This is a genomic window from Virgisporangium aurantiacum (genome assembly GCF_016863635.1).
GTDB classification, from domain to species: Bacteria; Actinomycetota; Actinomycetes; order Mycobacteriales; family Micromonosporaceae; genus Virgisporangium; species Virgisporangium aurantiacum.
This window is the reverse complement of sequence record NZ_BOPG01000075.1, coordinates 54,859-105,081: the sequence shown is the minus strand read 5'-3', so window position 1 is coordinate 105,081 and position 50,223 is coordinate 54,859. Positions and strand designations below refer to the sequence as shown.

Genomic DNA, 50,223 nt, shown 5'->3' with positions numbered 1-50,223 from the left:
CCCTGGAATCCGCGTCCACGGTGCCTGAACCAACGGCCGGCATTCGGGCCGACGTTGTTCGTTGAACGAACGGCCGTGTTGTGGCACACACGGTGACGCTGGAGACTCACGAAGCGCTGCCGTACGGCCGAGCGACTCGGGCCACCGGCAGTACCCGATCTGATCGATCCCGATCCCGCGCGAGTCGACGAGGAACGAGATATGGACGTATCTGAGACAGCCGGCGCCGGCACGCCGGATCTGTTCAGCGAGGAGCACTCGGCCGAGGTGGTCGGCGCCAGTTTCGCAGGCACACCCGACGCGCGCCTGCGACAGCTGATGACCGCGCTGGTGAAACATTTGCACGCCTACGTCAAGGAGGTGGAGCTGACCGAGGAGGAGTGGGCCTCCGCGATCGACTTCCTCACCCATACCGGGAAAGTGTGCGACGGCGTCCGGCAGGAATTCATCCTGCTCTCCGACGTCCTGGGCGTCTCAATGCTGGTCGAGACGATCAACCATCGCGCGGGCGGCTCCTCGACCGAGTCCACCGTGCTCGGCCCGTTCCACGTGGTCGAGTCGCCGCCACGCGCGCTCGGCGACACCATCTCCCTGGACGGCAAGGGCACTCCTTGTCTGGTCTCCGGCCGGGTCACCGGGCCGGATGGCGAACCCGTCACGGGAGCGCACGTCGACGTCTGGCAGGCCAACGACGACGGCTTCTACGACGTACAACAGCCGGGCATCCAACCCGAACGTAATCTGCGTGGCCTGTTCACCGCCGATGAGCAGGGCCGGTTCTGGTTCCGATCGATCGTGCCGCGCTACTACCCGATCCCCACCGACGGCCCGGTCGGCGAACTGCTCGCCGCCACTGCTCGGCACGCGTACCGGCCGGCGCACCTGCACTTCATCGTCACCGCGCCCGGTTACTGTCCGGTGACCACACATGTGTTCGTCGCCGACAGCCCCTATCTGAACTCCGACGCTGTCTTCGGCGTCAAGGAGAGCCTCGTGCGCGATGTCTCACTGGTCGACGACCACAGACGGGCGGTCGAGGCCGGCTTGCCCAACCCCTTCCACACGCTGACGTTCGACCTCACCCTGCGCCGCGCTTGACGTTCCTGGCGCATCTCGGGCGCGGCCGGAGCGGCATCGGGTGATCGCGCTGCGCGCGGAGCGTCGCCCGCCGCGCGAGTTGACCCGGGTTGAGATGACAGCACTGGTCGAGTCGTGTGACCGGCTGCGCGATCGGTTCCTGCCGAGCTTGGTGAAGGACACCGGCTTGCGGATCGGCGAGGCGTTGGGCTTGCGACATGAGGATGTCGACGCCCGGCGGCGGCTGGTGGCGGTCCGGCCGCGGGAAAACGTGAATCGGGCGCGGGCCACGGCCTGGTCGCGGGAGGTCCCAGCCGACGCGGGCCTGTTCCGGGGGCCATAAAGGCCGTCAGGCGCAGGCGAGGTCTGCCAGTGCGGCGAAGTCCGGCCTGCGGGCCAGGATTCGGGCCACGGTCGCGTGGGCGTCTGCTGTGCGGCCGGTCTTGAGTTGGAGGTGCACGATGACCGCCCGGATCCAGTCGTGCGCCGGGTTCTCCGGCTCGGTGCGGGCCAGGCCGGCGAGGTGCCGCAGGGTCGCCGGTTCGAGCTGGGCGAAGTCGATCCGGACGTTGTCCAGGTCGCTCAATGCGAACAGTGACCCGGGCAGGGTGGTGAGCTGGTTGTCGCGCAGGTCGAGGCGGCGTAGCCGTGGAGTGCCGGCGAAGATGTCGTCGGGGAGCCCGGTGAGGTCATTGGCGGACAGGTCGAGGATGCGCAGGTTCGCCATGCCGGACAGGTCCGGCAACCGGTCCGCCTGGAGCAGGCCGCCGGAAAGTTCCAGCGTCTCGATGGCGTTGCCACCGCTGGCCATTGACGCGATGCGTGCGCCGAACAGCCGTAGGCGGCGCAGTGTGGGCATGCGCATCAGCGGCTCCGGAAGGTGGAACGGCGTTCTGCCGTCGCCGAAATAGGGCCGGCCGAGGCGGCGCAGATCCAGGTCGGCCAGGACGGGCAGGTGGTGCAGCCCGGCCGGCACCGCGCCGGGCAGCCGATGGGCGGTGACGCGTGTCAGTTCCGTGAGCGCGGCGATCTGCGGCGGTACTGTCGTGACCGTCGTGCCCGAAATGTCGAGGGCGCGCAGCGACGTGAGTCGACCTAGTGTGTCAGGCAGTTCGGGTAGGCGGGCGTATGACAGGTCGAGTTCCTCAAGCGTCCCCCGGTCGCCGAGCGCCGCGAACAGCGCGCGGACCGTGGTGCCGTCGGGCAGGCGACCGTCCGAGAGGTCGATGCCGGCAAGCGAGAGCCGCCGCAGGCTCGGCAGGCTGAGCACGGTGTCGGCGGGTAGCAGCGGTGTTTCGGCGAGATCTAGGTCCGTGATGTCGGTGCGGCCGGATTCGATGCGCTCGATTTTGCGGTCCTGCCGACGGCCCCGCGGGCGGACGAACCCGGTGGCGGCCCGGTGGGCCAGCCGCCACGACCGGAGGTCGGGATCTGCGGCGAGATCGGCGAAGTTCGGCGAGTCCGGCGCGTGGGCGAGGGCGCGGTGGGCGATGGTGTACGCGTCGTCGGGGCGGTCAAGCCACAGCAGAATGTCGACCTGGGTGCGACGGATTGGTTCGAGGTCGGCGTCGTTGGCGGCGTCCTGGACGCCGATACGGTCCAAGATGGACAGTGCCTCGTCGAGTTCGCCGTGTTGGGCCAGGTGCCGGGCGAGGGCGTCGCACGCGGCGAGAACGTGCCGGCGTACCTCGCCGTCGGGCAGGTAGATCCCCGGCGGTATCAGCTCAATCGCCCGCCGTCCGTAGTGGAGGATCCGGTCGGACAGGGCCGGTTTCTGACTGTCGCTGGCGTCGGCGTGGCTCCGGTCGAGTGCATCGACCAGAGCGCACAACGCGTTCCGCTGGTCGGTGCCGCCGAAGTTGACGCCGCCCGTTGCCGGCCCGACGGCCTCTGTCAGCAACCCGATGGCCCGCGGTCGATCGGTGGCGAGCTGGGCGGTGGCGAGGGCGACCAGTTCGCAGAACCGTTGCCACACCGGGTGTTCCTTGGCGGTCTCGACGCTGTACAGGTTGATCGCCGCATTGGGGAACGTGGCGAGCAGCCGGTCGACCGTGTTCCGGTCCAGCCGCGTGTGTTGCAGGTCGACCTCGGCCAGGTTGGTCAGGCTGTAGAACGACTCGGGCAGCGTCTCGAACACGTTGAAGGAAAGGTCAAGAGCGCGCAGGCCGGGCATCCCGGCGAAGGCGTCGTCGGGCAGTTCGACGAGTGCGGGGCGACCCGGTTCGGCACGCCACCGGTCGAGGCCAAGCTCGGTCAGGGTCGCGACGGACCACCGCCCGGCGATCACGTCCGCATCGGGGTATGTGCTGCCATACCCGCCGTCGCCCGACAGCCGCAGCACCGTCAGGGCCGGCAGCCGGGAAAGGTCCGGCAGCCGGGTTGTGTGGCCGAGCGCACCGCCGAGGTCGAGCAGTTCCAGGGTGGTGACGTCCAGCAGATCCTCGGGCACCTCGGCCAGTGCAGCCCCGGCCAGGTCCAGTAACCGTAGCCGGGACAGCCTGGTCACCGCGGGGAACGGGAACGGGGCACCGCCCCCGTCCGGGCGCCACCGTCGGAGGATCAGTTCCTCCAACGCGTCCAGGTGCGCGACGGTAGCCGGCAGCGGGCACCTCAGGCCCTCGGCGCGCAGGACCCACAGGTTCCTCAAATCGCCGAGCGAGTCGGGCAGAGACTGCAGCCGGTTGTCGGAGATGTCCAACAACCGCAACGACGTGAGCCGGCCGACGGTGTCGGGCAACTCGGTGAGGTCGCAGCCGGAAAGGTCCAGCTCCGTCACCGTCCCGTGGCCGGCGAGGTCGGCGAGGAACGCGCCGAGCGTGCCGCCGTCCGGTAGCTGGCCGGTGGACAGGTCGACGCCCGACAACGACACACGCCTGATCGCGGTGGGGTCATCCACCTCAGCGCCGGTGGCCTCCGCGAGGACAGGACGGCCGCCGAGGACCGCGTCCAGAATGCGTTCGTGCACTTCGCGGAGATAGTCGGTGCCGTAGTCCTCGTGGTGTTCGCTGAAGACATCGGTCGCCAGCAGCGTGAGACGGTCGGGATCGGGGTACCGCACGTTGACGTTCTCGAACCGGCCGATCGTTCTGTGCCCGCAAAGTGTGGTGCCGAAGTCGGGCGTTTTGCACAGCACCGGTACGGCGGTACTGCCGGCCACGGTCAGTGAGCCGCGGTCGTCCTCGTCCTGACACCAGGCCGCTTCGGTGAGCGTCAGGTCACCGGCGACGACCACGTCAACGTGTCCGTGCACGACGAGGCACCGCGCGCGAACATGGCGGGCCGCGACCCGAGTGTCGGCATCGAACGGGCTTTCGCCCAGGCTCACGGCTACGACGTGGCCGGCGGCGTACACGTCGCCGCGCACCACCAGTTCCGCCCGCTGGCCGAGCTCGACCGCGCCTACCCGAAGGTCACCGGTGACGAGGACAAAGCGGTACCGGTCCTCGCTGGCCCAGTGGAGCGTGCCACCGACCGTCAGGTCGCCGACGACCACGATGTTGTCGGCGAGGCCGCTCAGGTCGAAATCGCGTTGAAGGTGCAGACCGTTCTCGTAGAGCCGAACTGGCTGGTCGTAGCTCGGCTTGGCGTAGGCGGTCTGCCCGGCGACCACATCCGTGAACACGGCGAACCGCCGCTCGGCCGCGGCCCGGTCGATGATTCGGTAGCCCCGTGGCGACACCGGATCCCCAATGGCGTGCGCGGCAGGGTCGGCATTGCCGTCCACGGCCACAGAATCTATCACCGCTGACGGGCCGCCATCCTCGTCCCGTTGAATGTTTACGTTTGGGTGTGTCCTGAACGCGAGGGGGAGTCTGGTGTAGGACGACTGTTCGTTGCGGTGCTGCACGGATGATGAAGGTTGTGGCCCTTCGGAGCCGTCCTGTGGGGGATGGCTTCAAACCGCCTCATGCTGCGTTGGCTGAAGACCGTCGTGGTGAGCGATGAGGAAAAGGCGTCCGTGAGGCGTCAGGTAGGGATCAGGAAGGCGAGCGCGAGCGAATCGTTGCTGACGTGTCGAAACAAACTCAGATGACATCAGAACCGGGATGTCCAAACGATCCCGGGATAAGTCTGGCGGGAGCCCACCGACTGGCCAGGCGGTGTCCGGCATGGAGACGACGCGAGCCTGATCTGCGGCTTCCGTGTGGAACAGGAGAAGGCGTGCACGGACACGCTCCGGGCGGCGACGTTGCCGGCCGGGCGAGAGGGAGTGTTTCAAGCGGTGACCCCGCAAGGGATTGAGTACCGTCGCCGGGCACGCCGGCGGACCGGCTCGTAGTAGTGGTGAAGCCCTGGTAATGGGGGTGGAGCGAAGGGGCCGGGTCATTCGCGGCTGGTTTGTTCGATCAACCGGGGAGTGCTCCGGGAGGAGTCGTGTGGACGAGCTGAAAGCACCGGACAAGCCGTTCGAGATCTCGAAGCGGGCGGTCTGGGAGGCGTGGGAGAAGGTCAAGGCGAACAAGGGCGCACCGGGGGTGGACGGGAAGTCGATCGCGGAGTTCGAGAAGGATCTGAAGGGCAACCTGTACAAGATCTGGAATCGGATGTCATCGGGGTCGTACTTCCCGCCGCCGGTGCGTGCGGTGGAGATCCCCAAGGCGCACGGTGTGGGCACGAGAATTTTGGGCGTGCCGACCGTCGCGGATCGGGTCGCGCAGACGGTGGTGGCCATGGATCTGGAGAAGAGGGTCGAGCCGATCTTCCACCCGGATTCCTACGGCTACCGCCCGAACCGCTCTGCTCTCGACGCGGTGGCGGTGTGCCGCCAGCGGTGCTGGAAGACGGACTGGGTGATCGATCTCGACATCCGGAAGTTCTTCGACTCGGTACCGCACGACCTCATGGTCAAGGCGGTCGAGGCGAACACCGACCTGCCGTGGGTGGTGCTGTATGTGAAGCGGTGGCTCGTCGCGCCGCTGGCATTGCCCGACGGCTCGTTGCAGGTCCGGGACCGGGGGACCCCTCAGGGTTCCGCGGTCTCGCCCGTGATCGCGAACCTGTTCCTGCACTACGCGTTCGATAGTTGGCTGGACCGGGAGTTCCCGGCGGTCACATTCGAACGCTATGTGGACGACGCGGTGATCCACTGCGTCAGCGAGGCCCAAGCGCACACCGTGCTGGCGGCCGTCGGGGAACGGATGCGCGAGGTGGGGCTGGAACTGCACCCGGACAAGACCCGGATCGTCTACTGCAAGGACGGGAAGCGGCGGTCAGCGTATGCGCACACCGCGTTCACGTTCCTCGGGTTCACGTTCCGGGCACGCGGGGTGCGGATGAAGACGGGGAAGATGTTCCTGAGCTTCAACCCGGCGATCAGCAAAGACGCCTTGAAAAGGCTCAATGCGCAGGTGCGGTCCTGGCGACTGCACCACCGTACCGGCCTGACCGAGGCCGACCTCGCCCGCAGGATCAACCCGATCGTGCGGGGGTGGATGACCTACTACGGGGCGTTCTACCGCTCGGCCCTGTCACCCCTCCTGGGACGCATCAACACCTACCTGCTGCGTTGGTCCCGCAACAAGTATCGGAAGCTCAAGGGCCGGAAGAAGGCACAGGACGCGTGGAGCCGGGCGGTCAACCTTCGCCCGCGGTTCTTCGCCCACTGGGCCTGGGTGAACACCGTCCCTGCCGTCTGGTGACCAGAGTGACAAGAGCCGTATAAACCGAGAGGTTTACGTACGGATCTGTGGGAGCCCGGAGGTGAGACTCCTCCGGGCCACCCGACTGGGCCAGGCAGGCGGCACCGTGCCGCAGGTCGTCCGTGCGCCGTGAGGCGCTGAGGTTCGAGTGGAGGTGGGAGACCGTGCGCCACGAGGCGCTGTGAGCCGTGTGCGGGTGTGAGACCCGTACCGCCGTTTCGTCGCAGCGAGGCGGTAGGAGCTGGGGGTAGCCGGGCTTGGTGAGTCGACCGGATCGGGTGGAGAGCAGCCCCGACAACGCCGGGACGTGCCAGGACTACCGAATGGTGCGGGTCCGGCAAGCGAGACGGGAAGGTGGACGCGAGGAACCAGCGGTGTAAAGCCTCTCAAGACCTCCGCCAGCTCGAACCCGGTGGATCTGGGCTGGATCGCGGTGCGCACCGCCCAGGTGGGCGGGAACTCCTGGATCGGATTGATCTTGCCGGTCGGGAGGCCATGGTGAAGAACTGCGGCGTAGCCGTGGCGATGCCGCAGGGGCAAAGCTGGCCGCCTCACCCGACAAGCGGATCACAGTGAACGTGGGAACCATCTCGGTGTCCCGGCACGGCCTTGCTTCCAGCAGGTCGGGGCGGGGAAGGCGCGTCGTCCGCCGACGGCCCGGGATGGGGCGGAGGGCCGGTAGTAGTCCGAGGGCGGGAGAGCCGTCCACATGGCGAAGCGGCCCAGCGGCTTCACGCAGTTGAGGACCTGCAAGGGACGGAGACGCTGGTGAACACCGGGGAACTGTGGCCAGACCCTGATGGCGCCCGGCTGCGGGTACGACGGATGCAGACCAAGCTGCACCAATGGGCGGTCGATGATCCCGACCGCCGGTTCGATGACCTCTACAACCTCGTCCACCACCCGGACTTCCTTATGGTCGCGTGGGAACGGGTACGGGGTAACAAGGGAGCGCGCACCGCCGGCGTGGACCGGGTGATCCCGGCCGTCATCGCCGACGCCGCCGACATCGTGGCCCTCCTGACGAACGCACGGGAGCAGCTGAAGTCCCGCACGTTCGTTCCGCTACCGGCACGGGAGCGGATGATTCCCAAGCCTGGTAGCGCAGGCAAGTTCAGGAGACTCGGAATTCCGACCGCGATGGACAGGCTCGTGCAAGCGTCCCTGGTGCTGGTCCTGGAGCCGATCTTCGAGGCAGACTTCAAGCCGGTCAGCTACGGCTTCCGCCCCGAACGTCGGGCTCATGACGCGATCGCTGAGATCCACCATTTCGACACCAAGGGCTACCACTGGGTGCTGGACGCGGACATCGAAGCGTGCTTCGACAACATTGCACACTGCGCTCTCCTGAAGCGGATGCGCAGACGAGTCGGAGACAAGCGGGTTCTGGCCCTGGTCAAGGCACTCCTGAAGGCGGGCATCATGACCGCCGACGGCGCGACCACCGACACGAACACCGGCACACCCCAGGGCGGGTTATGCGCAGCTGCGCATAACGCTCCTAATGAACAGCGCCGGGTTATGTGCAGCGCCGGCCTGTCGGGCCTGGTGAGGGCGTAGCTGGGGGTCGAGCGCTGCGCATAACGCGCCCACGATTCTGATCACGCGGGTCGGGCATGGTGCCGGGCCTGCATGATCGGAGGTCGGCTGCGATGGCGACTGTGTCTGCGCTGGTGTCGGGGTTGGACGCGGAGTTGCGGCGTCTGGGTTACAAGGACTCGACGATGGTCTGGTATCGGGGCTGCTGGCGTCGCGTGGAGAGGTTCTTCGCCGCGCGTGGCGTGCAGGAGTTCTCGCTGGATGTGGCGATGGCCTGGGTCGATGCGGCGTGCGGCTTCTTCGCCAAGGAGCAGGCGGGCACGCTCAAACCGAACGACAGAGTGGGCGGCCTACGTCGTGCTCGACACGTATGGCGAAGACGTGCCACGGGATCGCCTAACGGGCGCGAGCCCCATGGCGTCACGAACGCGGAAGGGAGTCTGAGAGTGGTGTAGGACTCGCTGGATGCGGTGCTGTGCAGGAGATGGAGGTAGGTCCTCCGGGATCGCTCTGCAGGGGGAGGTTCCAAACCACCGCAGGCTGCGTCCTGGACCACACCGTCGAACAAGGCAACCCACCCGACGCACCGCAACTGGCACCGGCGAACGAACGGATCACCCACCGCACCGGCCGGCCACCCCGCGCGGTCACCGCTGACCGCGGCTACGGCGAGGCCAGCGTGGAAACCGACCTGCACGACGCCGGTGTGAAAACCGTCCGCCATTCCCCGCACAGGCAAACCTGGCAACGACCGCCAAACCCGCGAACGTCAACCCGGTTTCCGACGCCTGATCAAATGGCGACCCGGCTCCGAAGGCCGAATCAGCCACCTCAAACACCGCTTCGACCTCCACCACACCCGCCTCGACGGGCTCACCGGCGCTCGGACCTGGTGCGGATACGGCATCTACGCCCACAACCTCACCAAGATCACGGCACTCACCGCCGCGAACGGCTGAATACCCGCCCCCGCAAGCAATCCAGCACCCCAGCAACCGGCGCACCCCCGACACAGGAAACTAACGAACCCTACTTTTTCAGGTCGAAGTAATTATCGGATCGGTGTTGTCGCTCACAATGCACTCCGGGTCTCGTTGGGGACGGAAACGGTGGCGATGTCCACCCACGACCCGGATGCGGCTGAGGTAACGACGGCCTCGGTGATGCGTGCGGCGCGCAGCCCGTCGGCGAAGGTCGGCAGGCCCTCGACGTGCTCCCCACGGATGGCCGCGTAGGTGTCGGCGACGAAGTCGGCGAAGCACTCGTAATAGCCCTGGGGGTGCCCGGAGGGCAGAACGGCCGACCGGCCAGCCGGGGCCTTTGCGCGCGCTGGGTCGCGCAGGACGATCTGGTTGAAGTCGCGCCCGCCCACCCAGAGGGACTCGGGCGTCTCCTGGCAGAAGCCGTAGCTGGCGTCCGGGCCGTCGAAGGAGAACGACAGCGCGTTCTTGCGACCGGCCGTCGCCTGGCTGACAACCACGGAGCCGATCGCCCCGGTGTCAGTCTCGAAGGACACCACCGCACCGTCCTCGGTGGTCACCGGGACCGATTTGCCGTACGGCCCCGGACGCGTCGCGGCCGACCGCCCGAAGCGGGCGCAGACCCGGGTCAGGCGCTGGCCGGTGACGAACTCGGCCAGGTCGCACCAGTGGACGCCGATGTCTCCGAACGCGCGGCTGGCGCCGCCCGCGGTCGGGTCGACGCGCCAGTTTGTCGTGGCCGCATCGGCCATCCAGTCCTGCAGGTAGCTGCCGTGCAGCAGCCACGGCGACGGGTGGCCGGGTCCGCGCAGGCGGTTCCGGGCCTCGCGGACGGAGGCGTAGTAGCGGTAAACGAAGGGGACGGTCGCTACGACCCCTGACCGCTGGGCGAGAACGCTCAGCGCCTCGGCGGTGGCGACGTCGGTGGCGAGGGGCTTCTCGCAGACAACCGCCACCCCCGCCTCTAACGCAGGCCGGCTGATCTCGCTGTGGGTGACGTTGGGCGTGCAGACGTGCAGCACGTCGACCCCTTCGGCCAGCGCCTGCGAGACGGTGCCCACACCGCGGGCGGCGCCCAGGAGGTCCGCGGCCCGCTGCGCCTTCTCCGGCGTCGATCCCACGGCGGCGACGAGTTCCCCGCCTGCGGCGGTGATGGACCGGGCGTGGACCGACCCCATGAAGCCCGTTCCGACCACGGCGGCACGGATCCTGCGCATCGAAACTCCATCCTGTTGTCGACGACGGCTGGGCACTTGTGCGCCTTGTCCTGGCCGTCGCGGTTCGGCGCGGACTATCGGCAGTCCGACAACGCCGGGTGCTCAGCGGTCGCAGTGTCAGACCCCCGGCTAGCGAGCTCGGTGACGATGTGGCGGGCGGATCGGATCGCCAGGGCGACGCTCGCCGCGGTCGGGTTGCCCGCCGTCGGGGTCGGGATGACCCCGTTGCCGCCGACGTAGAGGTTGCGGGTCCCCCAAACGGCGCTGTTGGTGTCGCACACGCTGGTCCCGTCGTCCGTCGCGCCCATCCGGGTCGTGCCCATGTAGTGCAGCGAGCTGCCGGACGGCAGGATGACGGGCGGCCGGCCGGCGACCAGCCCGCCGAGGCCCGCCGCGAGCTTGTCGATGGTGCGCACCATCCCCTCGAGGGTCGCCCGGTCGGCGGCCGTGAGTGTGTAGTGGATGCGGGGCACCGGCAGGCCGTCCGCGTCGAGGTCGTGCTCGTCGAATGCGACCCGGTCGTCGGCCTGCAGCTCCTTGCACCCGAAAATTCCGATTCCGACCAGCGAGCCGGGGACCGGCTCGTCCAGGCCGTCCAGCGGCACGGGCGATGCGTCGAGCTGCATGACCTGCACGTGATACGGAAACTCGTCGCGGCTGTAGGGGATCCAGTTCACCCCGCTGAGGCCGTCCAGCTGGCCGGGCACCCGGTGGGCGCGGACCTCAGGTGGGATCATCTCATCGCGCACGCGGGCCAGCCCGATCGCCTGTGGGTGGTCGTTCAGGTACCGGCCCAGGGCCGGGGGGCGCACTCCGGAGGCGAAAAGCAGCTGCGGCGTGCGGAAGGAGTCGGCGGCGATGACGACGACCCGCGCGGAGACTTCGTACTCCTCGCCGGTGCGCCGGTCGCGAAGACGTGCACCGCGGGCGTTCCCGTCCTCGTGCAGCACCCGTAGGAGAAGCGTCTCGGCGCGGAGCTCGAAGTGCCCCCTCTCGGCGATCGAGTCGAGGATGATGTCGGTGCCGGTCCAGTAGCGGTTGCCGTCGCGGACGCTCACGGCCAGCGGCATTGCCTGGACACCGCGGCCCTCCGGCAGAATGTCGCCCAGGGTCTGCGCCAGTGATGCACGGATGGCTCCGCCGAACGAGGTGCTTTCGAACGCGGACTGGGTGACCTGGAGCAGCCGCCACGCATCGGCGAACAGCGCGTCGAACTCGGCGCGGGGCAGCACGTCAGGCCGCTCGCCGTCACCGAGGGTGGGGCAGGCACAGGTCCAGTGCGCGCCCATGCCGCCCACGTTCGTCGACATGGCGGCCGCTGGCATGCCGTCGTCGGTGAACTCGACCTCCTCGCCACCGAGGAGGTAGGTACCGGGGCGGGCGACCACGGGTGGACGGCCGCCCTCAGCCGCGGTGTTCGCCGTGGGCGTCCTCATCTCGTACTTGTTGCTGTTCGCGCCCTGGGACGCGATCTGGGCCTGGTCGAGCTGCGCCGGGTCGGACAGCGTCTTGACGTGTCGTCCGGGTGGGTCGGTGATCTGCGGACCGCCCTCCACCATCAGGATGCGGAGGGTGGGCGCGAGATCGGAGATTGTCCGAGCGAAGGTGGACCCGATCGGCCCGCTGCCCACGATCAGCACGTCAACGTCGTTTCTAGTCATGCGGTCGGCTCCTTCCCCGAGGGCTCACGCGTTAGATGATCTTCGCTTCGGGCCCGAGCCGTGTCACACGGACACGGTGCGGGTGCGATCCCCGCCGAAGGGGCGGGGGATGTAGGCCGTCCGGATGCGCAGCCGCACCGTGACCTCGTGATCCCCGGACGGCAGCCCACCCGGGGTCAGCCACCGCACGCTCAGGGGTGTGCTGTACTCCCACCGGTAGTCCGTGACGGTGGTGGCCTCGTCGAGGGTGAACCAGTTGTCCCCGTCCGGCGAGATCACCAGTTCCTCCCGGGGCACAGTCGACCCGTCGATCTCGAGGACGACGTTGTGGACCATCGAGAGCGGGATGCCCCGGTAGTAGGTGATCAGGGTCTGAACCTCGAACCCGTTCTCGACGTTGCGGCCGGATCCGTCGATGAAGACGTAGTTGTCGAACATGCCCTCACTTCCCGTCGTCGATATGGGCGGCGAGCATCGCCTGGTGCGCGGCAACCTGGCCCTGGTCGTCGACGCGTTCATCGAGCGGGGTGAAACGGTTGCCCTCGTACTCGGTGGCGAGGTAGCCGTCGTAGCCCAGATGGTTGAGGCGGGTCAGGATCGCGGGGTAGTCGATCGAGTACTCCGCGCCGTCGGGCAGAACCTCGTAGCACTTCGCGTGGCAGTGGCGGATGTAGTCGAAGTGCTCATCCAGCACGTTCAGGGGTGTGCTCTCGTATGTCGTGGAGAAGAAGGCGTACTCCGCGTCGACGTCGTTCCTGATCAGCGACGATACCTCGTCGGGGTAGACGCGTTCGCCCGAGCCGTCAGTGGTGAAGATTCGATAGGTGTCGCCGTGCTGCGCGTATAGCTCGTCGAGCTTGTCGGCGAGTGCGGGGTTCAGGCCGATCGTGCGGAAATAGTTGGTATCGACCCGCGGGCGCCGGTCGCAGAAGATGCCGAAGTCGATCACCAGCCCCAGGCGCTCGGACTGCGTCTTGTGCATCATCTCGATCCACTCGCGGGTGAGCCTGTTGCTGAAGCTCATGGCGGCGTGGATCTCCAAGGCCATGTGCATGCCGATGCTCTCGGCGTAGGACAGCACCTCCAGCGTCACGTCGGCGCGGGTGTTGGACACCAGCCGAACGAGGTTGAAGCCCAGCTTCTTGCTGACGTCGAGTTCCCGGCGGAGCAGTACGGCCTGCTCGGCTGGACGCAGGGTCCGGTTGCGGTAGATGGTGGCGTTGACGAAGACGTCGTTGCACACCGGAGTCAGCCCGGAGGCGCTCAACGCCTCGCGCCACGCGGCAACCGTCTCGTCGGACGGGTACGGGGAGTTTTTGATCATCTGGTCGCTGAGCAGCTCGACACCATGGGCGCCGGTGCCGGCGACGAAGTTCAGCACGCCGGGAAGGTCGAGACGACCCCGGGCGTAGGAATCCTGCAGGCTGTATAGGCTCACAGCGGTCTTGATCTGACTCATGCTCAGCCTTCTACTGTGAAGTTGCGGCTCGTCGGGAGTACCGCGAAACGTCAGTCGACGATCTCGGTGGTGTCATTCGCGACCAGCCGGGCCTTGGCCTTCTCGCTCTGCCGCTGAGCGGATGAAAGAGGAAGGCGACCAGCCTGAGCAGGCTCATCGCCGCCGGCATGATGTTCGTGGCGACGTCGATGCCTACGGTGGCCTGCGCGATCTGCTCCTGCTGGTTGGCGATGTAGCCGAAGGCTCCGGTGGTGAACGCGCACGGTGATGGTCAGGACCGGGGCGGCCCACATGAGCTTGGTACCGAAGGACAGCTTGTCGTCGACGGCATGGGCCACGTCCCGGACCTCGGCGGAATGCTTCACATGTCCCATCTCCGATAACAGGTCGAGGTTGGTGCACGCTGCTCTCCAGTCGGACCCGGGAAGGCGCGGTTGAGTGGGTCGACGAGCCACGAGGTGGATAAAGCGCTACCTGCAGTGACGAAATGTCGGAACTATGGGTTTAGTGCGTGGTGAGCGCGTTGGGCGCTCGTTGTGCTCGTCGCGGGCACAGTCACACGACGAACGGGCGGTGCGTCCGAAGCCCTATCAGCGAAAGCCCCCTTCTCGACTGGGGCCTTCGTTGTGCCTATAGGATTCGAGTGTCCGGTATCATATGCACGAAACGTGCAGAAGTCAACGGTGAAGAGCCTACGCGGTGGTGAAGGCACCCGAGTTGGAGGGGCGCGTCATGCCGAACGCGGGGTCACCTACCGATCCGTGGGCCCAGGTCGCCATGCTTGTGCGTCTTATCCGGACCGGTGAGGCGCAAACCCGTCCCGAACTCGCCGAGGCCACCGGACTGGGTCGGAACGTGATCACGCTGAGGGTGCAGGCGGCCGAGGCGATAGGGTTGATTCGCGCCTCGGGGGCGGCACGATCACGCGGCGGTCGCGCTGCCGACATCTGGGAATTCACCGGCGTGCACCACCACGTATTGGTCGCGACTGTGGATGAAGACGGCTTCCGGGTCGTGCTCGCGAATCTCGATCTGACGCCACTCGGCGAGAGCAGCGTCGAGTGGACCCTGTCCGACGACACCGCTCGTACCTGCGAACGGATGGCGGCCCAGATGGAGACGCTCATCAGCGACCACCGCTCGCCGACGATCTGGGGCATAGGCCTCGGCATGCCCGCCCCGGTCGACGTGACCACCGGGCGCAGTCGCGATCCCGTCATCGCGGGGGCAAAAGGGATTCGCTGGCCGAGAACCTTCGACATCCGACGGTGGTTCATTGACCGGATGAAGGTACCGGTCTGGGTGGACTCCGTGTCGAACCTCGCCGCCCTGGGGGCGGCCTCCGAACCGGAGGCCCCTGCCGACCTGGTCTTCGTTCGTTTGGGCAACGGTGTCGGTAGCGGAATCGTCTCCAACGGCGGGCTGCACCGTGGTGCCGACTCGCTCGCCGGCGAGATCACCCACATCGTCGTGTCGGACGACGCCAGGCGGTTGTGCCTCTGCGGGCGCTCCGGGTGCGTGGATGCGTTCGCAGGGTCGTGGGCGATCGAGGCCGAGGCTCGCCGCGCCGTCGCGCAGGGCCGAAGCCCCTTCCTGGCCGCTCGTGCCGAAGACGGCCTCGGTCTCGCGGTGGTCGTGGCTGGTGCCGAGAGCGGAGACATCGCGTGTGCTGAGATCGTTCACAGCGCCGCGGAAGCCCTCGGCCGAGGACTTGCCACGGTGGTGACGTGGTTCAACCCACGCAGGGTCGTCGTCGCTGGAAACGATCTCGCTTCGAGCCCCCTGTTCCGACACATCCTCACTCGGACATTGCAGTCCCAGGCGTTGTCGGCGTGCATCGAGCACTTGGAGCTCAGGATTGGGCCTGGTCAGGCGGCGGAGGTGGTGGGTGGCCTCTCCCTGGTCCGCGACGCGTTGCTCGCGCCCAGCCATCTGGCCGCGTGGGCGCCGACCGGTTCGCCGGCAGACTTCGGAGCTGCGGTGCTGGCCATCGGTTGAGACGAGGCGGGGTCGCGCCCCATCTTCAGTTATCACGGCGGTGGTTCGACTCGTGCCAGTTGGCGTGCCTCGTCGGCTGCGCATCAACCGGGAATACCCGACCGAGGTCGACGATGCTCACTGTGACGACCTGCGTCGAGAATGGATAGACGATGCGGACGCTTTGGAGGACCACGCGTGCATCGTTCTGATTTTCACGGCGTGGAACAGCAGAATGGGCCGCGGACCTGCGGTCGTCGCTACCCGCTCTCGTCGCGCTGCTGCGGCTTCTCCCCGCAGCGACCATGACAAGGACACCGAACTCCTCGTGCTGCAGCGCCATCTCAACGACCAGCAGATCCGATTCCAGCCTGCCGATCGGGCGCCGCAGGCCGCTCTGCTCCAGCCGCTGCCCCGTCCTTCCCTGCAACGGCTCCGCCCACAGGTCCTCCCGGGCACCCAAGGTCGCCGCGTCCGCCGTATGGCAAATCCTGCGTGAGGCCGGCACCGACCCTGCTCCGGATCGGACCGCGACGACGTCGGCGGCCTTCCCGCGCGTCAGGTCGCGTCGATGAACTTCGTCAGGGCCTCGTTCCAGTCGACGCGGTCCTCGATGAAGGCGACGTGGCCGCTGTTCTCGAAGTAGGTGAGCCGGGCGCCGGGTACACCGTCCGCGACGACCTCCGACCATCGGGGATCCCAGACCTTGTCGTGGCGGCCGGCGAAGACCGCGACGGGGATCTCAATCCGTGGTAGGTCGGCGCGGACGTCCTCGGCGAGGAGGGACTCGAAGCTGGTGAGGCCGACGAAGGCCGGCACTCGCCAGCCCATCTGGATGAACCAGTCGCGGGTGGCGGTGAGGTCGGTGCGGTGGAAGTTGTTGCCGTAGAGGCCGACGACGGTTTCGGTCCGGGCGTGGCGGATCGCGTCGACGAGACCCTGGACCTCGGCCGGTGGCGTGCCGAACGGCACGTCGTCGGCGGCGTGAAACCGTGGGCCGCTGTTGGTGATGACGAGCCGGGTGACCGGCGCGCCGATCGTGGCGACGTATTTGAGTCCGAGGTGGCCGCCCATCGACCAGCCGACGAGCGTGACGTCGGACAGGTCGAGGCCGGTCATCAGGGCTCGCAGGTCCCGGCAGAACATCGGGTAGTCGTAGCGACCCCAGGGCTTGTCGGAATCACCGTGTCCACGCAGATCGACGGTGATGCAACGGTAGCGGTCGGCCAGGTCGAGCACCTGCAGGTCCCAGGCGTCGCCGGCGCCGGCCCAGCCGTGCACGAACACGATGGGCCGTCCGGTGCCACGGTCCTGGTACGCGATTCGTACACCGGGTTCGACTTCGAAGGTGGGCATGCTGCTTGCTCCTGTCTGCGGTGGGTCGGCTCAGTTCAGCCAGGTGGCGATTTGGTTCTTGGCGGAGGTGTCCCAGGCGAGCTTGAGGTGGTTCAGGTTGCTCAGGGTCGTGTTGGCGGTGACCGCGCCGATGCCGCCCGGGTCCGTGCAACTGGCCGTGAAGATCGTGCCGTCGCTGGGTCCGGTGTGCTCGTTGTGCCACGGATACGGGATGTCGGCGGTGTTGCCGCACAGCAGGTAGGTGGAGATCGAGGCCGGAACTCCCGCGGAGCGGATGGGTCCGATCACCGAGCCCTGGCCGATGGCGTAGTTGATGCCGAGGCTGGAACTGTAGGTGCCGACGCCGCCGTTGTAGGTGGTGTACGCGTCGAAGTCGGCCGGGTCGAGCGGGTAGGTGGCGTCCCAGCGCCGGAGCATCTGCCGGATCCCCGGGAAGTAGTCGCCGGCGGGGGTGATGTAGGCCGTCAGTTCCGGATGCGAGTACAGGGTGCCGTAGCAGTTCTGCGCCAGCGCCGCGGTCCCTCCGATCGCCGCGCCGCCACATTCGGCGTACGTCAGGATCGCGGGGTAGGTCCCGTGCCGGAACGTCCAGTCCCAGCCGTTGTTCGGCCCGCCGATGAGGATCAGCTTGCGCACGTCGCCCCCGTACGGCGAGCCCCAGGGCTTCTTGACGCCGGACACGTACATCCGGGCGGCCACCGCGCCCATGCTCCACGCCACCACGTCGACCTTCGGAGCGCCGGTCGCCGACCTGATGGTCCGGACGGCGTTACGGATCTGCTGCGCGTGGTTGTAGTTGTTGCCCGCGCTGTGCGGGAAGGTGAGCGCGAACACCTTGTAGCCGGCGCCGGACAGCGCCTGCATGAGCCCAGTGTTCGGACAGCTCGAGGCGCCACACCCGATATGGGACGTGCTCGGGTCGGCCCAGGCCATGTCGGCGTGCTCGTACGCCCCCGGTACCAGGAGCACGGGGGTGGGTTTCGCGTTGGTGTTCCAACCCGGGGCGTACGAGAGCAGGTACCGGCCCATGGCCGGTCGGGCGACGTTGCCGAAGAACGTCCTGCGTTGTCCGGTCTGGTCGAGGCGGCCGTCCGCCGGGTAGTTGGCGGTGATATAACCGGGGTTGGAGTCGTACCAGCGCTCGACTTTGGCCCAGCCGTACGAGACGGAGGTGTAGCTCGCCTCGAGGGTGACCGGGCCGGTGGCGTTCGCCGTGACGGGTGTGGCGGCGACCAGCGCCGCCACGCCGAGTACGGACGCGACCGTCATCGCTGCGCGACGGGACCAATGCGACATCAGTCGCCCTTCTGCTCGTGAAGTATGGGTGTCGTGGGGCTGGCGCCCACGGTAGGAAGGACGGTTACGGGCGCGTTACGGCAGTGGTCGTACGCCGGAGCGACCGGTAGAACTCGGAGATCAGGTCAGCGACCCGATCCGGCTGTTCGAACCAGGTGAGATGCCCGGCGCCCGTCAGCACGCAGAGCCGGGCATCCGGGATCGCGCCGACGAGAGCGAACGCGTTGGGCAAGGGGACAACCCGGTCCGCTGTACCGTGAATGATCAAGGTGGGCGCGCTTACCCGCTCGACGTGGACGCCGCTGCCGAGATAGTCGGCGCAGGCGCCGTACTGGGCCCGCCAGGCCGCCGGCGGGGTCGGAAATGCGAGCCTGCGACGCAGTATGTCCTCGAAGTCCTGTGGCCGCTCATCGGTCCAGCCGGGCCGGAACGACAGCGGCATCGTCTCCCGGGCGAACGGCCCCGGCGGCAGGCCGGAAGCGGCGTCCCAGGCCCGCCGGGTCTGTTCTGGGACGTCGGTGGCGTGGCCACCGCCGCCGCTGGTCGCGATGAGCACTAGGGAGCTGACGAGATCCGGGCGGCGAAGTGCGACGGTGAGCGCGATGTAGCCACCCATCGAGTAGCCGATGAGATGCGACTGGCCGCAGAGCCGCTCGATCACCGCGACCGCGTCCTCGGCGAGCAGCCGGATCGAGTATGGCCCGTCGGGCTTGTCCGAGCGGCCGCTCCCCCGGTTGTCGTAGGTGACAAAGGTGTGTTCACGGGACAAGATCGGTCGGATCGGCTCGGCCGCCCACGAGGCGTAACCGAGTCCGTGCACCATGACGACCGGCGGACCGTCCCCGCCGCCTTCGGCGTGCAGGCTGATCCCGTCGGGTGCCGTCACCTGCTCGACCCACCCGCCGCCCGCTCCGGTCGCGTCGACCGTTTCACCCATGGCGTAGCCTCCCGCTGCACGTGACGGCCGACGTTAAAATGCCGCGGTTACCCGCCCGTTACACCGGCCGGGCCGCACGCGCGCAGCGCCGGTAACGCCGCCGTAACCGCACGCTTGATACTCCCGGGACGTATCGGTGGCTGCGGCGGACCGCTGCATGACAGGCTTGCCGAGGTCGGCGTTCCCGCCGGCGATGCGACGAAAAGGTTTCGGCATTGATGCCTGACTCCCGCCCGCGGCAGGGTCCCGGTTGGCCGGACGGTGGCGCCCGAGTCGTCGACCGGCGGCGGTTGCGCGTCCCGCGGCAGCCGGGCCCGGAGACTGTTCGGCCACGCATCGAGCGCCTGGTCGGTCAGGTCGCCGTGCACCCCATGATCCTGATCGAGGCCGACGCCGGCTACGGCAAGACCGCGTTCGCCCGCCGGGTCGCCGATCGCTACCCGACGGCCTGGTACGCCGTCGATCGGCAGGACAAAGACCTGTTCGTGCTGATCTCTCACCTCGTCTCGACCCTCGACGGCATCGCGCCCGGCCTGGCCGGCCGGCTCGACCCGGTCCTGCAAGCGGCGGGCGGGGTCGCGTCGACCTGGCCGGAGGTCGTCGACGCCGTCGCCGACGCCGCCGAGGAGCTGATTACCTCGGCGGAGGCCGTCTGCGTCCTCGACGACTACCACTTGGTGGACGATCCGCTGGTCTCGGCAGTGGTCACCCGGTTCGTCGAGCGGCTGCCGTCCCGCCTGCACCTCGTGATCGGCGCCCAGGCCCGGCCGGCCCTGCCCAAGCTGGACCGGTGGCGGGCGGAGGGGTGGGTGGCGAGCGTCGACCGCAACGATCTCGCGTTCCACCGCGACGAGATGTCCAGCTACTACATCGAGCGGCACGGCCTCACGCTCACTGGTGAGCAACTCGGGCGGCTCGCCGATGTGACCGAAGGCTGGCCGATTGCCATGTACCTCGCCGGCCGCCTGTTGCAGGCGGGTTCGGCCAGTGGCTTCGACGAGCTGATCCGGCGGACGCCTGACGGTTGGCGGGAGATTCACGGCTACCTCCGCGAACATGTCCTCGGCCAACACTCCGCACAGACCCGCGCCTTCCTGCTCGCCACCGCGCAGCTCAGCAGCTTCGACAAGGAGATCTGCGACGTGCTCATGGTCGGCGACACGAGCCCGCAGCTGCAGCTGGTCAACGACTGGGGTCTGTACTGCGTCTCCGACGGTCACGGCGGACATCGGTACCAACACTGGTTCCGGGACTTCCTGCGGGCCGAATGCGACCCGGTGAGCGCGGCGATGTATCACAATCGGGCCGCGGAGCACTTCCGGTCGACCGGGAGCCTGGAACTGGCCTTCACCCACGCCATCAGCGGACGCGACTTCGACCGGGCGGCCGATGACCTGTCGCGCCTCGGCCCGTCCCTGATGCACGCGGGGCGCTACGTCACCCTCCTGGAGCTGTCGGAGGCGCTGCCCGAGCATCTACGCGCCCGCCATGCCCGGATCCTCATCGCCCGCAGTGCGGCGCTGCGCCTGACCAGCCGGTACCGCACGGCGCTGGATGCCGCCAGGCAAGCGGCCGTCCTCGCCGCGGACGCCGGCGACCTGGCCGCGGCGTTCGACGCCAGGATGGCGGAGACGAACGTCCATCTCGACACGGTGATGCCCTCGAAGGCCGCCGCCCCGCTCGATGCCATGCGAACGATGCTTCCCCACGTGGACGGCGAGCGTCGTCGCCTCTACCACGATGCGGTCGTGGAGAGCCACATCAACGAAGGTCGCCTGGACGAGGCGGATGCCGGCTCGGCGGGTCTGCACCACGACGGTCTCCCGCGGCATCTGCGCGTGCGGTTGCTGGTCCGCCGGGGCGACCTGGCCGGTGCGCTCGCGTTGGTCGACCAGGACGGTCCGGACCGGGCGCCCCGGGTCCCGCGTTCGCACCGGGAGCAGCAGGCCCTGCGGGCCTGGATCTACGCCCTCATGGCGCAGGGCGACGACGCCCGTCGTCATGCCGCCCTGGGGATCGCTGCCGGGCGGGAGCTGTTCTCACCGATCATCGAATGTGTCTGCACCGCGCGGATGGGATTGGCCCGGCTCTGCGGCCCGGACCCCGATCCCGCCGAGGCCACAGAACACCTGGTCCGGGCCCTGACGATGGCCACGGAGATCGAGGTCCCGCGCTTCCGGGCAGAGCCGCTCATCGGGCTGTGCGTCGCGCACGGCCGTCTCGGCGCGTGGCCGACAGCGTGGCGCTACGGATGCGAGGTACTCGAGATCCTCCAGCACGCCGGCGACGCCTACCTCACGGCGTTCGCGCGGTTGGCCATCGGGATTGCCGCCGCGCAGGTGGCCCATCCTGACGCCGGGACGTGGCTGCGCCAAGCCGCCAACGAGGCCACCGGGCGGGGCGACCGTTACGTGAGCACCTGTGCCGAACTCTGGCTCGCCCACGGCGCGCTGACAATCGGTGCGTCGCAGTCCTTCGAGAAGCATGCGGCCCGCGCGTTGCGCGGGATGCAGGGCAACGGCATGGACTACCTGCTGCTGGACTCGCCGTGGACTGGACTCCCTGACCTCGCGAGCCGGCAGGCGCTGGTGGACCGGATGACAGCGGTCGCGGAGGTCGGCGGCTATGCGCGGTACCTCGCGAAGCAGCTGCGGGCGTCCGGTTCGCACGCCGCGGCGGTGGCCCCAGCGCCGGGCCGCCGGCTCCAGCCGGAACAGCAGCCCGCAATGACCGGTGGTCATGGCCTGTACCTGCGGACCCTGGGCGGTTTCGTCGCCTGCCGCGACGGAGTCACCATCGATCGCGCGGCGTGGGGGCGGCGCAAGTCGCTCGAGCTGCTCTGGCTCATGTGCACCCGCGAAAGCCGATCGGTCGGCCGCGAAGAGGCCGTCGACCTGCTGTGGCCGGACGAGAACGTGGATCCGGGCTCAGTGCGGTTCCGCGTCGCTCTACATGCGCTCAACGAGGCCCTCGAGCCGGACCGGCCACCGCGCGGACGGACCCGCTTCGTACACAGCTCCGGCGACCGGGTGGTCCTCGATGACGGGGTCGGCATCGACATCCACGAGTTTCGAGAACTGTCCGGCCAGGCCCTGACCGAACGCGACCCGGCCCGCGCGGCGCTTCTGGCCCACCGGGCCACGCTGGTCTACAAGGGGCACTTCCTCGCCGAGGAGGCGCCATACGCCGACTGGGCCACCGCCACCCGCACCGAACTGGCCGACACGTTCCGCCAGACCGCGATGGTCAGCGCCGGCCACGACGTGGCAAGCGACGACGCGGGCCGGGCCGTCGCCGTCCTGCGCCGGATCCTCGCCGACGACCCGTACCACGAGGCCGCCTACCGCCTGCTCGCCCGCGCATACCTTCGGCTCGGCCAGCCGGCGGCCGCTCGCGCGGTGTTCGAGGAGTGTTCCGAACGGCTACGGCGCGAGCTGCAGGTGACACCGAGCTGGCGGCTGGCGGAGCTGACCGGTTGATCGCGTGCGTCAGGACAGCACCAGGACCTGACGAGCCGTCGCGCCGGCCGCCAACCGGTCCATGGCTTCGTTGATCTCCGCGAGCGCGAAGGTGCTGCCCGCCAGCAGGTCGACCGGCAGCAAGCCCGCCCGGTACAGCGCGATGTAGCGGGGGATGTCCCGCCGGGGAACCGACGAGCCCATGTAGGAGCCCACCAGGCGGCGCTCCTCGGCGACGATGCTAAGCGCCGGCACGGCGACGCGCTGGTCCGGATGCGGGAGCCCGATCGCCACGGTCGTCCCCCCGCGACGAGTCGCGTCGTAGGCCGTGGCCAGCGCGGCAGTGCTGCCGACCGCTTCAAAGGCGACATCGACGCCGCCGGAGGTCAGCTCGCGGACGGCGTCCACGCTTTCGTCGTCGCCATGCAGCACGTGAGTGGCCCCGACAGCGGCGGCGAGGGCGAGCTTGTCCGGTGTCACATCGATGGCCACGATCGGATGGCACCCGGCCAGCCGGGCACCCATGACCGCAGCCAGCCCGACCCCGCCGAGCCCGACGACCAACGCCGAGGACCCTGGGTGAACCCGAGCGGTGTTGACCACCGCACCCACGCCCGTCAGGAGTGCGCAGCCGAACAGCGCCGCGCGGTCCAGGGGCAGCTCCACCGGCACGCGCACCAGCGACTGTTCGGCACAGACGGTGTGTTCGGCGAAGCCGGAGACGCCGAGATGGTGGTTGACCGGCTGGCCGTCCTGACGCGACCAGGCGCGTCGTCCCGACAACAGGGTGCCCGCGCCATTGGCCGCGGCGCCCGGTTCGCACAGCGGGGGCCGGCCGGACTGGCAGGGGACGCACGCGCCGCAGGCCGGCACGAAGGCGAAGACCACGTGATCGCCCGGCCGCACAGCCGTCACGTTCGTGCCGACGGCTTCGACGATGCCCGCTGCCTCGTGGCCAAGCACCATCGGCACCGGGCGGATCCGGTTGCCGTCCACGACCGACAGGTCGGAATGACACAGACCGGCCGCGCAGACCCGAACCAGCACCTCACCGGCGGCCGGGTCGGCGAGCCAAAGCGTCTCGATGCCGACCGGGCGGCTCTCGGCGAACGGCGCCGCGCCTGCAATCGTGGTCAAGACGGCGGCCGACGTCAACATCACAGGTCGCTCCTCAAGGGCTTGGAGGTGGCTGCTTGGGGTGGCTCGGGGATAACAGGTTCGGACCGGGTCGTTACGCCACCGTTACAGCGTCACCCCGGCCAGCGCGAGAACGCCGGACTCGGAGTAGTCGTCCATCGCGCTCCGGACACCTACGCGCCCGACAACCAGACCGGCTCGGCCTGTGGAGTGCCGAGGCCGCAGCTCGACGCAGCCTGCGGTGGTTTGGGGCCCCCTGCGGAGCGACCCCGGAGGACCTACCTCCACCTCCTGCACAGCACCGCATCCGGCGAGTCCTACACCACTTTCGGACTCCCTTCCGCGTTCGGGACGCACTTCAGGTCGAAGTAACTAATTAATTAATCAGCGTCGATCTACCCGTGTTTCTGTGCACGACGGGGGGAGTGGCATAGAGCCGGCGTCCTCGCACACTTCGAAAAACTCGGCCAAGCCACGGGCATGCGCGTCGATCGTCCGAGCCGCACGACCCAGACCGGTCCACACCCGCAGCCACTCGAGCGCACGCTGATGCCGGGCCAGGACCGGCCACTTCTCCTCGACGATCATCGCAGAACTCAACCAGGACGGCATCGCCCGGCAACGCTCTCGACCTGGGGTTCAGCCCACCGCGTGATTCCAAAGAACTGTAGTGATCAAACACCAGATGTACGGTCGAGCGAAGCTCGACTCCTCCGCAAGCGGACACTGCTGGCCCCGTGACGCCAAGCCCGCCGATCAGTCCCCGCAGAACCACAGATATCGATGCTGACCTTCCATAACCATCGCCGCCAGACGCCGAATCTCCGCAGCCGCGGCCACCGGGATCACGCCGGACGGCAGCCGTTCCAACTCCGCCAGCAGCATCGGAACCTGCCGCTGGTTGAAGACGGTGTCCAGGTATGCGCACAGCCCGGCCAGCATGGGATACACCGAGCCGTCAAGATCGATCAGATCCTGAGTCCACTCGAAGCCGGATGCATGCGCAAGAACAGGGCCGGAGTCCCCTCGCACCTGTAGGTCGATCACCACGCCACGATAGACATCCCGACCGAAAGATCATTCACGGAAAGTGGACCAGAACCGGCGAACTCGGTCATAACCAGCCGGGGCCACGGTACTCAGGCACGTCGGACGGGGACGACGAAGGCACGGTCGTTCATCCGCTGGCCTACCGGGTTCCTGGCCGGGTCGGCTCAGCTGGGCCTGTGGGAGACCCAACCGTTCTCGTGCTCGAACGCCGAGTGGCAGGTATGGATGACCGGCTGCGCATTCGGGCGGGTTGGGTCGTGGGCCGGTGGTGCGAGCGGTTGCGGGTTGGGCCGGCGGAGTCCGGCCCTCAACGACGTGCGTCCGTAGGACTGGTTATCGGGTGGGGAGGGGTCGGGCGGCGAGGGTGCAGGTGTCGTCGTCGGGGTTGGCTCGGGGTAGTCGGGTGAGTAGTTCGGCGAGGGGTTGGTTGGTGTGGCTGGCGGTGATCTGGTTCAGGGCGTTCTTGACCGGGGTGAGGCCTTCGGCGAGTGAGCGGTTGCGGTGTTCGATGAGGCCGTCGGTGTAGAACAGCAGCAGGTCGCCGAGGGTGAGGGTGATGGTGGCCGTGTCGTAGGTGGCGTTGTGGGTCGCGCCGAGGAGGATGCCGTCGGGTCGTTGTAGTTCGGTGGTGGTGCCGGCGCGGCTGCGCAGGGGGGCGGGGTGTCCGGCCTGTGCCCATCGCAGGGTGGCTGTGTCGGGGTGGTAGCGGCCGACGATCGCGGTGGCGGTGGTGGGGGCGGTGCGGCCGGCGCAGATCAGCCGGTTGAGGTGGGTCAGCAGTTGGGCCGGTTCGGTGGTGGTCAGGGTGGCCAAAGCCGAGAATGCCTGGCGTAGTTGGGCCATGGTGGCGGCGGCGTGGATGCCGTGTCCGGCGACGTCGCCGACGGCGAGCACGATGTGGCCGTCGTCGGTGGTTTCGGCGTAGAACCAGTCGCCGCCGATCCGGTCGGTCTGTTCGGCGGGGAGGTAGCGTACGGCGACCCGGAGTCCGGGTAGGTCGATCGGGTCGGCCGGGATGGGTAGCACGATGTGTTGCAGCCGGGCGGCGAGTAGGTGTTCGGCGGCCAGTAGTCGCTGGTGGTCGGCCAGTTGTGCTTCGACGTCGAGGAGTTTGATCCGGGTGGTTTCGGCGGTGGTGACGTCCTGCACGATGCCGTAGATCTTGACCGGCCGGTTGTGGCTGTCGCGGACCGCGTCGGCCACGGTGCGTACGTGTTTGATCCGGCCGCCGACCCGGATCCGGTGGGTGATGTCGATGGTTTCGCCGCGTGCGAACGCCTCGGCCGCCTGCCGACGGATGGGTTCGTCCTCGGGCACGGTGAGTGCGTCCTGCTCCTCGCTGGTGAGTGGCCCGTCGTCGGGGTCGCGTTCGTAGATGCGGTACAGCTCGGCCGACCACTGGACCGCGCCGGTGACCAGGTCGGCCTCGCCCCAGCCGAGCTGACCGAGCCGTTCGGTCTGGTCGATCCGTTCGGTCAGCCGGGTCTCCTCGTCGTGGCGGACCCAGGTGTTGAGCAGGCCGGGGCCGACCGGTTGCACCTGCACGGTGAGGGTGATCTGGGCCGGGGCCTGTTCTGGCGTGCCGGGGTACAGGATCGGCCCGACGTCGCGGGGCTGCCCGTCGGTGTGCGCGTCGCACCAGGCCTGCCAGACCGGTCCGCCGACCATGGTGGGGTACGCGTCGCTGACGCGCCGGCCGACGATGTCTGGGCTGCGGCGTCCGGACAGGTCGGTCATCGTCGGGCTGGCCGCGGCGAGCAGCCAGTCAGTCGCCTCGCCGGCCTCGTTGCCGGCCTCGTCGTGGACCGGCAGCAGCGCGGTGTGCTGGCCCGGCATCGCGTCGAGGACCTGTTGCATCATCTGCGTCCAGTCGCCGACGGGTTCTTCCCGCGCCGGGGGTGGGTGTCGGCGGCGGGTCGCCGCCCGTGGGGCGGTTGCCTGGTCGGTCGCGGCGCGCAGCCGTCGGGCCGCCGCCCCGGCCGGGCTCTCGAGCGCGTCGAGCAGTTCGCTGGCGACGGCGGCCGGCGCTCGGTTCTGTTCGGAGGCCAGCCGCAGCAGATGTGCGTGCGCCTGACTGACCCGACAGCCGACCCGTCCCGCGAGCAACCCGGCCGCGGCCTGCACGATCGCCGCGGGATCCAGCCGGGCCTGGGCGACCGCGGCGTCGATGTCGGCAAGCCGCCGCTGGTACCCCTCGTGTCCGTCCAGCATGGTCACGGCCCTTACCCGCCCTGGCACGGAGTCGACCGCGCCATGTCGGAGTTGGGCGTCGTCGGCGCGTCCGGGCTCTGCGGCTGGTCGCGCTGGCGGAGCCGTCGCGCTAGCGGCGGCCGGCACCCGGCCGTGTACTGACAGATTTCCCGCGGGATGCGGTGACTCGGTGCCATGACCGTCTCGCTGTGCATGGCGACAGCCACCACCTCCAGGCTGAGCCGTGCCTGCCCAATCTGGACTTCGAACTCGACCATCCGCTGCGAATGGCCTCGGTCGACCTCCATCGGGGACAGGTTCGCACGTGTTGGCCGGTCATCCGTCATCGGAAGCAATGCCCAGACCGAAGGCCTCCAACAGGCCGGCGAGACGCAACTGGTCGAAAACCCTGTCGCTGGGCCGCTCGACGCGGAACTCCGCCCCTACCTCCCTGGCGGCTCGCATCGCGTGGACCAGCATGCTCATGCCGGAGGAATCCAGGAAGGTCACCTCGACGATGTCCACCAGCACCGCCGTTGGACAACGCTCGGCGACCGCGCCACGCACCGCATCGACCAGCGGGGCCGCGTTGGTGAAGTCCACCTCGCCGCGCAGCATCACCGTCATCGTGCCGTCGCCGACACCGCCGATCGAAATGGTCTGCATGGGCGGCCTCCACTTACCTCGGCGTGTCTGAGCCCGACGCTACGCCGCCACCACCATCACCGACAGTACCGACCAGAGCACCCACCCGATTGGCTTGCGCACGCCTTGGCGCCACCCGCGTGAACGTCGTGGTGTGCAATGTTTCGACCGTGCCGGCCAGCTGCCGATTCGCGAAACGCCGTCGGCGCAGGCTACGCGGGCGGCAACGCCTGGCCACGGGTGGAGTGGATGGCGAAGACCTGATCGAGCCCAGTCAGATGGAATAACCGCAGGACGAACGGATTGCTGATCACCAAGTGGATGCGGCCGCTGTTGCGACCGAGCCGGCTACGCGCGCCGACGAGGACACCCAGAATGGTGGAGTCGACGAACGTTACGTCGCTGAGGTCGATGACGAGCCGGCGCGGATCAGCGGCAATGGCGTCGGCCAAACCGTCCCGAAGTTCGTCCGCGGACTCCATGTCCAGTTCACCGGACGCGGTGACGACGGCCGAATCCACGGCTGCAGCACGCCACCGAGCACGCCCCACACGCTCGGATTACCCAGCACCTCGCCGGCGTGCCCGAACTGCTGGCCCGCTACCGAAACCCTGAGACACCAGCCGCCCGCGCGATCATGGACGTCGCCATCGACGCGCGCCGCCTAGGCCATCCACCAGCTATTCCGCACGCCCTACTGGAACACGCCGCCCCTGGCTACCTTGACGACCACCAGTGGGATCAGGCGGGCGACGACTGGCTGGAACGAGCGCTCGCCTTCACCGGGAACCCATGCCATGGGGTCCCCGGTCCACTGACCCGGATCCGCCCCCGACCCACCGAACTCGCCACCGCAGGCGGCCCGCACTACCGCCTCGCCGACGCCCTGGAACAGACCGGCCACACGGAACGCGCTGCGGTGTTTCCGCCCGATTCGTTCTGGACCGCTGCCGCCACCATCACCAACCCAGAAGTACTAGATCAACTCGGTATTCAGGCGTTATCTCGTGGCCGTTACCAGCACGCCGCCACCTTGTTCCAGCACGCGGCCGATCGCGGCCACCGCAGCGCCCTGCGCGAACTGGGCAGGTTACGGGAACGGGCCGGCGACCACGCTGGGGCGGAGGCCCTCGCCATGCGATCCGCCGACCTTGGCTATACCGCCCCGACGCTCGACCGCGCCGAGGTACGAAAGGCGGCCGGCGACCATGCCGCAGCCGAAGGACTGTATCGAGATGCCGCCAACCGCGGCGATCCTGCCGCACTGAGCGGGTTAGCCGCGCTACGAGGACGGGCCGGCGACACCGCTGGTGCCGAGGCCCTCGCCATTCAGGCTGCTGATCTTGGTCATCCCATCGGACTACTGTGGGTGGCGATGCAGCGGGAGGAAGCCGGCGACCGTATGGGCGCTGAAGCGCTGGCACGACAAGCCGCGGAGTATGAGTTCCTCGTCCCCCTGGGTGTCCTCGCCCATCTGCGCGAAAGGCACGGGGACTACGCCACCGCTGAGGCCCTTGCGGTGCAGGGCGTCGAGCGCGACGACCCGGAGGCGCTGGGGTTAATGGCCCGATTGCGGGACCGAGCCGGCGACCATTCAGGTGCTGAGGCACTGGCTTTAGAGGCATCCAACCGTGGCGACCCGAACGCAGTCACCGAGTTTGCCCGCTATCTGCGCAATGACCTCGGCGAACGCAGTCGCGCGGAAGCCTTCGTCGAACGCGCTGTCGACCGCGGTGATCTCTTTGCACTTGGGGACCTGGCGGACATCCGCGTCGAAGTGGGCGACTATGCCGGTGCTGAGGCCCTGGCGATGCGCGCGGCTGTCCTCGGCGATACTGCTGTGCTGGTCATCCTCGCGGCGCGTCGCGCGGAAGCCGGAGACCACAGCGGTGCCGAGGCGCTCTACCAGAGAGCTGTCGAGCATGGCGACACCATGGCGCTGCGGGAATTGGCTCAGATGCGAAATGATCTCAATGACCATGCCGGTGCCGCGGAACTGTTCTTGCAGGCGGTCAACTGTGGCGAGACCAGCGCCCTCAACGACCTCGCCCGGCTGCGAGACCAAACGGGGGATCATCTCGACGCTGATCGGATACGGCGGTTCGGCTTGACCAGTGATGGAAAGCCAGCGATCTCATTGGACGTCAACCCGCCGACCGCGGAAACTTCTGATCGAATGTGCGGTAGCGGTGAAGCGCGGGAAGGGTGAAAAACTGATCCGGCAGCGGACCAGATTCAATGAGACGGGCCCTGACCAGACTTTCTCACCGAATCCGATCCGCCGGAGCTCGGCAGCCTCGCATCTGGATCAATTTCGTTGAGAACTCACAACTACCCGGGACGGATGCTGGCGCGTCGAGGTGGGAGGTACCGGCGCACTCGTCGTCTGGTACCAGCTCGTTGGTCCCGACGTTGACCGGTGGCTGCCGTCCATGCCTGCGCTCATCACTGAACTCGAACAGCATGCCGTCCAGCTGGCTGACCTCGCCGAAGCGGACGCCTCGGACACGACCACCGAGGTGGCCGCCTGAGGGCAGTTGGTGCCGGCCTTCGGGTGCCCTCTTCTGGACCGCTCTCATGAACTGCAGGAGAGCGACGACGCGGACTTGTACCTCCAAAGGCCTCCCAAGGGCGGCGATTTGAAGGGACCATGCCTGATCATGTCGATCGTCGAACCGGCGTCACGGCCCCGTCGATGGATCTGGCCATCCACTCTTCCAGCTGCCACCGGCGCGGTTCGCTCGCGAACTCACCGACGGCTGGTGTGCGGGGACTGTGAACGGCGCCGACGAGCGTCCTGGGGAGGCTCTCCTCGTCGGGACCGCGAACGGACGGTATCAGTCGGATCGAGCGTGACGGGAGCACCGCGTCGATGCCCGCACCGTTCGTCTCGGGTCGACCACCGAGCTGATCAACGCCGGCGAGATGGCATCAAGCCGCTGGCAGGAGTACACGGCGCCTGCGTCGCGAACGCGCTGTCGGGGATCGGACGCGGGTTTGCCAGACCGGCGCGTTCTCCGGTTCTACGCTGCGACGTATCCCGGGTGGTTGGTCTGGTGATGGGTTGATCGGGAGGTCGGCATGGCGAACGCGATCCGGCAACTGGACTCCGGCCTCGTCGTCGGCACCGCGCTGCTGGGCCGGCATGGCGCCGGTCGGGGCAGCGTGGCCGAACAGGTCCATGACGGGGACACCGTCACCGTCGAGGCCGACGGCAACTTCGGGGTCCGGTTCCTCGGCGTCGACGCCCCCGAAGTCAGCTGCAATCTCCCCGGCACCAAACGGCCGTTCCTGCCGATCAACGATCCCCGCTGGCAGAAAGTGCTGACCGACCCGTTCGCCGCCGACCTGCCACCGTTCGGCACGCCGCTGGACCACGCCCTGCGCCACCGCATCACCGACCTGGCCGCGCCCGATCTCGCCGACAATCACGCCCGCCACGGCGCCGCCGCCACCCGCGCACTGGAAAGCCTCGTGGCCGGCGACCTGACCGCCCTCGGCCACACCACGCAGACGTTCCGGTTCTTCATCGCCTTCGCCGGCGAGGTCATGGACCGCTACGGCCGCCTCCTGGGCTACCTGCACCCCAGCCAGCCCGACACCCCGGCCGGGCAGCGGCTGCTGTCCTACAACGAACGGCTCCTCCAACTCGGCTGGGTCACCCCGTACTTCATCTGGCCCAACATCAACCCGTTCCGCGCCGCCCCGTCGCTGCTCGACGCCGTCCCCCAACCCGGCACCGCCGCCGACCTCGCCACCACCGTCCCGGCCCTCCGCAACGCCAGGACCTGGACCCAGAACGCCCGTAGCCAGCACCTCGGCCTCCACGAAGCCGGCGACCCGCTGCGGCTACAGCCCTTCGAACTGCGGTTCCTCGCCCGCCGCCAACCGCCGGACCGGTGGGTCCTCGACCTCAGCCGCAACGATCGGCGCCTCGTCCCGCCCCAGGGATACATCGACATCGTCTATCCCGAGGACCGGCTCCTCATCCCCGCCGAATACGTACCCCTGTGGCAACACCACGGCTGGCAACTCGGCTGACTCCAGTCCGATGGACGGCAACTGTTGACCACGAATCGGCCATGGAAACAGTGGTCTTGCAATGGTGCCCCGCACGGCAGGTAAGACACCGAACCGCGGCAGAAGTGGATCGCGTTCGAAATGGGCAAGTTCGTCGTGGGCCGAGTGGATGAGCTTCGATCGTCGTCATGTCGGGGCACCGAGGGTAGCGATGGTGGTCGCGCCAGTGGTCGTGTGGTTGGTGACAAGGTCGTCGATGTGGTCGAAGAGCAGCACGGCGCGGCGTCGGCTGCTGTCGAACATGTGGAGGCTGGCCAGGTTGTCCTGGCTGAACCAGCCGAACCGCAATTCCGCAGGGGTGTCCGGCTGGTTTCCAATAGCTACGGCGACGTACAGGTGGTCGACGTGGATGTGTGGGTGTGGGTAGCGGGGTTCGGCTGGCACGCACGGTTCGGTGATCCAGACCGGCATGGGTACGCCGAGGGCGGCGGCGGTCAGGCCGTTGGAGTGCGTGGTGACCAGTTGCGTGGTCCAGCCGGTCTCCTCGCGGGTCTCCCGTACCGCGGTTTCGGCGGGGTTCTCATGCGGTTCGACGTGGCCGCCGGGCAGCATCCAACGGTGCAGACGTGTGTGGTGGATCAGGCCGATACGCCAGTCGTCGTCTTGGCGTGCGAAGAGGAAGACACTGGCGGTGGCGTGCTTGAGCATGGTTGTCACCTTCCCAATGGCGTCGTAGTTGAGGATGGGTCGCCCGTGCCCGACACGAATGCGGACGCTGCTGTCGTGGCCGGGTTACGGCCCAATGCTGGTCGACCGTTGCGCGTTGGCTGCGGGTGAGGGAGCTGGCGCTGTCGCCGGGTTTGGCCATTCGGTTCCGGTGATGGCGAAACGGTCGGTTGGAGCGGCGCGTCCAGGAGTTGTCGAGCACGCGTGTCGAGCCGTGGCCTACTGGACCGGTACGCATCCGCGGGCGGTGTCGACAACGTTTGGTACACGGCGATGAGCACCTTCATTCGTAGCTCCGTGATCGGAAGCGTGTGGGTGAAGTACCGTTGGGTGACAGCGTGGCCAGTCGCTGCTTCTACTCGCGGCGGTTGCGGTGAGGGCCGCTCGGCGCACCGGTCGCGACGATCTGTGCGATTCCGGCGACCGTGACGAACCGTGGGTCGAACAACTGCTCTTCAGTGAATGCGACGCCGAACTGCTGTTCGATGTAGGTGGTGAGGGCGACGATGCCGAGTGAGTCGATGTATCCGGAGTCGAACAGTTCCGAGTGCGGCCCGAACGTGGTGTCCGTCGCCGGTATTCTGCCAATCTCGCGGACGAGCTGTTCCAGACTGGATTCGGCATTGGCCCGGGTGGCATCGACGGTGTTCATGTGGCCTCCATGGGGAATCGGCTGGGGAATCGGTACACACCGGCTCGGATTCGGCCGCGCAGCGACCGAGGCTCGGTCACACCGATCGCCGCGCAGAATTCGTGTTCGAGTCGGGTGCCGACGTGTCCGGCGTCCACCAGGAGGGGAAGGATTCCCGTGGTCGCGGTGGGGCCGCCGATCTGGGCTCGGGCCTTGGGCCGGTCGTAGGAATCGTCGGGCAGCAGCGGGCCGGCCAGGCCGCGGATGATCTCGGGTTTGGGCACGGTCGCCGGGACCTGGAGTAGCTGGTCGGCGATCTGCCCGTAGGGCTGGACGGCGACGAGGCCGTGGGCGGCGAAGACGCCGATTTCCCGGTCGCCGCATTGCAGACCACGGACGAGGCTGGTCCGGGCTTGCTCTGGTGGCACGTTGGGCAGCGTGTAGAAGTCGTGTCCGCGGTAGCGGATGGGTGTGTAGTCGCCGAGGAGTTCGTTCATGAGGTCGCCGGTGAACACGAGAGCCGGCCCATCTATACCGGTCAGGTCGGCGGCGATGGCTTCGGCGAGGATCTCGTTGACGATGGCGCAGTGGATGTTGAAGTCGCGCCAGTCCTGCCCGTGCCGGTATGCCCGTGGTAGGACGGCGAGGATCTTGTCGGCGTCGGCGGTGACGAGCCGGAACGGGATGTCCAGCCAGTGGGCGAGCCGTTCGGCGGCGACCGCGTCCGGGCTGAGTTGCCCGGTGTGGTCGTCGAAGGCGTAGGTGTAGGCGACGACGATGGCGAAGTGAGTGCGTACGAGCGCGGCGATGAGGCCGCTGTCCAGCCCACCGGACAGGCACACAGCGACGGCGGCGCAGGGGTGGGCTGCCGCGGCTGCCTCGATGTGCTGGCTGAGCCGGTCCCGCGCCTGCCCCAGATGGTGCCGCGGTTCATTTGCTGCGGGGCCGGTCGGGAGGTGGTGATGGCGGTTCAGTCGGATCGTTCGGGCGTGCAGGTCGACGACGGTGGCCGTGCCTGCGGGGACGGCGTAGATCGCCTCGAACGGGATACCGGCTCGGACGAGGTCGGCGAGGTAGTTCGCGGCGACGACGCCACGGTCCGGGTGGATGGCGAAGTACAGCTTGTTGAGCCCGAGCCGGTCGCGGGTCAAGACCACGGTGTGGCCGTTGCGATCCGCGGTGGTGAACCGGCCGCCGCCAGCGAGGTCCTCCGGCGTGAGGGCCGGACCCGCGTCGGTGTAGATCACCCTGAAGGTGGCCGCCGACCAGGCCACGTTCGCGACCGGCAGGAACTTTTCCAGCATGATCAGCCACCCGAATCGGTGTTGAGGTCGGCGAGAACGTCGAGCGCGTGGTCGAGGGCAGTGCCGTCGGTGTTCAGGGCGATCCGGAAGTGGCCGGGTTCGTGGAACAGCCGCGACGGCATGACCAGGACGCCCTGGTCGGCGGCGAGCCGGACGTACTGGCCGTCGTCGGCGACGGGGGCGCGGACGTAGACGAAGTGGGTCGCGGCGGCGTCGATGGACCTGGTAGCCGGCCTGGTGGAGCCGGTGTCGGGCGTGGTGCTGAAGGTTGGCCAGCGGCCCGAGGTCGGGTGTGAACGGGCTCAGCGCAGTGATCAGGTGCTGGGTGAGCGCGGTCGGTGCGCAGTAGCCGGTCACCCGCATGGCGAGCGCCAGCCGGTCACGCAGGCTCTCTCGCTGTGCGATGTCGGGGTGGATGGCGAGGTAGCCGGTCCGTTGGCCCTGCATCTGCCAGGCTTTGCCGAAGGAGCAGACGCTGACGGTCTGCGGGTAGATGTGCGCCGGAGTGAGCAGGTCCTGGCCGGTCCAGATTTGATCACGGTGAGTCTCGTCGTTGATCAACAGTGGTGGTCGGCCGTGGATGTCCCCGAGCCGGGTGAGCAGGGCCGCCAGCGCGGTGATCTCGCCGGGCTGGTAGCAGACGCCGGTGGGGCTGGCGGGCTGGCTGATGATCATTCCACGTGTGTGCGGCGTCCAGGCCCGTTCGATCGCGGCCAGGTCCAGGTGTTTGCGGTCGTCGCTGCTGACCAGGTCGGAGGCGAGGCCGAGATTGGTGACGTACAGCGGGTAGTCCATCCAGCAGGGTGTGACGAGCAGGATCCGGTCCGGCGGGTCGAACAGGGTCGACAGGGCGAGATTGAGTGCGGCCGTGGCGCCCGGGGTGAGGATCACGTCGCGGTACAGGTAGGGCACGCCGTGCTGTTCGGCCAGCACGGCGGCGACGCGTCGGCGGGCGGTGGTGAACCCTCCGAACGGGCTGTAGCGAAGGTCGTCGACAGTGGCCCGGGCGGCGAGGTCGGCGAGGGTTCGATATGGGCGGTCGTCAAGGTGGAAACGCGGGTTGGGGTAGGACAGATCGACCGCGCGGGAGCCGAACCGGCGCAGGGTGTCGGTGTGTAGTCGCGCGAACTCATCCAGCGGCGCGGCCAGGTCCCGGATCTCGGCCTTGCTGGTCATGGCTGCACCGTCGCGGCGGTGGTCAGCTGAGTGGCGATCTGCGTAGTGAGGTGCGCCCGGACCGCGGACCGGTCGGTCTTGCCGGTTGACGTCGTGGGCATGGTGTCCCTAGCGACGATCTCGTGGGGCTGCATGTGCGGGGCCAGCTCGTCGCGGCAGTACGCCCGCAGATCGCCGAGGGTGGCGCCGCCGCTCAGGAGCACGGCCGCCACCAGGTGGGGATCGGGGCCGCCGGTGGTAACGGCGACGACGGCTTCGGTCACCATCCCCGAGGCGCGGACTTCGGCCTCGATCTCGCTGGTGGTGACGCGGATGCCGCGGGACTTGAACAGCTCGTCGCGCCGCCCGACGTAGTAGAGGTAGCCGTCGGTGTCGGCCTTCACGTAGTCGCCGGAGTACACGACGGTCTCGGCCGGACCGACGTCGCGGAAGCCGGCCGGTTGGTGCGGGTGGGGTCCGAACACGGCTGCGGTCGCGTCCGGGTCGTGCCAGTAGCCGAACGCGACGGTGGGTCCGCGGTGGACGAGTTCACCGACAGCGCCGGGTGGGCAGGGGCGGCCGTCGTCGTCGATGACGAGGACTTCGGTGTTGGGGATGGCCTTGCCGATCGAGGTGGGCCGGTCGGCGACCTGGGCGGGGTCGAGGTAGGTGGAGCGGAACGCCTCGGTCAGCCCGTACATGAGGTAGATGTCGAGGTGGGGTTGCGCGGTGCGGATCTTGTCGATGGTGGCCGGCGCGAGCGGCCCTCCGGAGTTGGTGATGTAGCGCAGCGCCGGCAACCGAGACTGCCGAAACGGGGAGCCGGAGCCGGTCAAGGCAACCCACAGGGACGGCACGCCCGCGAGGCCGGTCACGTCGGCCGCGGCGAGGGTGCGGCAGATGTCCGGGCCGAAGGTCGAGCGTTGGATGACCACGCTGCCGCCGGCGGCGAACGTGGCGAGCACCTGGTTGAGTCCGTAGTCGAAGCTCCACGGCAGAATCGCCATCGTGCAGTCCCGGCTCTCCAGATGCAGGTAGACGGCGACGATGCCGGCGCCGGCGAGGAGGTTGTCGTGGGTGACGGCCACACCTTTCGCGGTGCCGGTGGAGCCCGAGGTGTAGATCAGCCCGGCGAGGTCCCGGCCGATCCGCGGCACCGCCGTGAGCAGCGGGGATTCGCGGAGCGTGGAAATGTTCACGATCGCCGCGTCGGGCAGGTCGATGTCGCGCAGCAGCTTGTGGTGGCGGGTACTGGTGCACACCAGGCGAGCACCGGCGTGGGCGACGATGTGCGCGACCTGCCGGGGTCGCAGCTGGTCGTGGACGAACACCGGAACAGCGCCGGCCAGGTGGGCGCCGAAGTACACCGCGAGCGCATCGACCCCGCGAGGCAGGAGGATCGCGACCCGGTCGCCGGGGTCGACACGGCGGGCGAGCAGGCTGGCGCAGCGGCGGGCACGCTCGTTCAGTTCGCCGTAGGAGATCCGGGTGTGCCCGTCGATGACGGCGGTGCGCGCGGGCGTACGGGCGGCGCTGGCGGCGAGGATGTCTGCGACGGTGTACACAGCTGGGCCCATCGGGTACGTGGATGGATGCATGGCCGGCTACCGGATCAGCAGATCGCCGGTGCTGGCGGTCTCGTGGAAACGCAGCCGCGGCCACCGCGCCGTGAGGTCGTCGATAGCGGCGGTGTCGACCCCGAACTCGGCCAGGCGGGCGCGGTTGAAGTGGTAGAAGTTCGTCGCGCGGGCCGTCGTCGCCCGGAACCGGATCGCGAGGTCGTCGGCAACGGCACGGCTGCTGGTTTCGACCTCGATGGTGTGGGCGAGGTGGCCACGGGCGCTGTCCTGCACGGCGGCGACGAGCCGGGCGTAGCCGAGGGTGGACGGCGCATACCAGTCGGCAATCTCGATCCGGCCGCCGCGTTGCAGCGTGACCGCGTAGGCCACCGGTTCGGCCCGGCGGAACAGCACCACGTACCGGCAGGTCGCCAACGGGTAGGACTCGTACCGCCACTGGTAGAAGGTGCGGTCGCGGGCCACGGTGAAATCCGCCTCGCGGCCTATCGCGTCCACCAGCGGGTTGATCGTGGCGTCGAAGGTGGCCCATTCGTGTAGACGGTCCAGCCGCGCGACGTCGGCGGTGTCGGTGGCAAGGCTCAGTCGCCAGACCGGGATCTGGTGCCAGCTGCGGAACGCCGCCGCGGCGACCGGGCTCGGGTGGTACACGCCCACGACCGGCTCGCGGGCGGTCATCCGCTGCACCAGCGTGCCGGCCGCGGTGTTGTGCGCCTCGGGCAGCTTGCGCCAGCTGGCCAGGTAGACCCCGGGGACGGTGTGGGCGCCGATCCGGAAGGTGGCGTGGAAGTTGTAGGCAGTCGCCTCGATCCGACCGTCGCGGTCCACCGCGTAGTAGTCCGGCCGGGTCCCCTTGGCCGGGTTGGTGGTGAACTGGTAGCGGTAGAAGTCGACGTTGGAGGCGTAGTCCTTGCCTTGGCGGGCCAGCATCTCGAATCGGGTGGCGGGGTGCGGGTCGCTGGATTCGACGATCGTGACCGGGTCGCTGTGGATCCGCGCCGGGAGTTGCCCGACCGCGGCCGTAGCTGCCTGCTTGGCCAGCGCACGGGTGCGGGTGACGAACTCGTCGATGGTGGTGGGGGCGTGCAGGCGGACCAGGTGCAGAACCTGTGCGTGGTACGGCGCGGTGACCAGCGTGGCCGCTATGGTGGCGACATCGCCGACCCACAGGATGCCGTGGTAGCCCAACGGATGCACCACATCGAGGCAGTCAATGGCCAGCCGCTGATCCAGGCGCCCGAACGGGATGGTGAGCCAGCGCGGCGGCGCCCCGAGCTGCTCGCGGAGCAGGTGATGCGCCGTGGTGATGTCCTCGGCGATCCGGTCCGGGGCCAGCGCGGCGAGGTTGGCATGGCTGGCCGTGTGGTTGGCGATGGTGACCAGCGGATGGCAGGCCAGGTCGCGGATGCGCTCCCACGACAGGTAGCCGGAGCCATCGAGGAACGGGCGGGCGAGCGGTTCGATGCTGGCGAGCAGCGGGTCGATCAGCGTGTCGACGACCAGGTCCGGGTCGAGGTCGTCGCGTTTGGTGACGTGGTAGAACGACACCGGTTCGCCGTCGCGGACCGCATTCCTCACCGTGTCGGGGAACGCGGCCCGGACCGCGGCGCGGACCGTGCCAGGGTCGGCGTACCGGCCGACGCAGTAGACCTTGTCGCGGGTGCCCCAGCCGGCCGTGGCGAGCCGCGTGCACACCGACACCGTGACCGGCAGCTGCCGGTCCAGCATCAGCTGGATCCCGGTCATCGCCGCTGCGGGCACGTCGTCGAACGAAACAACGAAGTTCATCTCACCGAGGCCGCGGCAGTTACGAACGTCGTCGAGGCTCACAATGGTTCCGTGCTGCTGCATGTGGTCCAGCTGGGCGCGGAAGACGTCGGTGGGCACGGTGTGCAGCCGGTGCAACGGATTCCCGGCGTCGACAGGGCCGATGCGGTGGTAGTTGACGGCGATGACCGTGTGGGCGTGCGGCATGGTCAGTCTCCGGCCCGCATGCGGGCGTTGCTGCGCACGACCTGCGCGAGCAGGTCTGGGCGGTAGCCGGCCGCGGTGGCAGCGTGGATGATGGCGTCGGTGTCTTTGGGCAGGCATTTGCCGGCGTAGCCGCGGTCGGCGGGGAATACCGCGGTGTGCATGGGTTCGACCCGAGGGTCGAGCAGCCACCCTTCGCGCACGGTGTGCCAGTCCGCGCCGAACGCCTGGCAGATCTCGTAGAACTCGTTGACGAAGGTGACCTTCGTGGCGAAGTAGGTGTTCTCCATGTACTTGATGACCTCGGCTTCCCGCGCGGTGCATTGGAAGTAGGTCTTCGACGGTCCGAGCACGGGCAGGAACGCGTCGATGAAGTAGCCGCGGGCCTCGGGCGGTCCGCCGACGATGACGAACGGAACAGCGGCGGCCGAGTCGACCCAGAACGGCTGGTGGTAGGTGCTCTCGCCGACGTACTCGGGGCTGAAGCAGATGCTCTTGCCGGTCGCGTCGGCGAGGTGGTCGGTGGTGCCGGGCGGGACGGTTGACTTCAGCAGGATCCGCTGGGTCGGCAGCCGCTTGACCGCGTCGATGACGTTGCTGGTGTCGCAGGCGCCGGCCGCATCGGGTGGGGTGTTGACGCAGACGACGGCGAAGTCACAGGCGGTCAGGGCGTCGTGCGGGTACGGCTGGGCGTCGGTTACGTCGAACGTGACGAGGTCGGCGTGATGCTGGAACAGGTCGTACATGGTGGCGCCGACGTGTCCCATCCCGATGATGCCGATCTTCATGGGTGGCTCCGTTCAGATCATGGAGGTTCAGGTCATGCGGTTCAGGTCGGGGCGAGTCGCCGCTACGCGGCTTACCGGTGCGGCGGCGGTGAAGGCTTCGAGGCGGCACGCGACGGCTTGGCGGGTCAGCCGCTCCGCGTTGGGGCAGGCGGTGGCGTAGCGGGCCAGATGCCCGGCGTCGTACGTCGGGCGGTAGTGGTAGCGGGTGGTGTCGACCTCGATGCCGCGTTCGTCGAGGCCGGCCGCCAGTTGTTTGGCGTCCTGTTCGTCCGGACAGATCGCGACGATGCCATAGCGGCCGTGTTCGGCCACGGTGCTCGCCTGCTTCGCTTCGGTCCACCCGATCCCGGCAGCGGCGAAGGTGTCGGTGGCGGTGGTCCGCAGTGCGGTGAGGTGGGCGCGGAGCCGGTCGGCGTGCTGGACCTGGGCCAGGCACCAGGCCGCGCCCAGCGCGTTGATCTTGAAGTTGACGCCGAAGCCGGCCCCGAACGCGCCGGTCGCGGTGAGCCGCCGCCCGTCGAAGGCGGTGTGCTGCCCGAAGTTGCGCAGTTGGACCACGCCGTCGGCCAGGTGTCGGTGGTTGGTAAGGCACACGCCGCCTTCGCCGGCCTTGAACGGTTTGCGTCCGTGCAGGCTCAGGCAGACGATGTCGGCCGCTGCGCACAGCCCGTCGCGTAGGCGCAGGAACGGTGCCTGTGCGGCGTCGACGATGACCGCGACGCCGTTGCGGCGCAATGCGTCGAGGGTGGCTGGTTGTTCGTCCCAGTAGCCCCACATCGGCACGAGCACCGCTGCCTTCACTCCGTGGTCGATGGCGTGGGCGGCGGCCTGTGGGTCGATGCCGAACGATGACGGGCCGGCGGTGTCGCAGAAGAGGGGGTGAGCGCCGAGGGCCGTCACGGCGAGCCCGGTCATGGCCGGTGCGAGGGCGGAGACCGCGACGGCGTCGCCGGGGCGTATCCCGGCGGCCCACAGCGCGCAGATGAGCGCGGCGGTGCCGCTGGAGGTGCACAACGCGATCCGTGCGCCGAGGAGGTCGGCGAACGCGGTTTCCAACGCGCCGACGACCTCGGTGTTGCCGGAGCCGCCTTGGTTGATCGCCGCGGTCAGGTTGGTGTGGGTCAGCTCGTCCATGGCACCTCCCAGGAGGTCAGGAGCTGGTCGAAGGCGTGGTAGGCCGGCAGCAGGTCGGTAAGAATGGCGGCCCTCCCGCCAGCGGGGTCCGGTTCGCCGAGCACCCGCGCCTTGAACGCGGCCAGCTCGGTGGCGTAGCCGGCGGCGGTGTAGCCGACATTGGTGGGTGAGCGCCGCCACAAGACGCGGGCGCCGGGATAGTCGGCCACGTCGGGTTGTCCCCCGCCGGGCAGGTACAGCAGTTCGGACAGATTGCGCAGGCTCAGCAGGTCGCCGCTGTCGCAGAAGACGTCCAGCTCGTGGTACAGGCCGGCGGCGCTGGACCCGAACGACGCCTCGATGCGGGTGCCCGAGTCGTGGTCTTCGCCGACCACGACGCACAGCCGGCCCCGGTTGACCCGCACCCGTTGACCGCTGATCGCCGTGGCCGCCGGTGCCAGGGTCAGCGCGAGGTCGATGGCGTGGATGCCTTGGGCGTAGAACAGGCTGGCCTCCATCGACAGGCCGGGCCCGAACGGTTGTAACGGCTTGCGGGCGACCTGGACGACACGGACATACGTCGGCTGTCCGTGCCGTCCGGTGTCCAGACGCCGCAGGAGTTCCTGGACCCCTTCGGCGCAGCGGAAGTTCATACCCACGGCGCACACCCGGTCGGCGGCGTCGACCTGCCCGACGAGGTCACGTAGCTGCGCGAGGTCGGTCGCCGGGGGTTTCTCGACGAAGACGTGCAGGTCCTTGCCGATGGCCCAGGCGACGTGGCCGGCATGTAGCGCCACGGGCAGGGCGATGATCGCCGCGTCGAGGTGCAGCGTCGGGGCCTCGTCGAGGCAGCCGTAGGCGTGCGGGACGCCCCACTGCTCGGCCAGTGCCTTGGCCTTGTCCAAATCGGTGTCGACCAGACCCACCGGTTGGATCCCGGCGGTCAGTGCGGCCGGGAGCAGCACCTCACCCCCGTGGCTGCCGCAGCCCACGATCAGTGCGCGCACCACGGCCACCTCCTTCTCCTCAGTCGGGGCTGTCGGATTCGTCGTCGGATCCGCTGTCGGATCCGCTGTCGGGCCACAGCGGCGGTTGGTTCGCCGGGTCGCGGTCTGCGGCGTTCGATTGCCGGGCGGTGCGGATGCCGAGCGGGTCGCTGCGGGTGCGTCGCCGCCTGGCGATCCACCAGGACGCCACCGCGTCGGCGGCACGCCGGTACTCGTCGATGTCGTAGACGGTGCCCAGCCGCGCGGTCTCTTCGTTGAGCAGCACCGCCAGCCCTTCCAACGCGACGAGTTCGGTGTCGGCCAGCGGGCGCACGGACTCGTAGCCTTCGATGAGTTGGGTGGTCTTGCGGGCCTGGAACCGCACCTGTTCGCCGCCGCGGAACATGCCGGTGGCGATCAGCTTGGCCAGGTCGAACACCGGCGGGGCGAACATCACCTTGTCGAAGTCGATGAACCCGAACCCGTCGACGGTGGCCACGACGTTGCCCCAGTGCATGTCGCCGTGGATGGGCTGCGGCGCCATCCGCTCGGTCTGGGTGGACAGCCACGCGAAAATCCGGTCGCGCCACAGGTGCCGGGCGACGTACCAGGTCGGCAGCTGCTGTTCGGTCGGCGGTACCGGGCTGCGTTCGAAGCTCAGCCGCCGGTCGGTCAGGTCGACCGCCGAGCCGGCCAGGTCCAGATGCAGCCGCGCCAGGTGTTGCCCGAGCAGACCCATGTCGGCCTTGCGGGGAGTCCCGATACCGATCCAGGTGCACAGGTGGACCGTCCACGTCCGCTCGCCGGCCTCCAGCCGGTCGGTGGCCACCGTGGTCGGGCACGCCACCGACTGCACCCCGTCGACCAGGGTGGCGATCCGGCGGATGAGTTCCAGCGGCTTGGGTGTCAGCCGCAGTGCCATCGCGGGTCGCTCGTCCTCTTTGGTGACGCCCTTCCACACCGTGGCCTGGGTGGCGCCGGCCGCCGGGGTGAAGGCGTACCCGTCGAGATCGACGCCCTGCTCGCCTAGGCAGCCGATCGCCTGCGCGAGCAACCGGTCCGGATCGGTGGATACCTCAGCCATGCTGTTCTCCTGTCACCGTCTCCTGGTCACCGTTCCTGGTCACCGTGGCGTCTTCGCCGGAGCTTGTTGCCTACGCCGTAGATGGCTGGCCACCGCTGGCCAGAAGGCCAGCCCTTCGACCGGCCACGACATCGCCGCGCCGACCAGCCTGGTGCCGAGCCGGGTGGGTTTGCTGCCGGTGCCGGGCAGCGCGAGGGCCGGCACCACGGGATGCATCAGCAGCCCCACCAGCCGTAGCACGTCGCCGCTGGTCGGGCCACGTCGGGCAACGCCGGCGGTCACCACAGCGACGCCAGCCACGACGGCGGCGGTGCTCAACCCCCACGTCACCGGGATGGTGGCGTGCGCGGCGCGAAGGGCCGCCACTTCGCGGTCGGTGAGGCGCAGGTGGCCGTGCTGGCGGCACCACGCCACCGTGGCGCCGAAGTTGAGCAGCCCGCGCATCCACGCCGTCTGCTGGGTGATCAGGTCCCGGCCGGTGCGGGGAACCTCGGCGTCGTCGCGGCTGGCGAGCAGGCCGATCGGTTCGGCCCGTAGCCGGCAGATCCAGCCCAGCAGCAGCCCGTCGGCATAGGCGAAGTCGGGGAAGCCGCCGATGTCGTCGAGGAAGTCCCGGCGGACGAACTCGCCGTGCCCGAACGTCGAGTACGGCGTGACCGTGGCCCGCCAGGAGCGGTTACGGGCGCCGCGGGTGTTGCGGGCGAAGTAGTGCGAGCGGGTCCACCAGGTTTGCAGGACCGCGTTGCCGGCGGCGACCGCCCCGGCTCCGGGCCGGTCCGGCACGACGTAGTCCGCCAACTGCTGGAACACGCGGGTGTCCGGTTCGGCACGGATCTGCTGGGCGAGTTCGGTGAAGGTGGTGTCGGCTGGGCGGGAGTCGGCGTTGTACACCCCGATCCACGTCGTGCGCGCCGCCCGACCGGCCGCGCCCCCGTCGGTGCAGTCGTCGGTGCTGTCGTCCGTGGCCACAGCCGGGCGGGTGGTCTGGCGGACTGCGAGGTTGAGCTGCGCGGCCCGGAACTGGGTCACCTCGTCGCAGTGCAGGTGCACCACCCGCTCGGGATTGCCGAGGGCGGCCAGTTCCGCGGCCACGATGTCGGGTGTGGTTGGGTCGCGACCCGGCTGTTCCTTCGCGGTGGTCACGAACACGACCTGGTCAACCGTGGTCCGTGCGGCCAGGTGATGCCAGAACCGGACGGTGTCGGCGGCGATGTCCTGCTCCAGGTACAGCGGCACCACACAGACGATCCGCAGGCCGCGGTCCACCGGCTGATCACCCGCGGCGAGGCCGGCCAGCCGTGCCCGGCTCCAGCGCCCGCTGCGGATCACCGTAGCCAGTTCCAGCGCACGGCGAGCCATCAAGGCCACAACGAGCCCGGTGACCGCGTGGTCAGCGAACCGAGACCAGCGAGCGGGCGTATCCGACGCCATGAAGCACCTCCTGACATGTCAACACGATTGCCGCCCGAGTACGACCGGCGGTGATCCGGCGGATCCGGTGAACCACGTTGTTCCACAACACGTTGGTGACGATCGCCGCCGCGACCCGGCCGGGCGCGTCCTGCGGATACCGGCGCCGCGACCACAGCAGGCCGCGGGCCCGGCCGCTGCGGTAGCAGCGACGCAGGTACTCACCGAACGTCGCCGGGTGGTCGTGGCGGATAGTCATGCCGGCCAGCAACACGCCCCGCCGGTGCAGATCAAGCCGGCGGCCGAGTTCGACATCGCTGTACGCCGGCAGCGCCTCGTCGAAACCTGCGGCGTCGACCACCGCCTGGCGCCGGTAGGCGCTGTTGCCACCGTTGACGTAGGGCGGGCCGATCAGGTCACCGTCAGCCGAGCCGTCGACGTACCAGGCGCCGAACGCCTCCCGGTAGTACACCTGGTCGCGCAGCTGCGCGTACACGTTCTGCTGGTCCGAGCCGATCACCCGACCACCGAAGGCGATCATCTGCGGATAGGTGGACGGTGCCGCGACGACGCTGGACACCCATCCCGGCATCGGCACCGCGTCGTCGTCGAGGAACGCCACGGTCTCGCCGCAGGCGTGCCCGATACCGATGTTCCGGGCCCGCGCGATGCCGTGCCTCACCGTCAGGTGGACACATCGATACCGTCCGGCGCCGTCGATCCAGTCGTACGGCTCGCAGCCATCGAAGACCAGCACCACTTCTGTCGTGAGGTCGGGATCGTCCCCGAACTGGGCGTCCGGCGCCGCGCACAGGCGTCGGCAGCTGTCGCTGCGCCCGCGGGTGGTGACCACCACGCTCAACCCCATGCCGGACCGGGTCGGTGTCATACGCTCACGCCCAGGGCCGCCAACTCGCGCCGTAGACCGTCCGGGGTGCCGTACACGTAGCCACGCAGTCCCACGCCGCGGCCGGCCTCGACCCACGACGGGTGTCGTCGACGTACAGGGCGCGACCGGCGGCCACCGATGCCGTGGTGATCACGAACTCGTACGCGCGCGGGTCCGGCTTGGCCACGCCGATATCGGCCGAGCAGGACACCTCGTCGGCGAGCCCGCGGATGCGGTGATGGTCCAGGTCGTCCCACAGTCGGACGGTGGCGTTCGACAACAGCAGCATCCGGATACCGCTTCTTTTGGCAGCGGCCAGGATGTCCACCACAGGCTGGTTGAGCTCGCCGTGATACGTCAGCCAGTCCGCCACCGCGCCCTCTCCCACGAGCGCAGCCACCTGCCGGACCCATTCGTCGTAGTCCAGCTGCCCGACGGCCGCCAGCCGTGCCGGAGGCGTCTTCAACACCGCGTGCAGCAGGGCTCCGGCCGGGATACCGTACCGGCGTTCGATCTCCGCCGACCGGTCCGGCGAAAACAAGATCACCACATTGCCGACATCGCAGATGATCGTGTCGATGACGGCGTCACGGCAGCCGACGTCCACGATCTCGCCCTGTAACCGCAACGCCGGCTGCGGCTGCGGTGACGGAACGGGCGCGCCGGTCGACGCGCCCATCCCCGGTGCGGCCCCGTCGACGGCAGTCATAGCAGGCACCTCGATCCGGCCTGACAACACCCGCTGTGCGCAGTGCCGCGACTGCGTTGTACGGCTGTCGGCGAGAGAAGACCGCGCGAGGATCCCGCACAGCTGCGGCTGTTTGGCGGGTTGGAACCGGCTGCTGGACGTCGCGTCGCCACGGTCGTGTCGATCATGGTTTCCACGCCATCCCGCAGAACACGTCCACTTCGGCGGGAAGATCACCTTCGGAATCCGGTCGCCACCGGGTGCTGGAGACCACACCGGGCTCGACCAGTTCCAGGCCCTCGAAATACCCGGCGATTTCCTCTGGCCTGCGGGCGATGTACGGGGTGCCGGCTTCGATGGAGGCGCGGGTGGCCTCGTCGCGGGCTTCTGGGTTGATCACGTTCGTTCCGTCGTTGATCACCAGATAGCTTCCGGAGGGGACAGCGGCCACGAGCCGGTCGACGATCGCGCGAGCCTCGGCGTAGTCGACGATGTTGCCCAGGATGCCGAGCATCGTCAGGGCGATCGGCCGGGTGAAGTCCAGGGTCTCCGCCGCGTGCCGGAGGATGGTGTCCGGGTCGCGTACGTCGGCGTCGATGTAGTCGGTGGCGCCTTCGGGCGTGCTGATCAGCAGCGCCCGCGCGTGCACCAGCACCATCGGGTCGTTGTCGACGTAGACGATGCGCGCGTGTGGATCGGTACGCTGGGCGACCTCGTGCGTGTTGTCAGCGGTCGGCAGGCCCGTGCCGATGTCCAGGAACTGGCGTATCCCGGCTTCCCCGGCCAGGTACTGGATGGCGCGGACGCGGAAACCGCGGGATGCGCGGGCGATCGTCCGGATATCGGGGAAGAACTGTTCTATTTGGTCGCCGAGGGCACGGTCGGCAGCGAAGTGGTCCTTGCCGCCCTGCCAGTAGTTCCACACCCGCGCCGAGTGCGGCATCGACGTGTCGAACGTCTCGGGGATCTGGTCGTCGCTCGACGACGAGTCATGGGTGGTCATGGCGTACCTCTCTTGCGCGCTGCGCTTCGGCTGCTTCCCGGCCGGAGCCGGACAAACTCGGCGTCGTGGCCGTACCACGATTGACAGGGTCACTGGTCGGGTCACTGGCGGGGTCGCTGTCTGGGGTTACTGGCTGGGTCGGGTGTGTTCTGGTGGGTGGTTGTCCCAGTTCATGCCGAGGGCATCGAGCATGGTGATCACGTCGGCAGGTAAGCGTCCCTTTCGACGCAAGCTGCGGCATTCGTCGAGCCCGCCGTGGAGCGAGAACCCGTTGACGCGGCGACACATAGGCACGTCGGGGTGGCCTTCGCGGTCGTGGAATGCGCTCGCGGTGGCGAGGCCGCACGCCAAGTTCATCGGCGGTGTGCCGCAGCCAGGGTCGAGGGTGGTGAGCCGGTCCGCGCGGCTCGTTGCTGCGGTAGTAGCAACCGGTCGTTGCACAACGACGCGAACGGCACCGACCGACTGATCACCAGATCGTGGTGCCCCTCGTCGTTGGCGAACGTGGTGGCGTCGAACGGCTTCGGGCTGAGCAGGTCCCGGTACGAGGCGACCATGCGCTGCGCGGTGCGGCGGGTGTGCTCCGAACCTCCGTTCAGTCCGAGCACGGACAGCAAGTGACGTGGCCGCGGCGACCGCCGTGACGGCGTCGACGCGGTCGTTGGCTGTGGTCGCGACGGAGGACTGGTCGGCGTGGTGATGGTCATCGGGCTCCTCCAGTGAAGGTCCGATCGCTTGGGTCCGCTGCGGAGTCCGTGATGGGCTCACATTCGAGGCGACGCACAGGCGATGGCGGTCAAAGCGACCGCATGGATCTCTGGTCGTGAAGGTCAGGCATCGACCGGATTGCGCGTGTCGAACTGGGTTCGTGGGTAGATTCGACACAGCAGCGCTGAGTTCGTCCGAGGCGAGCCGAGGTGTTGGCTGGGTCGGGTGCGGGGGCTGCATGTCACTGGCGCTCGACTAGGTCGATCGGGTCGGTGTTGGCTCCGCAGATGATGACGGCGATGTGTTCGTCTGGTGCGGGCTGGTAGGCGCCTGATGTCAGGGCTGCCAGGGCGGTGGCGCCGGCGGGTTCCACGGCGAGGTGGAGTTCGTCCCATAGGGCTTGGCGTGTCTGCATGATTGATTTGTCGTCGACGAGAACGGACTTCACCCCGGTGTCTGCGGCGGTTCGGAGGGTGAGGGCGCTGATCTGGCGGGCGCCGAGTGCATCGGCGGCGACGCCGCTGACCTCGACGTCGACGGGATGTCCGGCGGCCAGGGCTGTGGCCAGGGTTGGCGCGTTGGCGGGTTCGACGGCGACGACTTTGGTGGCGGTGCGGGCGTACCAGGTTGCGATGCCGCCGAGGAGGCCGCCGCCTCCGACTGCGACGAGGACAGTGGTGATGGTCCGTGTATGCTGGGCGAGTTCGACCGCGATGCTGCCCTGGCCGGCCTGTACGTCGGCGTCGTCGTAGGCGTGCACCATGAGCGCCCCGACTGCGTCGGCGCGGGCTCGGCTGGCGGCGAGGGCGTCGGCGTACTGCTGTCCGACCTGGGTGACCCGTACTCCGTATCCGTGGAGGCGTCGAAGTTTCACCGCAGACGCGGTTTCGGGGACGAAGATCTCGGCCGGCACGTCCATGTTGACGGCGGCGTAGGCCACGGCCAGGCCGTGGTTCCCGCCCGAGGCCGCGACCACGCCGGCCGGTGGTATCGGGTGGGACAGCATCCGGTTGAACGCGCCTCGTGGCTTGAACGATCCGGTGTGCTGTAGATGTTCGAGCTTGAGGTCGACGGCATGCCCGAACGTTGACCGTGCCACCGAGATGACCGGGGTGACGCGTACCCATCCTCGTAGCCGTCCGGCCGCCATCTGAATGGCCTGCCTGGTGATCATCACGGTAGGTCTCCTGGTTGTGGGGGTCTTGGCGCCTGTGGGCTATGTGGTGATGGCCAGCGGGAATCGCTTGATGTGTTGGGTGCGGGGCAGACCGGGTCGGTGGTGGCGGCCCTTCCCTTCGCTGCGACGTCCGGATGTCGAGGCCGGGCGCAACCCCCGCTGCAGGGGGAGCCAAGGACCGCCGGTCCTGGGGTCGGTCCGGCCACCCCCGTTGCGCGGTGGCCGGACCGGATTCCTGTGCGTTATGTGGTGATGAGCGGCTTGAACCGGTCCGCGCGCGTGCTATCGGTTGCCGCGTACGGGGTCGGTGGGCAGGTGCACGGCTGGATCTTCGACGTCAGCATCGTCTTGGCCATCCAGAGGACGAATGGCGGGTAGGTGGGGTCGGTGTAGACGCGAGGACCGACGCACTGCGCCCCAGCCGTGGTTCCTCGGCTGGTGATGCCGACCGTCGCCCATCGGTGGTCGCCGTGTACCGGTCGCAGGAGCGGGCCACCGGAGTCGCCGAAGCAGCTTGCCGGGCTGACGCAGATCTCACCGGCGCTCATGAATCCGCCGTCGCAGGCGCTGGCGGCCAGCCGCGTGGCGTCCCGCTCTTGCAGCATGGTCGGGATCGCCTCCGCCGGAGGAATGCCGGGCGGCGGCGGGAACTGGGTCAGTCCCCAGCCGATCGGTCGAACGGCAGCCGTCTCGGGGACCTGCCGGGCCCCGAGAGGCATCAGCGGCACGTACGCCGGGCGGGTCAGCTTGACCAGCGCCAGGTCGGACACCGGCCGGCCGGTGGGCATGCCCCAGTTCCAGTCCGGAGGTAGGAAGACCTGCTGGCCGGTGACGACCGTGCCACCTTGGGTCCGGTCGTTCGACCCGACGCGGGCGGTCACGGTGGAGCCGGGTACGGCGACGGGCATCGGTGCTGCTGCGTCTTCGGACACGCAGTGAGCTGCCGTCAGCAACCATCGCGGGCTGATCAGGGACGCGCCGCACCAGGCGGTCCGGCCGTCGGCCATTGCGACGGTCAGCGACGCCATGCCGGGGTAGGTCTGGGTGGCGTCGTGTCCGCCGACGATCGCGGTGGCCGGCGGACTTCCGGCGACGAACGCCGCGAGAAACGTGACCACCAAGGTCATCGATCGTGTGAGGGGTTTCATTCGGACCTTTCTCGTGTGCTGTGAGCGGCCCGGTGCCGGCTGGCACCGGGTGATGGGGCGATCCCTCGCATCGCGGCGCCTCCTGCTGGTGCAGGCGCTACCCACCGGGGACTGTGGGTTGAAGCGAGGGATCGCCGGTCTGGGGGCCGGCCCGCCCCGGATGTGGGGAGGGCGGGCCGGCCGGGATGGAGCGCGCTGGACGGCCATCGCAGCGGGCTCCTGGTCCT

At 68.7% G+C, this 50,223-nt stretch carries 41 protein-coding genes and 1 pseudogene; 10 read left to right on the top strand and 32 right to left on the bottom strand.

Annotated features, from left to right (window positions below; all coding sequences use genetic code 11):
* The first annotated feature begins 201 nt into the window (after nucleotides 1-201).
* Together Vau01_RS48320 and Vau01_RS48315 are read left to right on the top strand one after the other, a co-directional pair.
* Complete coding sequence (locus Vau01_RS48320) at nucleotides 202-1,098, top strand: intradiol ring-cleavage dioxygenase (protein ID WP_275424034.1); 897 nt, start codon at nucleotides 202-204, stop codon at nucleotides 1,096-1,098.
* Between the two features lie 40 nt (nucleotides 1,099-1,138).
* Entirely contained in the window at nucleotides 1,139-1,420 is a 282-nt protein-coding gene (locus Vau01_RS48315) for a tyrosine-type recombinase/integrase (protein ID WP_204007633.1), read from the top strand.
* 6 nt (nucleotides 1,421-1,426) lie between these two features.
* Here the strand turns inward: Vau01_RS48315 and Vau01_RS48310 are convergent, their stop codons facing one another.
* Nucleotides 1,427-4,801 carry a leucine-rich repeat domain-containing protein gene (locus Vau01_RS48310; RefSeq protein ID WP_204007631.1) on the bottom strand — a complete coding sequence of 1,125 codons (3,375 nt, stop codon included), beginning with the start codon at nucleotides 4,799-4,801 and terminating at the stop codon, nucleotides 1,427-1,429.
* 652 nt (nucleotides 4,802-5,453) lie between these two features.
* Here Vau01_RS48310 and ltrA point away from each other — a divergent pair.
* The 4 genes and pseudogenes from ltrA to Vau01_RS63970 form a co-directional block, all read left to right on the top strand.
* Nucleotides 5,454-6,716, top strand: coding sequence for a group II intron reverse transcriptase/maturase (gene ltrA / locus Vau01_RS48305; protein WP_204007629.1), 1,263 nt, complete (start codon nucleotides 5,454-5,456; stop codon nucleotides 6,714-6,716).
* 825 nt (nucleotides 6,717-7,541) lie between these two features.
* On the top strand, nucleotides 7,542-8,276 hold the full coding sequence (locus tag Vau01_RS48300; protein WP_204007627.1) for a reverse transcriptase domain-containing protein: 735 nt from the start codon (nucleotides 7,542-7,544) through the stop codon (nucleotides 8,274-8,276).
* Nucleotides 8,277-8,377: 101 nt separating this feature from the next.
* Nucleotides 8,378-8,710: a hypothetical protein gene (locus tag Vau01_RS48295; RefSeq protein WP_204007625.1), complete on the top strand. Its 333-nt coding sequence runs from the start codon at nucleotides 8,378-8,380 to the stop codon at nucleotides 8,708-8,710.
* A gap of 83 nt (nucleotides 8,711-8,793) precedes the next feature.
* A pseudogene (locus Vau01_RS63970) lies at nucleotides 8,794-9,214 on the top strand (transposase); the annotation flags it as partial.
* 113 nt (nucleotides 9,215-9,327) lie between these two features.
* Here the strand turns inward: Vau01_RS63970 and Vau01_RS48290 are convergent.
* The 5 genes from Vau01_RS48290 to Vau01_RS48270 all read right to left on the bottom strand — a co-directional run bounded on the left by Vau01_RS48290 (nucleotide 9,328) and on the right by Vau01_RS48270 (nucleotide 13,937).
* Nucleotides 9,328-10,452: a Gfo/Idh/MocA family protein gene (locus Vau01_RS48290; protein WP_204007623.1), complete on the bottom strand. Its 1,125-nt coding sequence runs from the start codon at nucleotides 10,450-10,452 to the stop codon at nucleotides 9,328-9,330.
* Between the two features lie 74 nt (nucleotides 10,453-10,526).
* The gene (locus tag Vau01_RS48285; protein WP_204007621.1) at nucleotides 10,527-12,113 is read right to left on the bottom strand and encodes a GMC oxidoreductase; all 1,587 of its coding nucleotides are present in this window, start codon (nucleotides 12,111-12,113) and stop codon (nucleotides 10,527-10,529) included.
* Between the two features lie 63 nt (nucleotides 12,114-12,176).
* Nucleotides 12,177-12,551, bottom strand: a complete 375-nt coding sequence (locus Vau01_RS48280) for a C-glycoside deglycosidase beta subunit domain-containing protein (RefSeq protein WP_204007619.1) — start codon at nucleotides 12,549-12,551, stop codon at nucleotides 12,177-12,179.
* A gap of 4 nt (nucleotides 12,552-12,555) precedes the next feature.
* On the bottom strand, nucleotides 12,556-13,572 hold the full coding sequence (locus Vau01_RS48275) for a sugar phosphate isomerase/epimerase family protein (RefSeq protein ID WP_204007617.1): 1,017 nt from the start codon (nucleotides 13,570-13,572) through the stop codon (nucleotides 12,556-12,558).
* Nucleotides 13,573-13,622: 50 nt separating this feature from the next.
* Nucleotides 13,623-13,937, bottom strand: coding sequence for a hypothetical protein (locus Vau01_RS48270; protein WP_204007616.1), 315 nt, complete (start codon nucleotides 13,935-13,937; stop codon nucleotides 13,623-13,625).
* A gap of 337 nt (nucleotides 13,938-14,274) precedes the next feature.
* Here Vau01_RS48270 and Vau01_RS48265 point away from each other — a divergent pair, with 337 nt between their 5' ends.
* Nucleotides 14,275-15,570, top strand: a complete 1,296-nt coding sequence (locus tag Vau01_RS48265) for an ROK family protein (protein WP_204007615.1) — start codon at nucleotides 14,275-14,277, stop codon at nucleotides 15,568-15,570.
* A 25-nt stretch (nucleotides 15,571-15,595) separates the two neighbouring features.
* On the opposite strand, the gene Vau01_RS48260 is transcribed toward Vau01_RS48265, so the two are convergent.
* From Vau01_RS48260 to Vau01_RS48245, 4 genes are all read right to left on the bottom strand, one after another.
* Nucleotides 15,596-16,057 (bottom strand): hypothetical protein, encoded by a 462-nt coding sequence (locus tag Vau01_RS48260; protein ID WP_204007614.1) that lies wholly within the window; start codon nucleotides 16,055-16,057, stop codon nucleotides 15,596-15,598.
* A gap of 50 nt (nucleotides 16,058-16,107) precedes the next feature.
* Nucleotides 16,108-16,905: an alpha/beta fold hydrolase gene (locus Vau01_RS48255; protein WP_204007613.1), complete on the bottom strand. Its 798-nt coding sequence runs from the start codon at nucleotides 16,903-16,905 to the stop codon at nucleotides 16,108-16,110.
* Nucleotides 16,906-16,935: 30 nt separating this feature from the next.
* Nucleotides 16,936-18,174, bottom strand: a complete 1,239-nt coding sequence (locus Vau01_RS48250) for an esterase/lipase family protein (protein ID WP_204007612.1) — start codon at nucleotides 18,172-18,174, stop codon at nucleotides 16,936-16,938.
* Between the two features lie 91 nt (nucleotides 18,175-18,265).
* Entirely contained in the window at nucleotides 18,266-19,138 is an 873-nt protein-coding gene (locus Vau01_RS48245) for an alpha/beta fold hydrolase (protein WP_204007611.1), read from the bottom strand.
* A gap of 218 nt (nucleotides 19,139-19,356) precedes the next feature.
* Here Vau01_RS48245 and Vau01_RS48240 point away from each other — a divergent pair, with 218 nt between their 5' ends.
* Nucleotides 19,357-22,617 carry an AfsR/SARP family transcriptional regulator gene (locus tag Vau01_RS48240; protein ID WP_204007609.1) on the top strand — a complete coding sequence of 1,087 codons (3,261 nt, stop codon included), beginning with the start codon at nucleotides 19,357-19,359 and terminating at the stop codon, nucleotides 22,615-22,617.
* A 9-nt stretch (nucleotides 22,618-22,626) separates the two neighbouring features.
* On the opposite strand, the gene Vau01_RS48235 is transcribed toward Vau01_RS48240, so the two are convergent.
* The 5 genes from Vau01_RS48235 to Vau01_RS48215 all read right to left on the bottom strand — a co-directional run bounded on the left by Vau01_RS48235 (nucleotide 22,627) and on the right by Vau01_RS48215 (nucleotide 28,139).
* A complete protein-coding gene (locus Vau01_RS48235; RefSeq protein WP_204007649.1) occupies nucleotides 22,627-23,754 on the bottom strand; it encodes a zinc-binding dehydrogenase in 1,128 nt (375 codons plus the stop codon).
* A gap of 735 nt (nucleotides 23,755-24,489) precedes the next feature.
* Nucleotides 24,490-24,780 (bottom strand): hypothetical protein, encoded by a 291-nt coding sequence (locus tag Vau01_RS63965; protein ID WP_239152501.1) that lies wholly within the window; start codon nucleotides 24,778-24,780, stop codon nucleotides 24,490-24,492.
* A gap of 336 nt (nucleotides 24,781-25,116) precedes the next feature.
* Nucleotides 25,117-26,994, bottom strand: a complete 1,878-nt coding sequence (locus tag Vau01_RS48225) for a SpoIIE family protein phosphatase (RefSeq protein ID WP_239152506.1) — start codon at nucleotides 26,992-26,994, stop codon at nucleotides 25,117-25,119.
* Between the two features lie 315 nt (nucleotides 26,995-27,309).
* Nucleotides 27,310-27,639 (bottom strand): STAS domain-containing protein, encoded by a 330-nt coding sequence (locus tag Vau01_RS48220; protein WP_204007604.1) that lies wholly within the window; start codon nucleotides 27,637-27,639, stop codon nucleotides 27,310-27,312.
* A gap of 191 nt (nucleotides 27,640-27,830) precedes the next feature.
* Nucleotides 27,831-28,139 carry an STAS domain-containing protein gene (locus Vau01_RS48215; protein WP_204007603.1) on the bottom strand — a complete coding sequence of 103 codons (309 nt, stop codon included), beginning with the start codon at nucleotides 28,137-28,139 and terminating at the stop codon, nucleotides 27,831-27,833.
* Nucleotides 28,140-28,198: 59 nt separating this feature from the next.
* On the opposite strand from Vau01_RS48215, the gene Vau01_RS48210 reads away from it, so the two are divergent.
* Together Vau01_RS48210 and Vau01_RS48205 are read left to right on the top strand one after the other, a co-directional pair.
* Complete coding sequence (locus Vau01_RS48210) at nucleotides 28,199-29,827, top strand: tetratricopeptide repeat protein (protein WP_204007601.1); 1,629 nt, start codon at nucleotides 28,199-28,201, stop codon at nucleotides 29,825-29,827.
* An 872-nt stretch (nucleotides 29,828-30,699) separates the two neighbouring features.
* A complete protein-coding gene (locus Vau01_RS48205; RefSeq protein WP_204007599.1) occupies nucleotides 30,700-31,659 on the top strand; it encodes a thermonuclease family protein in 960 nt (319 codons plus the stop codon).
* Nucleotides 31,660-31,824: 165 nt separating this feature from the next.
* On the opposite strand, the gene Vau01_RS48200 is transcribed toward Vau01_RS48205, so the two are convergent.
* From Vau01_RS48200 to Vau01_RS48125, 17 genes are all read right to left on the bottom strand, one after another.
* Entirely contained in the window at nucleotides 31,825-32,346 is a 522-nt protein-coding gene (locus Vau01_RS48200) for an NUDIX domain-containing protein (protein WP_204007597.1), read from the bottom strand.
* Between the two features lie 373 nt (nucleotides 32,347-32,719).
* Entirely contained in the window at nucleotides 32,720-33,016 is a 297-nt protein-coding gene (locus tag Vau01_RS48195; RefSeq protein ID WP_204007595.1) for an acyl carrier protein, read from the bottom strand.
* Nucleotides 33,013-35,475, bottom strand: coding sequence for an aminotransferase class I/II-fold pyridoxal phosphate-dependent enzyme (locus Vau01_RS48190; RefSeq protein ID WP_204007593.1), 2,463 nt, complete (start codon nucleotides 35,473-35,475; stop codon nucleotides 33,013-33,015). Before Vau01_RS48190 ends, Vau01_RS48195 begins: the two co-directional genes overlap by 4 nt.
* On the bottom strand, nucleotides 35,472-37,019 hold the full coding sequence (locus tag Vau01_RS48185; protein WP_204007592.1) for an AMP-binding protein: 1,548 nt from the start codon (nucleotides 37,017-37,019) through the stop codon (nucleotides 35,472-35,474). The genes Vau01_RS48190 and Vau01_RS48185 overlap by 4 nt, the downstream gene beginning before the upstream one ends.
* Before the next feature lie 39 nt (nucleotides 37,020-37,058).
* Entirely contained in the window at nucleotides 37,059-39,005 is a 1,947-nt protein-coding gene (locus Vau01_RS48180; RefSeq protein WP_204007590.1) for a polysaccharide deacetylase family protein, read from the bottom strand.
* Between the two features lie 2 nt (nucleotides 39,006-39,007).
* Nucleotides 39,008-39,790, bottom strand: a complete 783-nt coding sequence (locus Vau01_RS48175; RefSeq protein WP_204007580.1) for a Rossmann-fold NAD(P)-binding domain-containing protein — start codon at nucleotides 39,788-39,790, stop codon at nucleotides 39,008-39,010.
* Between the two features lie 27 nt (nucleotides 39,791-39,817).
* Nucleotides 39,818-40,924: an aminotransferase class I/II-fold pyridoxal phosphate-dependent enzyme gene (locus Vau01_RS48170; protein WP_204007578.1), complete on the bottom strand. Its 1,107-nt coding sequence runs from the start codon at nucleotides 40,922-40,924 to the stop codon at nucleotides 39,818-39,820.
* Nucleotides 40,912-41,913, bottom strand: coding sequence for a Gfo/Idh/MocA family protein (locus Vau01_RS48165; protein ID WP_204007576.1), 1,002 nt, complete (start codon nucleotides 41,911-41,913; stop codon nucleotides 40,912-40,914). Before Vau01_RS48165 ends, Vau01_RS48170 begins: the two co-directional genes overlap by 13 nt.
* A gap of 16 nt (nucleotides 41,914-41,929) precedes the next feature.
* A complete protein-coding gene (locus tag Vau01_RS48160) occupies nucleotides 41,930-42,973 on the bottom strand; it encodes a phosphotransferase enzyme family protein (protein WP_204007574.1) in 1,044 nt (347 codons plus the stop codon).
* A gap of 39 nt (nucleotides 42,974-43,012) precedes the next feature.
* The gene (locus tag Vau01_RS48155; RefSeq protein ID WP_204007572.1) at nucleotides 43,013-44,332 is read right to left on the bottom strand and encodes a glycosyltransferase family 2 protein; all 1,320 of its coding nucleotides are present in this window, start codon (nucleotides 44,330-44,332) and stop codon (nucleotides 43,013-43,015) included.
* A 31-nt stretch (nucleotides 44,333-44,363) separates the two neighbouring features.
* Nucleotides 44,364-45,272, bottom strand: a complete 909-nt coding sequence (locus Vau01_RS48150) for a glycosyltransferase family 2 protein (protein WP_204007570.1) — start codon at nucleotides 45,270-45,272, stop codon at nucleotides 44,364-44,366.
* Between the two features lie 4 nt (nucleotides 45,273-45,276).
* On the bottom strand, nucleotides 45,277-45,981 hold the full coding sequence (locus Vau01_RS48145) for an HAD family hydrolase (RefSeq protein WP_204007568.1): 705 nt from the start codon (nucleotides 45,979-45,981) through the stop codon (nucleotides 45,277-45,279).
* A 163-nt stretch (nucleotides 45,982-46,144) separates the two neighbouring features.
* The gene (locus tag Vau01_RS48140) at nucleotides 46,145-46,963 is read right to left on the bottom strand and encodes an SAM-dependent methyltransferase (protein WP_204007645.1); all 819 of its coding nucleotides are present in this window, start codon (nucleotides 46,961-46,963) and stop codon (nucleotides 46,145-46,147) included.
* A 126-nt stretch (nucleotides 46,964-47,089) separates the two neighbouring features.
* A complete protein-coding gene (locus Vau01_RS65440; RefSeq protein ID WP_373320423.1) occupies nucleotides 47,090-47,320 on the bottom strand; it encodes a helicase associated domain-containing protein in 231 nt (76 codons plus the stop codon).
* Nucleotides 47,317-47,571, bottom strand: coding sequence for a GTP cyclohydrolase I (locus Vau01_RS48135; RefSeq protein WP_204007566.1), 255 nt, complete (start codon nucleotides 47,569-47,571; stop codon nucleotides 47,317-47,319). The genes Vau01_RS65440 and Vau01_RS48135 overlap by 4 nt, the downstream gene beginning before the upstream one ends.
* A 341-nt stretch (nucleotides 47,572-47,912) precedes the next feature.
* The gene (locus Vau01_RS48130; RefSeq protein ID WP_204007643.1) at nucleotides 47,913-48,845 is read right to left on the bottom strand and encodes a serine/threonine dehydratase; all 933 of its coding nucleotides are present in this window, start codon (nucleotides 48,843-48,845) and stop codon (nucleotides 47,913-47,915) included.
* Nucleotides 48,846-49,090: 245 nt separating this feature from the next.
* Entirely contained in the window at nucleotides 49,091-49,966 is an 876-nt protein-coding gene (locus Vau01_RS48125) for a S1 family peptidase (protein ID WP_239152504.1), read from the bottom strand.
* Nucleotides 49,967-50,223 lie beyond the last annotated feature (257 nt).

What these genes read in the sequence shown, in the direction of transcription:
- Vau01_RS48320 (WP_275424034.1), top strand. Translation starts at nt 202, where the DNA reads ATGGACGTATCTGAGACAGCCGGCGCCGGCACGCCGGATCTGTTCAGC.
- Vau01_RS48275 (WP_204007617.1), bottom strand. Translation starts at nt 13,572, where the DNA reads ATGAGTCAGATCAAGACCGCTGTGAGCCTATACAGCCTGCAGGATTCC.
- Vau01_RS48285 (WP_204007621.1), bottom strand. Translation starts at nt 12,113, where the DNA reads ATGACTAGAAACGACGTTGACGTGCTGATCGTGGGCAGCGGGCCGATC.
- Vau01_RS48235 (WP_204007649.1), bottom strand. Translation starts at nt 23,754, where the DNA reads ATGTTGACGTCGGCCGCCGTCTTGACCACGATTGCAGGCGCGGCGCCG.
- Vau01_RS48140 (WP_204007645.1), bottom strand. Translation starts at nt 46,963, where the DNA reads ATGACCACCCATGACTCGTCGTCGAGCGACGACCAGATCCCCGAGACG.
- Vau01_RS48255 (WP_204007613.1), bottom strand. Translation starts at nt 16,905, where the DNA reads ATGCCCACCTTCGAAGTCGAACCCGGTGTACGAATCGCGTACCAGGAC.
- Vau01_RS48245 (WP_204007611.1), bottom strand. Translation starts at nt 19,138, where the DNA reads ATGGGTGAAACGGTCGACGCGACCGGAGCGGGCGGCGGGTGGGTCGAG.
- Vau01_RS48280 (WP_204007619.1), bottom strand. Translation starts at nt 12,551, where the DNA reads ATGTTCGACAACTACGTCTTCATCGACGGATCCGGCCGCAACGTCGAG.
- Vau01_RS48170 (WP_204007578.1), bottom strand. Translation starts at nt 40,924, where the DNA reads ATGGACGAGCTGACCCACACCAACCTGACCGCGGCGATCAACCAAGGC.
- Vau01_RS48175 (WP_204007580.1), bottom strand. Translation starts at nt 39,790, where the DNA reads ATGAAGATCGGCATCATCGGGATGGGACACGTCGGCGCCACCATGTAC.
- Vau01_RS48290 (WP_204007623.1), bottom strand. Translation starts at nt 10,452, where the DNA reads ATGCGCAGGATCCGTGCCGCCGTGGTCGGAACGGGCTTCATGGGGTCG.
- Vau01_RS48240 (WP_204007609.1), top strand. Translation starts at nt 19,357, where the DNA reads ATGCCTGACTCCCGCCCGCGGCAGGGTCCCGGTTGGCCGGACGGTGGC.
- Vau01_RS48180 (WP_204007590.1), bottom strand. Translation starts at nt 39,005, where the DNA reads ATGCCGCACGCCCACACGGTCATCGCCGTCAACTACCACCGCATCGGC.
- Vau01_RS48190 (WP_204007593.1), bottom strand. Translation starts at nt 35,475, where the DNA reads ATGACCAGCAAGGCCGAGATCCGGGACCTGGCCGCGCCGCTGGATGAG.
- Vau01_RS48225 (WP_239152506.1), bottom strand. Translation starts at nt 26,994, where the DNA reads ATGCTGGACGGACACGAGGGGTACCAGCGGCGGCTTGCCGACATCGAC.
- Vau01_RS48160 (WP_204007574.1), bottom strand. Translation starts at nt 42,973, where the DNA reads ATGGCTGAGGTATCCACCGATCCGGACCGGTTGCTCGCGCAGGCGATC.
- Vau01_RS65440 (WP_373320423.1), bottom strand. Translation starts at nt 47,320, where the DNA reads ATGAACTTGGCGTGCGGCCTCGCCACCGCGAGCGCATTCCACGACCGC.
- Vau01_RS48130 (WP_204007643.1), bottom strand. Translation starts at nt 48,845, where the DNA reads ATGATCACCAGGCAGGCCATTCAGATGGCGGCCGGACGGCTACGAGGA.
- Vau01_RS48300 (WP_204007627.1), top strand. Translation starts at nt 7,542, where the DNA reads ATGCAGACCAAGCTGCACCAATGGGCGGTCGATGATCCCGACCGCCGG.
- Vau01_RS48195 (WP_204007595.1), bottom strand. Translation starts at nt 33,016, where the DNA reads ATGAACACCGTCGATGCCACCCGGGCCAATGCCGAATCCAGTCTGGAA.
- Vau01_RS48150 (WP_204007570.1), bottom strand. Translation starts at nt 45,272, where the DNA reads ATGACACCGACCCGGTCCGGCATGGGGTTGAGCGTGGTGGTCACCACC.
- Vau01_RS48220 (WP_204007604.1), bottom strand. Translation starts at nt 27,639, where the DNA reads ATGCAGACCATTTCGATCGGCGGTGTCGGCGACGGCACGATGACGGTG.
- Vau01_RS48145 (WP_204007568.1), bottom strand. Translation starts at nt 45,981, where the DNA reads ATGACTGCCGTCGACGGGGCCGCACCGGGGATGGGCGCGTCGACCGGC.
- Vau01_RS48250 (WP_204007612.1), bottom strand. Translation starts at nt 18,174, where the DNA reads ATGACGGTCGCGTCCGTACTCGGCGTGGCGGCGCTGGTCGCCGCCACA.
- Vau01_RS48200 (WP_204007597.1), bottom strand. Translation starts at nt 32,346, where the DNA reads ATGCTCAAGCACGCCACCGCCAGTGTCTTCCTCTTCGCACGCCAAGAC.
- Vau01_RS48155 (WP_204007572.1), bottom strand. Translation starts at nt 44,332, where the DNA reads ATGGCTCGCCGTGCGCTGGAACTGGCTACGGTGATCCGCAGCGGGCGC.
- Vau01_RS48205 (WP_204007599.1), top strand. Translation starts at nt 30,700, where the DNA reads ATGGCGAACGCGATCCGGCAACTGGACTCCGGCCTCGTCGTCGGCACC.